Below are 57,212 nucleotides of genomic sequence, written 5' to 3'. Positions count from 1 at the left end.
CTGGTTCACGATCCGGCGGAATTCGGAAATATCCACGCCGACATATTGCCCCACCTGCGCCATTTCCCCGCGCAGTTCCTCAATCTGAGGACGGAATTTTTCCACCAGCGTCTGCCAGCCACGCCCCGCCTTTTGGCTCATCGCGTCCATCCAGGACGGGTCCAATTCCCGGCCCTGATATTCGTCGATGAATTCCCGCCGGTTGATCCGCGCCTGATCCGCCAGTTTCACCATGTTCGAATTGATCGACATGATTTTCCGGTTGATCCCGTAAAGTTGGTCGATCAGCGCCTCGATCCGGCTGTTGTTCAGATGCAGCTCGTTCACCAGCAGCACGATTTCCGAACGCAGCTTTTGATAGGCTGCCTCTTCATCGGCGCTAAAGGCTTTCGCCCGGTTCACCGTCGCATTCATCCGCTGATCCTGCATTTCGGACAGCGTTTCATAATCAAAGGCGATGCGCTCCAGCGTTTCCAGAACGCGCGGCTTCAGCGCCGCTTCCATCGCCGCCAGCGACATGGCGCTGGCTTCATCATCTTCATCCTCATCATCGGCGCGCATGATCGGCTCGCCGTCTGCGTCCAACTCCGGCTCGCCACCGGCCGGACGGCGCGGGGCCGCCCCCACGCCTGCGGCCTCGGCCACCTCTTCCAGACCGGGGCCGACCATGTCGTCCTCACCATCCAGCGAGCGGCCAAAGGTCGCTTCAAGGTCGATCACATCCCGCAGCAGGATGTCTTCGTTCAAAAGTTCTTCGCGCCAGATGGTGATCGCCTGAAAGGTCAGCGGGCTTTCGCACAGGCCCGCGATCATCGTGTTGCGCCCGGCCTCGATCCGCTTCGCAATCGCAATCTCGCCTTCGCGCGACAGCAGTTCGACGCTGCCCATTTCCCGCAGATACATCCGCACCGGGTCATCCGTCCGGTCCAGCGTTTCCGCCGCAGGCCCCGCCACCGCCACTTCGCGCGAGTTCGAGGTGACTTCGACCAGCTCGCCGCCGGTCTCGCCCTCTTCGGCCTCGTCGCCTTCGATCACATTGATGCCCATCTCCGACAGCATCGACATGACGTCTTCAATCTGTTCCGACGACACCTGCTCCGGCGGCAGAACCGCGTTCAACTGGTCATAGGTGATATAGCCCCGTTCCCGCGCATCGGCGATCATGCGCTTGACGGCGGCTTGGCTCATGTCGAGCGATACATCGGCTTCCTGCTCTTCTGGCTTGCCGTCGTCGTTGTCTTTCATGGCCATGCGAAGTCCTTCGGATACGGTGATGGGCGAATCAGCCGGTGTAAAGCGAATCAATAGCGCGAATCAAAACGGGGGAAAGGGGCGAATCATCTAGCGCCTTGGTTTGACCCAAACCTGTTGGTCGATCATGTCCTGCAAAGCACGGGAAAGCGCCGCGCGGTCCTCTCCATTGCCCTGCTGATCCTGCAAATCCGACCTTTCGCTTTGGTTTCTGGCCTCGGCCGCTTTGCCAACGCGCCAGGTCAGACCCTCATCGACAAGGCCGGTCACATCTTGCATGGCATCCTCAATTTCCTGCCGGGCGGCGCGGCGTGCGTCGATCTTGGCCAAGCCCTCGGCCACACAAAGCGCGGCCAATTCGCGGTCCTGCCGGTTGCGCACCGGCGGGGCGATCTGAACATGGGGTTCCTGAAAGAGCCGTTCAAGGGCCGTGCGCTGTTCATCGGCAATCGCAACATGGAAATCCGGCCCGGCATCGGCGTGGCGCAGCAGGCACTGGCACAGGCCGAAATGATCAGGATGGGCAAAGTCCAACATCTCCAGATCGGATTCAAAGCGGTGGATCAGCGCGGGATGCGTGACCAGCGTCGCCAGCAACACCGATTCCAGCACAATCATATCCGCCGCCCCATCCCCCTGCGCCAGGGGTGAGGATTTTGAGGCGGCAACCGGCACGGCCGGGCCTTTGCCTTTGGCGGTTGGAGACCAGCGGACCGAGCGTTTCTTGGCGTTGAACAGATTCCAAAGTAGATCCCTGAGCGTCAACTTGTAATGACCCAGAATGGCACCGTCACGGATCTTCGCCAGCGCGCGGTCCAAGTCTTTCTCCAGCGCCGCCTTGCGTTCGGGGCTGTCGAAAACCTTGCCCTCGGTCTCTCGCTCCCACAGCAAATCGACCATCGGCCGGGCCTGATCCAGCACCTTCTGCATCGCGCCCGCGCCCTGCGCCTTGATCAGATCATCCGGATCCATCCCCCCCGGCAGCACGGCAAAACGCAGCCCCTGCCCCGCTTGAATCAGCGGCAGCGCCAGATCAACCACCCGCAGCGCCGCCCGAATGCCTGCCTTGTCCCCGTCCAGCGCAATGATCGGTTCTGGCGCGATCCGCCAGATCAGATGCAACTGCTCCTCGGTCACCGCCGTCCCCAAAGGCGCCACCGCCGCTGTAAAACCCGCCTCCGACAAGGCAATCACATCCATATAGCCTTCGGCCACGATCAAGGGCTGTCCCTTGCCCGCCGCCGTCCGCGCCGGGCCGTGGTTGAACAGGTTCCGCCCCTTGTCGAACAGCGCCGTTTCCGGTCCGTTCAGGTATTTCGCCCGCGCATTGGGGTCCAAAGACCGCCCGCCGAAACTGATACACCGCCCCCGCGCATCGCGGATGGGAAAGATGATCCGCCCCCGAAACCGGTCATAGATCGACCCATCATCCGTTTTCGCGCAAACCCCTGAATCAAGGATCAAATCGGTCGCAAAACCCTTCTGCTGCAAGGCCTGAAACAGCCCCTGCCGATTCTCGGGGTTCCAACCAATCTCCCACCGATCCTGCGCCGCTACAGGCAGACGCCGCCGCTCCAGATAATCCCGCGCTTCCGACGCCCCGTTCGTCTTCAGTTGCAGGCGGAACCACTTCACCGCCTCTTCCGTCACCTGCGCCAATTGCGTCCGCCGGTCCGCCACCTGCGCCGCCCGCTCATCGCGTTCCGGCATCGGCATCCCCGCCTCACGCGCCAGAACCTCCACCGCCTCGATGAAAGACAGGTTCTCGCTTTCCTTCAAAAAGGTGACGGCATCCCCTTTGGCATGGCAACCAAAGCAGTAATAAAACCCTTTCCGATCATCCACATGGAACGAGGCCGACTTTTCCTGATGAAACGGGCAAGGCGCCCACATATCCCCCTTGCCGATGTTTGACTTGCGCGCGTCCCAAGTCACCTTGCGCCCCACAACGGACGAAAGGGACACACGGTTGCGCAACTCGTCAAGGAATCCGGGTGGCAGGCTCATGGGGGGTAATCTAGGACCATGGCCGGGGGAATCCTACCCCCGGTTTGCGCAGGCGCCCCCCACCCCTAACCCCTCCCCACGCGGGGGCGGGGAAAGCGCGCCAAACCAGTGCAGCGCGGATCGGAGGCGGCCCCCTCCCCCCTCGTGAGGGAGGGATGGGGAGGGGGGGGCACTACCCCAGATAATCCCCAATCACCCTTTGGAAAACGCCAACAGCGGGCGTGATCAGCGTATCGGGGAAATCATAATCCGGGTTGTGCAGTGCCGGGTGCTTTTCCCCCGAACCCAGCAGGAACATCGCCGACGGGCAGACCTGCCCGAACCGCCCGAAATCTTCCGACCCCCGCATCGGAAAATCATAGCGGGTCTCGGGCAGACCGCTGGCCAGCAAGGCCCCCAACAACAGCTTTGTCGCCACCGGATGGTTCACGCAGGCCGAAAAATCATCGTGCCAAGTGATCGCGACCCCCAGCCCCCGCGCTTTGGATCGCGCCAAGGCTTCCGCCTCGGCCCGCAGGGCCGCCATCGGGCCGTCGCTCACACAACGCAGCGTCGCCCAAACCTCGCCATGCCCCGGCGAAATGCCAAAGGCCGGTTCCCCCAACGTCGCATGGGTCACCGTCACCAGTCGATAATCCGGCGCAAGCGGCCCACCCTTGCCCAATTTCGCCAAAGCCGCGATCAGCCGCGCCATCGCCGGACCCGGCGATTTGCCGAGTTCCGGTTGCGAGGCATGAGATTCCCGCCCCGTCAGCACCACCCGCATCCCGACCGAGGCGCAATTGGCCGCGCCTTCCACCAAGGCCCAAGACCCCAAGGGCAGCCCCGGCATATTGTGCAAGGACACCGCCAGATCGGGGCGCAGCGGCGCAAAGGCCGGATCGGCCAAGACCGCTGCCGCCCCCGCGCCGTTTTCTTCCGACGGCTGGAACATCAGAATGACCCGCCCCTTGGCCGGACGTTTGCGGCCCAAGGCCAGACCAAGACCCGCCAAAATCGTCGAATGTCCGTCATGCCCGCACAGATGCCCCCAGCCGGGGCGTTCGGACCCATGGTCATGCCGCGGCTGTTCGGCGATGGGAAGGGCATCCAGTTCCGACCGGATCAGCAGCGAAGGCCCCGGCGCTGAACCGTTGTAAACCACCGCCAACCCATGCCCGCCCAAGCCCGTCACCACCTGATCCGGCGCGCTTTCGACCAGAAAGGCGGCCAGTGTCGCCGCTGTCTCGCGCTCAGAACCCGACAATTCGGGCTTGCGGTGCAAAGCGTGGCGAAGGCCGACCAGCCGGGGAATATCCATCACAGACCCACGACCCGCCGCGCCGCAAGATGTTGCATGGCATGGGCAATTTCATCCCAAGCGGTCCGCGCCATCGATCGGAACACCAACAAATCCGCCCGTGCCGCCGCCGTGCAAAAGATCACCGCCTGCATATGGCCCAAACCAACGCGAAGCGCTTGCCCCACGCCAAAGCCCCGCAGATCGACCGGCACCAGCCGCGCCAGAACCGCTACGAAATCACCTTCCAAAGTCAGATGCGCCCAGCCGTCCGACTGATCCGTCACCGCCGCAACCTCGGCCAGAGTGCTGCCATCCCCCAGCAGAAAGGCCTGATCCCGCCCAGTCCAGACGATCACGCCCCCCGTCCCCACAGCGCAAGAATTCGGCGCAGGCATGACAAGCCCCAGTTTGCCCAGCGCCTTATCCAAAGCCTTGCCCTGCCCCGCGACCGAAAACATTTCACCCAGCGGCGCTTCGGCCAAAGTCACCCCGCCAAGCGTCAAAGGCGCCTGCCCGAACAGGGCTGATTTTGCGATCAGATTAGGCACGAAGCTTCCCTCCCTCGGGGTCGTGGAACACCGGCCCGCTCACCTGACACAGGCAGTCGATGCCGCGCAGATGGTCCACCAGCCGCACATTTTCGCCATGCCTTGCCCGACCGTTCTTCAAAAACGCCAACGCCAGCCAGCCGCCCAAAGTGGGTGATTGGCCGACCGAGGTGACATAGCCTTGGTCATTCACCCGTTCGACTGTATCCCCCGGCGTGAACAGATGCGCCCCCGCCGTGATGGCCTGATCCTGCACCGGCCGCAGCCCCACCAACTGCTCGCGCTCAGGCCCCGAAAGACCGGGCCGTAGGCTGGCCCCCTTGCCAATGCAATCCTTGGCGGCGATCATCTTTTGCAGGCCCAGATCAAAAGCCGTCACCCGCCCGTGCATTTCGGCATGGGTCAGAAAGCCTTTCTCGATGCGCAGCACATTCAGCGCCTCCATCCCATAAGGCCCGCCGCCCATGGTTTCCGCCCGCGCCAGCAAATCCCGGAACAAAGCCTCGCCATAGCGGGCGGGAACGGCAATTTCATAGCCTTCCTCACCCGAAAAACTGATCCGGAACAGCCGCGCCTGAACGCCCTGCACCTGCACCGAACCACAGCCCATGAACGGAAACCGCGCCATATCCAGCGGCTGATCCAGAACGCTGTTCAGCAAGGTCCGCGCCAAAGGCCCGGCCACCGCAAACTGCGCCCATTGTTCGGTGACGCTGATGAACCGCACATCCCAATCGGCGCAGAACGCCTGTTTCACGAAATCCAGATGCCGCATGACCAGCCCCGCCGCTGCGGTTGTCGTCGTCATCAGATAGTGGTTCGGCGCCAGACAGGCCGTGGTGCCATCGTCCAGCACCATCCCATCCTCGCGCAGCATCAGCCCATAGCGCACGCGGCCCGGCTGAAGGGTGCTGAAGGTATTGGCATAAACGAAATCCAGAAACCGTCCCGCATCCTTGCCCTGCAAGTCAATCTTGCCCAGCGTCGACACATCGCAGACACCCACATGCGTCCGCACCATCCGCACTTCCCGCTCGCAAGCCTGCTGCCAGGTCGTCTCGCCCGGTTTCGGGAAATAGCTCGGCCGATACCAAAGCCCTGCCTCGATCATCGGCGCATGGCGTTCCACGCTCGCCTGATGCGAGGTCAAAAACCGTTGCGGCGCAAAGCCCATGCCCCGCCCACCGGCCCCCATCGCGGCGATGGACACCGGCGTATAGGGCGGGCGGAAGGTCGTCGTCCCCGTTTCCGGGATCGAACGCCCCGTCGCATCGGCCAAAACGGCCAAGGCCGCGACATTGGAATTCTTGCCCTGATCGGGGGCCATGCCCTGCGTCGTGTAACGCTTCATATGTTCAACGCTGACAAAGCCTTCCTGCGCCGAAAGCTTCACATCCTTGACCGTCACGTCATTGGCAAAGTCCAGCCATTCCCGCGCCCAAAGCCCGCCCTTGCCCGGCACATGCCACAGCGGTTCAATCCCATAGGCCCGGTCCGTCGCGGCAGGCACCTTTACGGGCTTGGTCTTCAGCCCCAAAGCCTCCACCGCCGCTTTCCCCACCGCCTTGCCCGATTCCAGACAGGCGGCCAGCCCAAAGACCCCCGCCGCAGCCCCCGCCGCCGTCAGCCCCGGCACCATCCCCGGCTTCGGCACAAAGGCCGCAATCCCATCATCCCAAACCGGACGCCCGTTGTGGTGACAGGCCAGATGCAGCGTCGGATTCCACCCCCCCGAAACCGCCAGACAGTCGGTTTCAATGGTGATCTCATCCCCCTTATGCGCCACCGTGATCTCTTTCAGACCCAGCCGCCCCCGCGTCCCCACAACCCGCGCGCCCGCGTAAACCGGGCAGTCCTCGGCGACGCTCGCCCCCTCGCGGCTGTCGATGATCGCCGCCACCTGCACGCCTGCCGCCATCAGATCCCGCGCCACCGCCCGCGCCGCTTCGTTGTTCGCAAACAGCGTCACCCGCCGCCCCGTCGCCACGCCATAGCGGTTCAGGTAAGCCTGAACCCCGCTCGCCAGCATCACCCCCGGCCGGTCATTGTCCGGGAAGGCAATGGGCCGCTCCAAAGCCCCCGTCGCCATGACCGCCTGTTTCGCGACGATCCGCCAGAAGCATTCCCGCGGCAGATGGTCGCGCGGCGCAAGATGCAGCCCCACCCGTTCCAGCGCGCCATAGGTGCCATCGTCATAGGCCCCCGTCACGCTGGTCCGCGTCATCACCCGCACATTCGGCATCGCCGCCAAGGCTTGCGCCACCCAATCCGGCCCGCTTAACCCGTCAACCGTTTCCCCATCGGTCAGAAGCCGCCCACCAATCCGCGCGCCCTCATCCGCCAGGATCACATCCGCCCCGGCCTTGGCCGCCACCAAGGCCGCCATCAACCCCGCAGGCCCGCCACCCACCACCAGCAGATCGCAAAACGCATAGGCCTTCTCATACTCGCCCTCGTCATGCTTCCCCGAAAGCGAACCCAAGCCCGCCGCCCGCCGGATCACCGGCTCATACAGCCCCTCCCAAAAGCGCCGCGGCCACATGAAGGTCTTGTAGTAGAAGCCTGCGCCAAGCAGGGGAGAGGCGAAATCATTCACCGCCATCACGTCAAACCGGGCCGAGGGCCAGCGGTTCTGACTGCGCGCCACAAGCCCCTGATACAATTCCTGCACCGTCGCCCGCACGTTCGGCGTCTGCTGATCGCCCTCGACCATCTCCACCATCGCGTTCGGTTCCTCGGACCCCGCCGTCAGAACACCCCTGGGACGGTGGTATTTGAAACTGCGCCCCACGACCCGCACGCCATTGGCGAGCAGCGCCGAGGCCAGCGTATCGCCCTCGGCCCCGACATAATCCCGCCCGTCAAAGCGAAAGCCGATGGGTGCCGACAGATCCACCAAACCCTTGCCCGCCACCCTCATTTCGCCACCAGCTCCACCTTGGAAATCACATGGGTCACCGTATCGCGCGTGACCAGCAGCCACTGCGCACAGCCCGTCTCATGATACCACAAATCCCGCGTCTCCCCGGCGGGGTTGTCGCGCAGATGCAAATGGTTGTCCCACCCTGCGGCATCATCCGTAGCAGGGCGGGTCAGGTAATCGGCGGAACCGGAGTAATAAAACTCCCGACGATCACGCGGGCCACAAAGGGGGCAGGTCAGGCGCATTATGGGGCCTCGCAGTCTTGCGGAGTGTCGATTTCAAGGTCGATCAAAGTGACCAACCCCATCCCCAACTCCAATGGCTCAGGGTTTTCGAGCATCTTGGTTGCAGTTAGCGTAATGTGAAGTGAGCCGCCCGCGTTCAAGAAATTCGCGTAACCACCCGCGCATGCAATCTCTCGCAAAGACAATTGATATTCTGAAATGGCCGTCTCCAATGTACCTCCCGTCGCCAAGGTGGCCTGATCGAGTTCTTCCCAAGTCAATTTGGACTCCAGCCGAACATGCACTTGAGGACGCCCTGACTTTGACACGGTCAATCCTGGCATACTGTTCACAAAAACGCCTTTGGCACCAAAGCTGTCTTCAAAAGCGAAAAGAGGTCTACAGCCGTGCAAACTAGGCGCTCCCTCCATACCCAACGCTACCTCTATAATTTCACCTCTCATACAAACCTCGCCCAAGACAAAACTTGGGAAAAGCCCGAACAGGCACGACGCCATGGCACAAAGGGACTTCCTCATCATCCCCTCAATGCAAATTGTGCTGCGAGCCGGTGCCTTCTTCATCCAGAAGATGCCCCGTTCTGAACCGATCCAGCCGGAACCGCGCCGCGTATTCATGCGGCGTATCCGTCGCCACCAAATGTGCCATGCACCAGCCGCTGGCGGGCACCGCCTTGAACCCCCCATAGTTCCAGCCACAATCCAGATACAGCCCTTCAATCCCCGTCTTGTCGATGATGGGCGACCCGTCCGGCGACATATCCATGATCCCGCCCCAAGACCGCAGCACCTTGGCGCGCCCGATCATCGGCATCAGCGTCATCCCCGCCTCCATCACATGTTCGACCATCGGCAGGTTCCCCCGCGCGGCGTAAGAGGCATAGAAATCCAGATCGCCACCAAAGACCAATCCGCCCTTGTCCGACTGGCTGATATAGAAATGCCCCATCCCGAAACTGACAACATGGTCAATCACCGGCTTCAGCCCCTCGGTCACAAAGGCCTGCAAGACATGGCTTTCAATCGGCAAGCGCATCCCCGCCATTGCGGCGACTTGGCTCGACCGCCCCGCCACGATGATGGCCACCTTCTTCGCCCGGATCGCCCCCCGCGTCGTCTGAACCCCCGTCACACGGCCGCCCGACACATCAATCCCCGTCACTTCGCAATTCTGGATCAGATCGACGCCCCGCTGGTCGGCCCCGCGCGCATAGCCCCAAGCCACAGCATCATGCCGCGCAGAACCCCCGCGCGGATGCAAAAGCCCGCCGTAAATCGGAAAGCGGGTCTGTTCGAAATCGAGGTAGGGCAGATGTTTCCGCACCCCTTCCCGGTCCAAAAGGATGGCATCATCCCCCTGATTGATCATCGCATTGCCCCGCCGCACAAAGGCGTCCCGCTGCCCATCGGAATGGAACAGGTTGATCAGCCCCCGCTGGGAATGCATGACGTTGTAATTGAGGTCGGCCTCCAACCCCTCCCACAGTTTCAGCGAATGCGAATAGAACTCGCTGTTCCCCGGCAGGAAATAGTTGGCCCGCACAATCGTCGTGTTCCGCCCGATGTTGCCGCCGCCCAGATAGCCCTTTTCGACGACAGCAATATTCGTCAGCCCATGATTTTTCGCCAGATAATAGGCGGTGGAAAGCCCATGCCCGCCGCCGCCAATAATGACAACATCATATTCCGCCTTGGGGGCCGGATCGCGCCAAGCGGGCGTCCAGCCTTTGTTGCCGCTCAGGCCCTGACGAATGACATTGAAACCTGAATAGCGCATCGGCGGCCCCGTATCCTGTTGGCTCATCTGAAAGCCTTGGGTCAGGAATAGCAAGACCTGCCCCGCCCGCCCCTGCCGCGGGCGACGAAAAATGTCGTGAATGGAAAATTGGCTTGCCCTCCAGTGTGCAGCACCAGCCAAATGTTCCGCCCGGCGACCAGCCGGGCCGCGCACGCCGCCCCCCAGGGCGTGCGCGATTGCAACGTCGGCCGCAAGCGCGACGTCTTTCGGGATTGCACCATAAATCGGGGGGAACTGCCGTGGCTGCGCCCACCCCGCGGCGCGCGCAGCCCTTTCCTCCGCCCTATTCCCGCCGCCAAAGGCTCAAAACATCGGCCCCAACCCGCTCTTGCCCCGCCAAGACAAAGCGCGGCGCGTCGGCCAAGGCTTGCACGCCCAAACCCGCCAAGGCCGCCACGCCATCGGCCCCGATCAGCGCCCCGGCGTTGAACACCGCCAGATCATCCACCAACCCAGCCCCGATCAGGCTGGCGGCCAACTGCCCCCCGCCCTCACAAAACACCCGCGTCAGCCCGCGTTCGCCCAGCGCCCGCAACGCGGCAGCAAGGTCACGCGGCCCCTCCGGCAATTGGATCAACTGCGCCCCGGTCCGCATCCAGCCGTGGCGCGCGGTCAGGGGCACATCCGGCCCATGCAGAATCCAGACCGATCTTTCCCGCGCCGTTCGTCCCAACACACTGTCCGGCGACAGCGACAAAGCACTGTCGAGCACCACCCGAATGGGCTGCCGCACGGCCCCCAGATCGCGCACCCCAAGATCAGGATCATCCGCCCGCGCCGTGCCGCTGCCCACCATCACCGCATCATGCGTCAACCGCATCAGATGCACCTGACGCCGCGCCTCGGGCCCGGTGATCCAGCGGCTTTCGCCCGTGCTTGTGGCAATCCGCCCGTCCAAGGTGGTCGCCAGTTTCAGCGTCACCAGCGGCAGGCCCTGTTCCACCCGTTTCAGGAAACCCCGGTTCAAAATCCGCGCCGCATCGGACAAAACGCCCTCGCGCACCGCAATTCCCGCCGCCCGCAGCATCGCATGGCCCTTGCCCGCCACCCGCGCATCCGGGTCGGTCAGCGCGGTGACAACCCTTGTCACCCCCGCCTCGATCAGCCCATCGGCACAGGGCGGCGTATGGCCGTGATGCGCACAGGGCTCCAGCGTCACATAGGCCGTAGCCCCCCGTGCCGCCGCCCCCGCCTGATCCAGCGCGCGGCGTTCCGCATGGGGCCGACCGCCCGGCTGGGTCCAGCCCCGCCCGACGATCCGCCCCTCTTTCACGATCACGCAACCCACTGCCGGATTGGGCCAGACCTGACCCAATCCCCGGGCCGCAAGGCCCAGGGCATGGCGCATGTGGTCTTCGTCGCTCACTCTTCCGCCGCACCTGTCGGCCGCAGCTCAGAGACAAACTTGTCAAAGTCGTCCGCCGCCTGGAAGTTCTTGTAAACGCTCGCGAAACGCACATAGCCGACCGTGTCGATCCGCGCCAGGCTTTCCATCACGATCTCACCAATCGTCCGCGATGGAATGTCCGTTTCCCCCAGACTTTCCAAGCGCCGCACGATCCCCGAAATCATCTGATCGATCCGCTCCGGCTCAATCGGCCGCTTCTGCATGGCAATGCGGATCGAACGTTCCAGCTTGTCCCGATCAAAATCCTCGCGCTTACCGCTGGATTTGATCACCACCAGATCGCGCAATTGGACCCGTTCATAGGTCGTAAAGCGCCCCCCGCAGGCCGGACAAAAACGCCTGCGACGGATCGACACATGGTCCTCCGCCGGGCGCGAGTCCTTCACCTGCGTGTCAATATTCCCGCAAAACGGGCAACGCATGGGCTATCCCCCTGATCTTTATGACTGCCTCAAGTCCGGGGGTTATTCCCCCGTTGTCCCCCAACTATAGGGGCAGACAGCAGCCATGGGCCAGCGGGAATTTGCCACCACAGGATATAGCCCCAGACCTGTGGCGTCAGGGACTCAGCAGCCCCCCTGCTGATAACGGAAATCCGCAGGGTTCCAGCAATAGCCCTGCCCCGCCATCGCCTCGGTCAAAGTGTCGAAATGGCCCTCCACCGTGCCTGCATCGCAGGCCAGTTGCGTGACGATCTTCTCGCCCTTCAGCACCGTCACGCCCCCCTCCATCCCCGCCGCTTGGTTCAGCCGGTCAAAACTCAGATAGGCCTCATAGGTATAGCCTTCGTTCCGAAACCCCAGCCCCTCCCAAATCGACCGCCCCACCCCGCTCCACGGACTGTGCGTCAAGGCTGACAAGGGTTCCGACAATTCCAACTCTGGCACGCCCGCTGGCCCAAAGGCATAGGTCACCCGGTCGCCCGCCACACAGACATCCAGCGCCTTGCCCTTGATCGTGCAGGACAAAAACGTCCCCTCCGCACAATCCGCCAAGGCCGCCTCCGGCAGGAACAGCGCCAGAACCAGCGCCTTATTCAAAGTTCAGCGCCCAGCACAGCGCCTGCGCCCCCGCCACCGTCATGCTGCCGTCATCCGGAATCCGCACAAGCCCGGTTTTCGGCGAAGCCCCGTCGCCTGTCAGCGCAAACACCACACCCTCACCCTGCTTCCGCGGCGGCACCGACACCCGCCAAATCCGATCCGTCGGCGCCAGATTCAGCTTCCGTAGCGCATAATCCCCCGCCGCACACCATGAGGCCGCTGCCCCCATACCCGGCACCGGCCCCACCAGGAACTGCCCCCCGTCCATCGCCGCCACCCGCACATCATTTTCCGCCATAAAGGCCTGCGCTGGACCGGCCAAAACCAAGGTCACCGCCAAAAGGAATTTCTTCATCGCCTGCTCCTGTTTTGCCGTCAGTATAGCCCCCCGCGCGGCCAAGGAAAACGCCCCGCCCGCATCCCTTCGGCTATTCTCCGCCCAGCAGCCCTTCCAAGGCCTTCTTCGCCTCCCGCTCCAGCTTCTTTTCCGCCTTCCGCTTCGCCGCATCCTCCAGGCTTTCGCCCTTTTTCCGCTTGATCCCCAGCTTTTCCTCGATCTTCGTCTTGGCCTCTTCCTCGACATCCACCCCCGTCGCCGCCTTCACGTCGATCTTGTAGGACAGGTTGTCCCAAGGCCCTGAAATATCCACCGGCACTTTCAGCCCGTTCACCGCCGCCACCTTTGGCACCACCCGGTAATCCAGACTCCGCCCCCCCAGATCGACCTTCCCCCGCCCGTTCACATTCACCACGGGCGAGGCCAGCGCCATGTCTTTGTTCGACACCACGCCCCCCTCCATCGTGAACGTCCCCGACAGCCCGCTGAAAATCGTCTTCGCCCCCTCGCCGACATAGCCGGGGTCTAGGTTCGTGATCATCCCGCCGATGTCCAAACCCCGGATTTCCCCCTGCCCCAAGGCGACAGACCCATTCCCCGAAAGCCCCGCCATCAACTGCGCCACATTGTCGCCCGCCGACAGGAATTTCAGCTTCACATCCCCCTTCGCCAGCAACCGGTCAAACCCCGCCAGATCCTGTAGCAGGGGCTGCATCGACAGCCCGCCAATCACCAGATCGCCGCCCACCGACAGGCCCCCCCGCCCGTTCACCACCACCTGCCCGGCGATCGCCCCCTCATAGGCGCTGACCTTTTTCAACTCGATCACCGCCCGCCGATCCTCAAGGCTCACCACCGCCTGCGTCGGACCCAACTGCATCCAGCCCAGTTCGACTGCCTCGGCCTGCAAGGCCAAGGCCCCGTCCACCGCGCCCAGACCCGACACATCAATCCGGTCCTTCGGCCAACCCGAACCGCCTCCCCCGCCACCCGACCCGCCTTCGCCCGTCAGCCCCCGCAGATCGATCTTTCCGCCCCGCAGGTTTGCGCTGATCTTCGGCCGCGCCGCCCCCGGCCCATAATCCACATCACCCGACAGGCTGTTGCCATCCAGAACCAGCCCCGCCCCCCGCAGATGCACGCTGCCCTCGGGCGTCAGCGTCAGATCACCTTTGGCCTTCACCAACCCCGCACCCAGACCCTGCGGCAGTTCCGGCCGCGCCATGCCAACCAGCCGCGACAGCGCCGCCAGATCGCCCAGATCGGCGTCCAGCTTCCCCTCGGCCATCAAGGGCGACAGCCCCGCCTTACCATCAAAACCCACCTGAGCCGCCCCCGCCCGCAAGGCCAGCGTCAAGCCCGTCAGCTTGCCCGACAACGCCGCATTCGCCTGCGCCAAACTCACGTCGGCAGTGAAATCCTGCCCCCGCAATTGGCCTTTGACATTGGCCGTCGCCGCCCCCGCCCAATCGGGCAGCGCAAAGTCCATATCCAGCGCCGTCAGCGCCAAGGTCTCGCCAAGGGCATGGTCGATGTAAGTCACCGCCCCGCCGCGAATTTCCCCCCGGTCCAGCGTAAAGGCCGGGGCCGCGCCGCCCGAGGCCCCCGCTTCACCACCGCCACCGCCCCCACCAAATTCCCAATTCGCGCGCCCATCCGCGCCCCTCTCCAGCAGAATTTCGGGCGCATCGGCGACGACTTCGGTCACCCGCACCTCACCCCCGATCAAGGCCCCGGCATCGACACCAATCGACAGCCCTTGCGCCTTGAACATCGGCGTTTCACTGGCCCAATCCGCATTCGCCACCCTCACCGGCCCGGTCGAAACCCCCAGCACCGGCCAAAAGGTCGGACGAATATCGCCGCCAATGGTCAACGCGCGGCCCGTCGCCCGCTCAAACCGCTCGGCCGCCAATTGCGCGATCTTTTCGGCAGGCACAAAGAACAACGCCGCAAAGGCCAGCAGGATCAGAACCAGCAATGTCCCAACGATCCGCACAATCCAACGCATAATGGCCTCCCGAAAACACAACATCTTGGGAAAGGATAGCGCGGCCAAAGATTTGCGTAAAGCGTAGGTCGGGCTCGCCCCGTTCCGTAGGATGGGCCATTGGCCCATCATGCGCTTCCGACCCATAGGGTGGGTGAAACCCACCGCCCCGCAAACCCGCATAAAATGCGCCCGTAGGATGGGCCATCGGCCCATCAACCTCCGTTGCGCTTTACATCAGGATACGGCGAGAAGCGCGCCGGATTGTCAAAGAAATCGTCCGTATCCGGGCGCGGCAGTGGATACAACTCGGTCAGTTCCATCATCATCTGCTCTTCCAGTTCAAGCATGTTCACACGATTCCACCGAGCCAGAAGCACGGCAAAACGCCGGATCAGCCGCCCCTTGCCCAGCCACCAACGATTGACCTCATACTTCAGCCAGTCGTGAAATTCGTCGCAAAGCAGATTGACCCGATCCCGTGAGGCTTCGTTGGGCGGTGCAAGTCTGTTGGTGTGCCGCCGCCAGAACGCCGCCAGATGCCCATGCGCTGGCAGAAAAAGAAACACATTAAAGCGGTTATCCGCCTCCAAAGCCAAGGCCACAGGGTCTTGCTTTGCCCCGACAATCTCGATCGCCGTACGGTAATCCTGCGCGACCATCACAGAAATCATCTGTATCTGCGACACAGCATGCATTGCCATTGCATTGCGCAACTCAGCCCAATCATCGCCGGGGAAGGCGGGGCGGACGTTGGGCTTTTGCTCACTCAAAAATCCAACACTCCCTGCGCCGCCTTATCCCACCCTCGCCGGTTGGGGGTTAAGCCAACCCTAACCGGTGCGCTCATTCGTTCGCGCTTATAGTCCAGCCCATTGTGTCAGCCATTGCCGACGGAATGACCTTATCCAACAAGACATTCATGATAAGCGAAGAACCGATAGTATAGAAAGCACCATCATAGCGACCATCTGATAATTCGGCCCGCCGCAAGTCGATCATCATTTTGTCAATACGACCGTAGCATTTCACCATACCAAGCCAAAGGAACATTTCCGTCTCCGCCTTGACTGAATCAGCGTATGCTTCATTCAGCTTTTTCAGTGTAGAAACGCAGCTATCAATGTCCAGCGATAGCGAAAACAACGCATATTCACGGGAGTTGATCGCGCCGTTTAGACGCTCACCTTGCGCGCCTAACTCTTGTTTGATCCAATCGTTCTCAGAGGGAGACAAGCGCGGAACTCGACTATCGAAACTGTTCCAATATGCAAGCAATGCGATCACATATGCCTTGCGCATATCCAAAGAGACGTAGGGTTCTTCATTGAAAGGAATCACTTGATAGATCGCGCTTTCAAGTTCTTTGGTAGAAGCGACAGCCTGCACGGAAGCAAGTGCAAAACAGGTCGTTATTCCCGCAGCAAGAAATGAAGTCCTCATACTAAAACGCCTCAATCTGCGCGGCGGATTCGGTGCCGCTGGGGCCTTTGAGCAGCACGCTATAGCTGGCGTTGGAATTGAACGGCGGGTCCAGATAGATCAGATCGACGCTTTCATCGCGGATGCTGTCGCGCAGAACCTTCAGGTTGTCGCCGTAATACAGATGATTGGTCATGCCCGCCCCGATGCTTGTCCCCATCCTAGCACGGCGGGGTTAAGCCAACCCTAACGGGTGCAGGGCGGGGGTCAAGCCGGGCGATGCGACCAAAGCCCCCCAACCCACCGCGCGACCAAAGTTCGGCGCAGCCCCCTCCGCCCCGCTGTGGGAGAGGGATGGGGTGGGGCGTTAAACACATTCAAAATATTGCATAAATCAACAATATCAATTACCTAATCCCCATTTCACGCGTGAAAACCCTCCCCTTTCCCGCCCCCCGATTCCCTTGTATATCCAGCGCATGACCCAGAACCCGCCCAGCCTCCGGCCAGACCTCGCCCGTTCCTTCGTTCCCGATACCCGTCGGGAGGGGCAGCCCACCATCGGCATGGTCTCCCTCGGCTGCCCCAAGGCCCTGGTGGACAGCGAACGCATCCTGACCCGCCTGCGGGCCGAGGGCTACGCGATCAGCCCGGACTATCAGGGGGCCGACGCGGTCATCGTGAACACCTGCGGCTTCCTGGACTCGGCCAAGGCCGAGTCTCTGGAAGCGATTGGCGAGGCCCTGCGGGAAAACGGCAAGGTCATCGTGACGGGTTGTCTGGGGGCCGAGCCGGATTACATCACCGGGGCCCATCCCAAAGTGATGGCCGTGACAGGCCCGCACCAATATGAGGCGGTTCTGGATGCCGTTCACGGGGCGGTCCCGCCCTCACCCGACCCATTCATCGACCTGCTGCCCGCCAGCGGCGTGACCCTGACCCCCCGCCATTACAGCTATCTGAAAATCTCCGAAGGCTGCAATCACAAGTGCAAATTCTGCATCATCCCTGACATGCGCGGCCGTCTTGTTTCACGCCCGGCCCATGCCGTGCTGCGCGAGGCGGAAAAACTGGTGCAGGCCGGCGTCAAGGAACTGCTAGTGATCAGCCAGGATACCAGCGCCTACGGGGTGGACCGGAAGCATGACCTGTCCCAGTGGAAAGACCGCGATGTCCGCGCCCATATCACCGATCTGGCCCGCGAAATGGGCCAGTTGGGTGCTTGGGTCCGCCTACATTATGTCTACCCTTACCCCCATGTCCGCGACCTGATCCCCCTGATGGCCGAGGGGTTGATCCTGCCCTATCTCGACATCCCCTTCCAACACGCCCATCCCGATGTTCTGCGCCGCATGGCCCGCCCCGCGGCGGCGGCGAAAACGCTGGACGAAATCGCCGCCTGGCGGGCCGCCTGCCCCGACATCACCCTGCGATCCACCTTTATCGTAGGCTATCCGGGCGAGACGGAGGCCGAATTCCAGACCCTTCTGGACTGGCTGGACGAGGCGCAACTGGATCGCGTCGGCTGCTTCCAGTATGAAAACGTCGCCGGGGCCCGGTCAAATGACCTGCCCGACCATGTGCCTGCCGAGGTGAAGCAAGACCGCTGGGACCGTTTCATGGAAAAGGCGCAAGCCATTTCCGAGGCAAAGCTGGCGGCCAAAGTCGGCCGGACCATCGATGTGATCGTGGACGAGGTGGACGACGAAGGGGCCACCTGCCGCACCAAGGCCGATGCGCCGGAAATCGACGGCAACCTGTTCATTGACGAGGGATTCGAAGGGCTTGTGCCGGGGGATATCGTCAAGGTGACGGTCGAAGAGGCCGGGGAATATGACCTGTGGGGGCGGCGGGTGTGACTGCGTCGGCAATTCGCCCCATAAGCCCAAAAGACCTGCCGGATTTGCTGGCTTTTCAACGTGAGACCCATGCCGAGCACCAGTCTCGACAGCCTGACCATTTTGGTCCAGCCGACGATTTTAACCGCTGGTCGCGTTGGCTGATCGCGGCTGCAAATCAACGAAAGATCGAAGGTTCCACTGCCGTTTGCTTTGTCTGGGACGAAGGGAACGGACCAATCGGCTATGTGTGCTTGGCTCAGCACAACCAGATAAAAGCACAGAACGCACATGACCGGACAGTCGACATCATGGATATCTTCGTTCGTTCTGATCATCGTCGTCAGGGGCTTGGAACCGCACTTTTAGACGCGGCGCTGAACTGGGCGCAGTCGACCGGAACCACTTTGATACAAGCTGTGGTATGGTGCCCGAACATCGCTTCAACCAAACTCTTCGCAGGTGCGGCTATTCCTGCCGCAGCGGCGCTTCATGCAAAAAGGCTCGCAAATACAATCCCCCATGCTGCTCCGGTCCGTAATGATATGAGGCTGATCAAGTGGGGATGGAAGCACCGGCTGGGATATGGCTTTAACATGCTTTGTATTGCAGGCTTGATAGCGTTTGCCATGCTAGCTTTTTTGACACGCTAAGCGCGGCAATGCCGCTTCTACTGGCTTTTCACCACATCAGATGCACTTGTTACACAATCGTTACCGCTAACCTTTTGCGCGCATTTTTTCCTGACATTCTATCCTTTTGCGCGAAATGGATAGTCAGGCCCGCAGGCCTTGCCTTATGCCTGAATCATCTGCGGGGCTTGTCCCGGTTCGATCCGACCCAGGGGAAAGACCGGCGGGCCGCAGTGCTGCTTTGTTAGCGAGTGGATGGGGTATGAGGGCGGTCTCCCCAGGGTCGCCCTCAGCCTGCCCTCAAGCGGACCGACGCAAGGCTTCCGACAAGGTTTCCGCAGGATATTCCCCGAAAGACTGCCGATAGGCTGCGGCAAAGCGGCTGACATGCGACACGCCGCAATCCAAAGCGATGCTGGTGACGGTATCGCCATGCTGGGCACAAAGCAGCCGGTGATGCGCCATGTCCAGACGGATGCGGTTCAGGGCATCGCGCGGCCCCATATGGCGGACCTGCTGAAAGGCCAGTTGCAGGCTGCGCAGGCTGATGCCCAGATTGCGGGCGATTTCGGCCATGGACAGCGGCTCTGCGGCGCGGGTCCGCATGATCTCTTCGGCCAAAAGCACGCGGTGGCGATGGGAACGCGGCTGGCGGTCGGGCAGATCGCCTTCGGTTTGCCCCAGAATAAGGTCGACCAGCCCATCGCTGGTCATGGCGGCCAGACCCTGCGCCGCCTTTGCGGGGGGAAGGCCCGCGTCATTGTCGCCCGTCAGATCATGAATATCGGCCAGCAGGCGGAACATCCGCGCCAGACCGGGGGCCTCGGCGCGAAAATTCAGACCGTCCGGCAGGCGAACCGAACCGGCCAAGGCGCGCAGCAGGGCCTCATGCGGGAAAACCAGCGCGAAGGCGTCGAAAGGTCCGATGACTTGGGTCGACCGGGTGGTCGGACCGAACAGCAGCCCGTTGCTTTGTGCGGCGTGCCATTGCGCATCGCCCAGACGCGACGACAGGCGACCACGCCGCGGCAGCAGCAAGGTGGTGCAATTGTCTTCGGTCAAATCGACCTGATGGCCGCTGGATTGCAGGCGCACGACCTTGGGCCCGTCGGTTCCCAATTGCAGCGCGGCAATGTCGATCTGACCGGCCTCGTCCGGAAGGGACAGGGACTGCAAAGCCCCAAACATCAGCGAATTGCGGCGACCCGCAGCAATGGACTGGCCGGTATGGCGCATGAACCGATAATCGAACATCAACACCTGCAACGTTTACGGACGGGCAGACGAACAATTGCCCGTTGCAATGGTTGCGGTCGGCGGTCCAGACGTCAAGCCCTGAAAACACTTTGGAAACCGCGACTAAAGGCTTGGAGGCGTGTCGGCGGAGGCAAAACCGTCCGATGGCAGGTCTTGAAGCTGCCTTGCAAGCGTCAGGAAAGCCTGCGCCAAATGGCGGGCGGTGGCGCGGCCCTTGTCGGCCGTGGCCAGATGCGCCTCGCCCACCACGCCCGCCGGATTCAGGTCAGAGGAGACCCATCCCAACGCGATGGGACCGATGGGGGAAATGGTGGCGGTTTCGGCTGTGGAGGGGAAATCGCGGACTTGGGTCATGTCTACAGTTTCGGGGCGGAAATGCAGCAAGAGCGAGGTTTCAAAGTCGCCGCCATGGATGCCAAAGCGGGTTTCCCGTTCGGAATACAGCCCCTCGGGCAGGCCAAGGGCCGTCCAGCCCAGACGGACGACCTGCATCCCTGCCTGCACGCGCAATTCGCGGGCGATGATCGAGATAAGGTCAGCATTGCCGCCATGGCTGTTGACGATGATCAGCTTTTTAATGCCCGCGCGGGCGATGGAGAGGCCGATTTCGACCCAAGCCTTCAGCGCGGTTTCGGCGGTCAGGGTCAGCGTTCCCTGCGCCCAAAGATGTTCGTTGGATTTGCCGATGGTTTGGATGGGCAGGATCAGCAGGTTCAGATCGGAGGGGCATTGCTGCCGCACTTCATCCAGAAGCCCCTTGGCGATCAGCGTGTCGGTACCGACGGGCAAATGGGGCCCGTGTTGTTCGACGGCGGCCACGGGCAGGATCGCGATGGTCTCTGGTGAGATATCGACGAACTCGGGAGCGCGGAGGTCAGTCCAGTTTCTGGCAGTCATGTTCTTCCCCTAGCGCAGCAAGCGGTCCAGTTTCGCCCCGACCCGTGTCAGATGCTTGGCGCGGCTTTCGGGGGTGGAACTGTCCATACGGTAATGGGCCGCAAAGGCCCGTTTCTTCCAAGGCTTGCACAGAAAGCCCACCCCGCGCGTCAGGGTGCGCTTGCCGGGCGCGCCGACAACTTGGGTCAAGAACCAGCTTGCACCGCAGGTGGTAAAGACGCCCAACCGTTCGATATGGCGCAATCCGGGGCGGATGTTTTTGTTCTGCGCATCGGGCATCATAAAGGCGACATCGGGCAAGAGCACGCGGTCCAACCAACCTTTCAGCATCGCCGGCAAGCCATACCACCAAGTGGGATAGACAAAGATCAGCGTGTCGCACCAACGCAGATCTTGCACCTCTTGCGCGACGGGGGCGAGGTTGTCGGGGCAGGTCAGATAGCCCTTCCATTCGTCCCAAGTCAGGACTGGGGAAAAACCGCTGCCATAGAGATCATGCAGCCGAACCTCGGCCCCTTTTGCCTGTAACTTACCCATGACCAAATCAAGGATGCCCTTGTTGAAACTGTCCTTGCAGGGATGGCAAAACACCACCAACGCCTTCATTGCTAAAGCCTCTCACTGTCGTTGCAACGTGGCAGAATAGCCGCGCCGCTTGTCCGGATCGCACCTATCCACAGGGTGTTTGGATGATCCGAACGTCTTTCCTTGCCCTTTTTGCGCGCTAGGCCCGGCGCATATCGGCATAGTCATACATACGGGCATAGTCCCAATCGGGCCTGTCCCAGGTGATCATCTTGCCGGGATTGAGCAATCCCTTTGGGTCCGCCTGCCGTTTGAAATCCAGTTGAACGGAATCGACCGACTGCCGTCCGCCTTCCTCTAGCGTATAGCGGTGCGGGTTGAAGATCATCGCCCCCGCAGCCTCATGCGCTTTGATGATGGCGTCGAGGCGTTCCTCGCTGGTGAATTTCACCAAGGTCAGGCCCGCGAACATTGAGCGCCCGTTTTCGCGCATCGCTTCCAGATGCTGGATCAACTCACCGGGAAACTGGGCGCGGATGGCGGCGATCTGCGCCGCATAATCCCCCGGCGCATAGCGCACTTGCAGATAGGTGATTGAGGGGTCCACCTTCAGCGCCCGCAGGGTGGTGTGGTTCCAGCCATATTCAAACACCGCCCCCGGTTCGCGCGGCCAGTCATGGGCATCGCTGCGGAAGATGACCTTGGCACTGGGAAAGCGGGCGAGAAAGGTCAGAAAACCATCCATCGACTGCGGCGCGATCATCAGCCCCAGCAAGTGATCCGCCGCATCGACATGGGGGGCGACGCGCTGGAAGTAATCCTTGGCGGTCGGCGCTTCATAGACCGAGATCAGCTTTTTCAGAATGCCGTCCTGATCGGCCAGCCCCCCCGCCAGCGCCACGGCCTGATCCCAATCGGGCAGGGTGACAAAGATTTCCACCCAGTCATAGGCCGGGGCGAGGGGCATTTCGACTTCGGTGATGATGCCATTCGTGCCATAGGCGTGGCTGACGCGGTGCAGTTCTTCGCCCGTAAATTCCAGCACGCGCGGCTCGGCCTCCATCGTCACCACGCGCAGGCGCAGGATGTTGCCTAGGTCGCGCAGAACGCCCCAGGTGACGGACCCCACGCCCCCCGAGCCGCCGCCGATAAAGCCGCCGATGGTCGCCGTGGCCCAGGTGGAGGGATGCATCCGCAATTCCTGCCCCGAATGTTTGCGGGTGGCGGCGTCCAGATCCTTGATGAGGCAGCCGGGTTCCACGATCACCCGGCCCGGATGCACAGATTTGACTGCGGTCATATTTTTCATGTGCAGGACCACGCCGCCCCGCATCGGCATGGCCTGCCCGTAATTGCCCGTGCCAGAACCGCGCACGGTGACCGGCGCGTCATGGGCGAACGCGGCGCGCAGGATGCGGATCACCTCGGCCTCATCGCGGGGAGAGATGACCAGATCGGCGGTCAGGTGGTCCATCCGGGCCTTCAGCACCGGGGAATACCAAAAGAAATCGCGGCTTTTGGCGCGGATGCTAGTGGGGTTGTCGTCAATCTCCAGATCGGCCAATTCGGCGCGAAAGGCTTGCAGGTTCATGGGCGGTCCATCAAATCATCAAGTTCGGCATAGTCGGGCAAGGTCCGGTCGATCTGTTCGCCGCCGCGCAGGACGATGCGGTCGGATTGCGGGCGGGACAGCAGTTCTGACCAATCGCGGGCCTTGAAGATCACCAGATCGGCGGGGGCACCGATGGCGAGCGAAGGGGCCTTAAAGCCGCAGGCTTGGGCAGGGTTCGACAGGATGGATTGCACCCAATCCGGCGCGGAATGGTCCAGATGGCCGATGCGCGTCGCCTCGCGCAGCACCTCCAGCATATCCATATCGCCATAGGCATAGAACGGGTCGCGGGTGTTGTCGGAGGCAAAGCTGACGTTGATATCGCGGACGCGCATCTCGTGGACAAGGGTGATGCCACGCATACGCGGCGTGCGGGCGGCATGGCGGTCTTGCAGATAAAGATTGCACATCGGCAGGCTGACGACGTTCAGCCCGGCCTTGGCCACAAGGTCCAGCGTGTCCATCGCGGTGGCTTCGTCCATGGCAGAAACGGAACAGCAATGGCCCACCACAACGGGGGCGGCAAAGCCGGTTTCGATCACCGCCTCGGCAATTTCACGCAGGGTGTTGGAGGTATGGTCCAGGGTTTCATCGACATGGAAATCAACGGAAAGGCCGCGTTCACCGGCCATTTGCAGGAATTGGCGAATGCGCAGGGCGATGTCGGGAACGGGATAGGTGACCATGCCCAGAACGCCGCGATGGCGGGCCACCAGATCAGCGGTTTGGCGGAACGGGCCATCGGTGGAAAAGCCCTCACACCCAATCAGGCAGACGGCTTGCAGATCCATCCGCCCCGCCCATTCGTCGCGCATTTCGGCAAAGACGGGCCAAGAGATGTCGTCTTGCGGCGGGGCGCTGTCGAGATGGGTGCGGATCGCCCGCGTGCCATGGGCAAAGGCTGTGCGCAGGGAAAAATCCATGCGGCGGCGGACATCGGCGGCGGTCCAGCGGGCGGCGCTGTCGGCGCGGACGGTGGTGAGCGCGCCCATGAAAGTGCCATCGGGGTTGGGCGAGCGGGGCCAGATATGGCCCTTGTCCAGATGGCTGTGCATGTCGACAAAACAGGGCAGAACCATCGCCCCCTTCATATCCAGCCCCATGGGCTGTTCGGCGGCGATGGCCCCGCCCGATACCGAGATATTCGTGCGGATCAGATCGCCGGGCAGGCCCAGCAGGCAGGCGGGGACCGTCACATTTTCCAGCGTATAGGCCCCGTGGGGCAGTTGCATGAAATCGGTCATCTTTCCCGCCGGATCGCTGATTCATGCCATTTGTGCAGAAGCGCCCAAGACAGGGCCGAGGTCGCTGCATAGATCAGGACGCCCACAACGGCGACAAGGATCATGGCGGCGAACATGCGGGGGACGTTCAGGCGATACGACGCCTCCAAGATGCGGAAGGCGAGGCCGGAAGAGGTGCCGGAAATGCCCACGACATATTCGGCGACAATCGCGCCCACCAGCGACAGGCCGCCCGCGATGCGCAGGCCGCCCAGGAAATAGGGCAAGGCCCAGGGCAGTTGCAGATGAATCAGGCGTTGCCAGCGGCTGGCCCTGTAAATCTGGAACAGGTCGGTCAGGTTGTGATCCGTCGATTTCAGGCCAAGGGTGGTGTTGGACAGGATCGGAAAGAAGGCCACGATCCAGGCGCAGATCAGAACACGGGCCAGCGGAGCCTCGACATACAGAAAGATCAGGGGGGCCAGGGCAATCAGCGGCGTGACTTGCAGGATGACGGCATAGGGCAGGAAAATGCGTTCTGCCGTGGAGCTTTGGTTGAACAGGATGGCAAGGCCAACACCCCCCAGCACGGCCACGCCCAAGGCCATGGCGGTGATTTTCAGTGTGACCCAAAGTGCCACGCCCAGCATTTGCCAATCCACCAGCAACTGATTGGCGACGCGGGCGGGGCTGGGCAGTTGGTAATGCGGGATGTCATAGGCCCAGACATACAGCGCCCAAGCACCGATGCTGGCCACCACGGCCAGCGCCGGGATCAGCCAGCGCATGATGCGGTCGCGGCGGGCGATCTGGGCGCGGGCCAGTTCGTCGCTGTCCACCGGAGTGGCGGTTTCCAGAACCATCGTCATGCGGCCTCCATCGCGTGACCCAAGGCGCCGGACACATCCCGCGTCAGAGCGGCATATTCGGCCGAGGTGCGGAACGCCAAGTCGCGGGTGGCGGCGGGCACCGCAATTTCCTGCACCACCCGGCCGGGACGGGCGGCCATCACCACGATCCGGTCGGACAGGAATACGCTTTCAAAGACGGAATGGGTGACGAAAATCACCGTGCAGCCAATCTGCGCCTTCATCGCCAGCAGGTCGTCGTTCAGCTTTTGCCGGGTGATTTCATCCAAGGCGGCAAAGGGTTCGTCCATCAGAATCAGTCTTGGCCGTGTCACCATCGCCCGCGCGATGCTGACCCGCATTTTCATGCCGCCCGACAATTCTCGGGGATAGGCCGCGGCGAAACCGTCCAGTCCGACCAAGGCCAGCGCCTCATGCACCCGGTCCTTGACGCTGGCAAAGCTTTCGCCGCGCAGGCGCAGGGGCAGCCAGACGTTCTTTTCCACCGTCGCCCAAGGCATCAGCGTGGGTTCCTGAAACACGACGCCCAGATCGCCCGGCCTTTGCCCGCCGGGCCAGAGGATCCGGCCCTGGGTCGGTGGCATCAGCCCCGCCATCAGCCGCAGGGCAGTGGATTTGCCACAGCCCGAAGGCCCCAGAAGCGAAATGAAATCGCCTTCATTCACCGTCAGGTTCATCGCCTGCAAGGCCATGACCTGCCCGTTGAACACTTTGGTCACACCCTGCATCTGCAACACGGCCGCCCCTTCGCCGCTCATCCCGCAACCCGTCACTGCAAAATTCGGGCGGGGGGAATACCCCGCCCGCAGAACCCATCAGGGTTTCAGATCAAGGCCTACGCCCTGATTGACGAATTGCAGGGTATAGCCTGCCTTGATGTCCAGACCTTCAGGAAGGGCTCCAACCTCAACCATCTTGGCGTAAAAGTCGGCCATCTTTTCGTCGGTCATCGCGCCGATTCCCATGGTTTCGGTATCGCCGGAATCCACGATCCCATATTCCTTCATGGCATTCACGCCGTAAGCAATCGCCTCATCCGACATTTCCGGGTTGTCGGCTTTGATCAGCGCATTCGCCGCCGTGTTGTCCCCATACAGGTAGTTGTACCAGCCCTTGGCCGAACCATCGACGAAGCATTTCACGACCTCGGGCTTTTCAGCAATGGTCGGGGCCATGGTTTCGATGGTCGTCGAATAGGCGGTATAGCCTGCGTCGGCCATCAGGAAGACATCGGGTTTCCAGCCGGTTTCCTTTTCGACAAAGAAGGGTTCTGACGAGAGGTACCCCTGCATCCCCCAGTTTTCATTGGCGATGAGGGGGGCAGCGCTGAAGGTATAGACCTCGCGCTGTTCGGGTTTGAAACCATAGGCTTTTTGCATCCAGGCCCAGAAAGTGATGACCCCTGCGTCACCGATCAGCAGTTTGTCCAGCTTGACCAGATCGGCAAAGGTCTCGGCTTTGCCGGGGTGGGTGACGATAACCTGCGGGTCTTTCTGGAAGATGGCCGACACGGCGACGACAGGCACGCCCTCTTGCACCGCCATAAAGGCATCCAGCGACGAGCCGCCCATGGAAAACTCGATCTGCCCCGCCAAAAGCGAGGCGCGGTTGTTCACCTGCGGGCCACCGGGAACGATGGTCACATCCAGCCCGCAGGCGGCATAGGTGCCATCGGCGGCGGCCTGATAAAAGCCGCCATGTTCGGCCTGAGCCACCCAGTTTGTGCCGAATTTGACGGCGGTGTTCTGGGCCATGGCCGTCGTTCCAAGGGCAATAAGGCCGGTCGTCAAAAGCAATCTTTGGACAAGCATTGGGGCAATCTCCGCTGTTGGTCTTTTCGCCTCAAGCTAGGCCTTCGCGGGCCATGGGCGAGTCGATTGGGTGAATTGTGGGGCGGGCAGAGTGGTTTTGCTATAGAAAGATGCACGACGAGGTGAGACTTGCCCGAATTTCCGGCATCATGGCAGAAAAGGCGTGTCCACTTGCCGGAACTTGCCACCATTTTCGGCGTCGAGGGGCAAAAAGAACCACCCTTGAGTCGGAGCCGCCATGCGCATGTTGAACCCACCCACGATCCGCCCGCCCTTTGCCCGCTATGCGCATGGGGTCGAAGTTTCGCCCGGCGCGCGGCTGGTGGTGACCTCGGGGCAATTGGGCATCGCGGCCGATGAAAGCGTGCCCGAGGGTGCCCGCGCGCAGGCCGATCTCTGCTTTGCCAACTGCGCGGCGATTTTGGCCGAGGCGGGGATGGGTGCGGCTGATGTGATCCGTATCAACGCCTATGTCACCGACCGGGCGCATATGGCGGGTTATATGGCCGCAAGGGATGCGTGGCTGGCGGGGGTGGAGCGTTTGCCCGCCTCAACGCTGGTCATCGTCAGCGGATTTACGCGGGCCGAATTTCTGGTGGAGGTTGAGGTGACGGCCGCGAAAGAGTCGGGGTGAACCCCGGCCTACCGCCCCACCCCTTCAAACCCGACGAACCCCGCCGCCAGAACCTCATCCCGGTCATAAACATTCCGCAAATCGACCATCCGCGCCGCGTTCATCTTGCGGGCCAGCTTACCCAGATCCAACGCGCGGAATTCGTTCCACTCGGTCAGAAGCACCACAAGATCGGCCCCCTGCCCCGCCTGATAGGCGTTTTCGACCCATTTCACGCCGGGCAGCAGTGCCTCGCCCTCGCGCTGGCCTTCGGGGTCGGTGACGCGGACTTTGGCCCCTGCCCCCACCAAAGCGGGCACGATGGTCAGGCTGGGAGCATCGCGCATGTCGTCGGTGTTGGGTTTGAAGGTCACGCCCAGCACGGCGACTGTCTTGCCGGCGGGCGCACCATCCAAAGCCTCAAAGATCTTGTCGATCATCCGCCGCTTGATTTCCTCGTTCACCTTGATCACGGTTTCGGTGATCTGCATCGGCACCCCCACCTCTTGCCCGATGCGGGCGAGGGCCTTGGTATCCTTGGGGAAACAGCTGCCGCCGTAACCCGGCCCGGCATGCAGGAATTTCGCGCCGATGCGGCCATCTAGCCCCATGCCTTTCGACACGGCTTTCACATCCGCCCCCACCCTTTCGCAAAGGGCTGCAATTTCGTTGATGAAGGTGATTTTGGTCGCAAGGAAAGCGTTGGCCGCATATTTGATCATTTCGGCCGTTTCCAGCCCGGTATAAACCACCGGAAATTCGCGCAAGAATAGGGGTTTGTAGATATCCGCCATCACCTTGCGCGCGGGCTCCGATTCCACGCCTACGACCACGCGGTCGGGCCGCATGAAATCATCAATCGCCGCCCCTTCGCGCAGGAATTCGGGGTTTGACGCAACATCAAATTCGACCTTGGCCTGCCGTCCGACGGCCTCGGCCACCTTGCGGTTGGTCCCCACCGGAACCGTCGATTTCGTGACCACAACGGCATAATCGGTCAAGGCTGCGCCGATTTCCTCGGCGGCGGCCATCACATAGGTCAAATCGGCATGGCCATCGCCCCGCCGCGTGGGCGTGCCGACGGCGATAAAGACCGCCCCCGCGCCATCGACGGCAGCCTTCAAATCGGTGGTAAAGGTCAGACGTCCGGCAGCCACGTTGCGTGCCATCAGATCCTCAAGACCAGGTTCAAAAATCGGAACCTCGCCGGACTGGAGCCGCGCGATTTTGGTGGGATCTTTGTCGACGCAGATCACGTCATGCCCAAAATCCGAAAAGCAGACGCCGGACACCAGCCCGACATAGCCCGTTCCGATCATCGCGATTCGCATCTGTCCAGCCTCCGGCGGGCGGCATTGCCCGCCGGTCTGTCTAGGAACTGGCCCCCGCCCTGTCAAAGGGGGGTCAGTAATCCGTTTCGATGTAGTGGCTGAAAATTTTCATGCCAATGACTGAGGAAGTCCCCCCAACCGAGTAATAGCTATGCGGCGTAATGGCTGTCCCCAGTGTTGGAATATCGGTTGTAATCGTACCGTTCGCCTGCGCGCCCGAGAGAAGATCGGTGACCCGATATCCCACCGACTGACTGGGCCCCGGCGGCGAAAAAAGGGCGATCTCGTAGACAGCCGAGCGGTCGGTTATTGGTACCGGGAAGCTGGAGCCAAGATCTATCTTTGTTGCGGTTCCAGAGCCGTCATTGTGGATCATCTGGATATTTGCATCGGCTGAATCCCAACCCATGCCGATGATGTTCAGCAGGCTGGAGGGCTGGACATCTGTAGAGGCACTGGTCGAACCCATACCCGCGAAGGCGCGGTTTGTTGCGGTGGCAACGCCAGTTGCGGGCCCCCAGCGCAAAATCGACGTGAAACCACCGTCACCGGGATTGCTGCCTCCCACTGTCCATTGCGCGGCCGCACCGCGGAACCCCACAACCGCCGACGTGGCCGCTGTCGTCACCAAATATTCCAGACCGCGCATACGGGCATAGCGATTGGTTGTCGCAAAATTATGTGTCGTACCGGTGCCGAGCGTCGAGTATGCTATTCCGAATGAGGTCGCTGTTGTGCTGTTGCCGTTGGGCATGAACATGCCCACCCGGTTCGTCGCCAGCAGTGCCTGGATGGTTGTATCAAGCCCAGAAGGGCCGATCACAGCAGGCAACATTCTTCCCGCAACAGATCGTGCAAACAGCGCCATGTTGCCTGCGACTGGCGTAGCAGGGGTGGATTGGGCCGGAAATGTCAAGGGATGGACAATCGTCAGCCCCCCATCACTTGCCATGGTCAAACCCTCGTTCCAAGCCGAGCCATCTGGCGAGGCTCGCAACGTAAATGCGTTTGATCCGATCAAGCCCAGTTCGGCCCGGGCGGTGCCAGCCGACTGAAGTTGCAGAACCGCGTCCGAAGCGCCACCGCTTTTGTTGATCAAGAGGCTGTGGCTGCCACCTTCATGCGCCAGCAAGGTTTCTGATGCGCTGACCGCCAACCGACGGGTGGGGCTGGGGGTCGCGTTCAGACCCAACATCTGAGCGTTGGCCGATCCAGCGACCAAAAAATTGCCGCTGGCGCTTTCCACTGTCCAAGTGGCACCATTCGCAGAAACAACAACGTCGCCCTTGTCACCATCCGAAACAGCACCGCCGGTGGACGACAAAGTGCCTCCGGCAAAGCTGAGATTTGCGCCAATGGCGACAGGTGACCAAGTCTCAATCCCGCTCCGATAGTAGATCGTATTGGTGCCTGTCACTGCGGCCAAGGCGGTAAGATCACCGTCCAATGGCTGTTTGTTGGCCAGATCAGCGACCAGATTGGTCACAGTCGATTGCGGTTGGCTGCCTGTATGGTTGGATCGGCTCAGCAATGCGGCATCGGTGCTGTTCGCTGTGGCACCGCTGGCAATACCTGTCAATTTGCTGAAATCTCCGGCGGCCATTAGCCCGGCATTTCCGGCATCAGCCAAGGGCAGGACAACGTCAGCACCTGAACTTGAGGCCAACAAGCGGCTGGCCGCCGTGTAGCTGAGGTCTGTGCCCCCAACAGCACCGTCGAGTTGAACGTTGGCTCCGGCCACCCGGGCAAATACGCCTGTCGTCGTGACCCATAGATCGCCGTCTAGGGGCGCCGTCGGTGCGACACCGGGCGCCAGATTGATCCCGGCAGAACCGCTTGTGGATGCGGCGGTCCCAATTTTGGCCGCGAAAATCTTGGCACCGGTAAAGGTTTGCACGCCGGACAAAAGTGCCAATTCGCCGCTCGTGTTCGGCAAACTATAGCTGCGGTTTGTACCGCTTGTCAGGCCAGACAGGTTGAAACTGGCCGACTTGGTCGGATCGCTGCCGTCGCGCAGTGAAAAGCCATTGGCCAAAACACCACCGGGCAGCGACAACTGCCCGCTAGACGTTGCAGACAGCGCGGTCGCGAAGCTGACACCATCGCCTGAGACTTTCAGCGAGAAGCCGTCGCTGCCCATCGTCCCTATCTCTGCCCGTCCCGAAAAACCCGTCTGAAAAATAAGGCTCGCCGACTCGGCCGGGGCTGTCTTGTTGATCTTCAATTGATGACCTGCCCCGTCATGGTTCAGCAATGTTGCGGGCGCGGATATGGTCAAGCGGTTTGTCGCATCGGCCGTCGCGTTGATTCCCAATTGCGACACGACGGAGGACATACCTGCAATGCTCCAGGCGGCCCCGTTGAACACGGCAACTCCGTCTTCGGCGGTGATGTAGGCCTGCCAGCCAGGTTTTGGCGCGACATAGTCCCAGCCATCGGCGGTAAACACCGCAACTTGCGCTGACTTTCCTGCCCAGGCGCCCTCGGCTCCGTCCGAGATGATGTAGCGCTCACCCACCGTTGGGTTGGCTGGGGGGAACGTGCGGGTGCGGTTTGTTACCGCCAGCTGAACGGCCACATCCAAGAGGCGCAAGGCCTCGTTGTGGGTCACGTGTTTTTGCGCCTGTGAAGGCATAATCAGGGGCAGCGACAGGATCGCCGTTTGGTCAGACATCAGAACCTCCGCAGAACGCCATTGATCCGCGAAGCTAGAGGTTCAGCCCTAATCCATATCTAAGCCACCGTGCGCTGGGGCAAGCAACAACCCCGCACTAGGCCGTCAGCCCCTTTGGTTCCGCCAGACCATTCGCGCGGCAGGCGGCGGTCAGCGTGTTGGCCAAGAGGCAGGCAATTGTCATCGGGCCGACCCCACCCGGCACCGGGGTAATCGCCCCCGCCACGGCCGAGGCGCTGGCGAAATCGACATCGCCAACCAGTTTGGTTTTGCCGTCCCGCTCGATCCGGTTGATGCCCACGTCGATCACCGTGGCCCCCGGCTTTACCATGTCGCCCGTGATCATCTCGGGCCGTCCCACGGCGGCGACGAGGATATCCGCCCCGCGGCAGACGGCGGTCAGATCCTTGGTGCGGGAATGGGCAATCGTGACGGTGCAGCTGTCGCCCAGCAGCAGTTGCGCCATCGGTTTGCCGACGATGTTGGACCGCCCCACCACCACCGCATTCATCCCCGAAAGCGAGCCATGATGATCGCGAAGCATCATCAGGCAGCCCAAGGGCGTGCAAGGCACCATCGCCTTTTGGCCCGTTCCCAACAGCCCCACGTTCGAAATGTGAAAGCCATCGACGTCTTTGGCGGGGTTGATGCTGTTGATAACAAGGTCAGAGTCTAAGTGACCGGGCAGCGGCAGTTGCACCAGAATGCCATGCACCGCCGGGTCGTTGTTCAGCTTGTCGATAAGCGAAAGCAAGGTCGCCTCGTCCGTGTCGGCGGACAGCTTGTGTTCGTAGGAGTTCATGCCGACCTCGACGGTCTGCTTGCCCTTGGCGCCGACATAGACCTGGGAGGCCGGATCCTCACCGACCAGCACCACGGCCAGACCGGGAACAAGACCATTCTCTTCCTTGAGCCGGGCGACATGCGCCGCAACCTGTTCCCGTACCCGTGCTGCAAAGGCCTTGCCGTCAATGATCTTTGCCATCATTCCGAACCCTTCCCCAATTTCTCTTCCTCGCGGGCAATCGACCAGTCGATCAGCCGCCGCCACAGGCTTTCGGCCAGATCGGGGTCAAGCCCCTGCCCCGCCGCATGGCCGCGCACATTGGCGACCACTTCTTCCACCCGGTCGTCCAGCCGCGCGGCCAAGCCGATGCCCGCCTTGATCGCCGCCGCCCGGTCGATATAGCCCGCGCGTTCCACCAAAAGGGCCACCAACGCGCGGTCCAGCCGGTCAATTTCAACCCGCACATCCGCCATGCTGTCGCATTCTGCTGCCGTCTTCATGCGTCACCCTTGCCTTTGTCGCCCGCTTCATAGGCGGGCGACAAGGCCGGGGCAACGGCCTGATCGGCAAGGCTCGTCAGAACAGCCCCTCGACATGGCCTTGGTCGTTCAGGCGGATCACCTCGGCGGATGGCACTTTGGGCAGGCCGGGCATGGTCATGATTTCCCCGCAGATCACCACGATGAAGCCCGCCCCTGCGGAAAGCCGCACCTCGCGCACTGGAACAGAATGGCCAGTGGGTGCGCCGCGCAGGTTTGGATCGGTGGAGAAGGAATACTGCGTTTTCGCCATGCAGATCGGCAGATGGCCGTAACCTGCCGCCTCCCACGCTTTCAGCTGATCGCGGATCGACTTGTCGGCCAGCACCTCATCGGCGTGATAGATGCGCTTGGCGATGGTTTCGATCTTTTGGAACAGTGGAAGATCGTCACCATAAAGCGGTGCAAAGCTGGCCGCGCCGCTTTCGGCCAAGGCCACCACCTTATGCGCCAGATCCTCGATCCCCGCGGAACCTTGCGCCCAGTGTTTGCAAAGGATCGCCTCAGCCCCCTGGGCGGCCACGAATTCCTTGACGGCCTGAACTTCGGCATCCGTATCGCTGAAGAAATGGTTGATTGCCACCACCACAGGAACGCCAAAGGATTTGACGTTCGAGATATGCCGCCCAAGGTTCGGGCAGCCCTTTTTCACCGCCTCGACATTTTCCGCCCCAAGATCAGCCTTGGCCACGCCGCCGTTCATCTTCATCGCGCGCACGGTGGCGACGATCACAGCGGCAGAAGGTTTCAGCCCGGCCTTGCGGCATTTGATGTCAAAGAATTTCTCGGCCCCAAGGTCGGCCCCAAAGCCTGCTTCGGTGACAACATATTCGCCCAGACGCAGGGCGGTTTTGGTGGCAATGACGGAGTTGCAGCCATGGGCGATGTTGGCGAAAGGCCCGCCATGCACGAAGGCCGGGTTGTTTTCCAAGGTCTGCACAAGGTTTGGCTGCATGGCGTCTTTCAGCAGCACCGTCATCGCGCCGTCGGCTTTCAGGTCGCGACAATAGATCGGCTTTTTGGCGCGGGTATAGGCCACGACGATGTCGCCCAGCCGCTTTTGCAAATCTTCCAGATCGTTCGAGAGACAAAGGATCGCCATAACCTCAGACGCCACGGTGATGTCAAAGCCGGTCTGGCGGGGGAAGCCGTTCGACACGCCACCAAGGTTCACCACCATGTCGCGCAGGGCGCGGTCGTTCATGTCCATCACCCGCCGCCAGACGATGCGGCGCGCGTCGATGTCGAGTTCATTGCCCCAATAGATATGGTTGTCGATCATCGCGGACAGCAGGTTGTGCGCGCTGGTGATGGCGTGGAAGTCACCCGTAAAATGGAGGTTCATTTCCTCCATCGGCACGACCTGCGCATAGCCGCCCCCCGCAGCGCCGCCCTTCATGCCGAAATTCGGACCCAGAGAGGCCTCCCGGATACAGACCACCGCCTTTTTGCCGATGCGGTTCAGCCCGTCGCCTAGGCCCACGGTGGTGGTGGTCTTGCCCTCGCCCGCAGGCGTTGGGTTGATGGCGGTGACAAGGATCAGCTTGCCCTCGGTGCGTCCAGCGATGGATTTGATGAAGTCCTGCCCGACTTTGGCCTTGTCATGGCCATAGGGCAGCAGATGTTCCGAGGGGATTCCCAGTTTCGCGCCAATCTCTTGGATCGGCTTTTTCTTTGCTTCGCGTGCGATCTCGATATCGGTCTTGACGGCCATCGGTTCCTCTCTCGGTGCCCTGCCCCTTTGCGATTGTTAGCATTGGCCCGGCGATGATTTGTGCGGATTCCGACCTGTCGCGGTCGGAAACGTCCTCGATGGCGTGCTTGCCCGGACGGCGCGTCTGCGTTAACCTTTTCTTAACCATTTTCAGGCGCGGCCCGGCGACGGGTATTTTTATGACGAAAGGAGATCTGCCATGGCGGATGATGTTTATGATGCGGCAGGTTTGGCGACGAATGCGGGTGAGACGTTCAACGATGTGGATGGCGTGGATTGGCTTGTCCTGAGCGGCAGCTATAGCGATGCTTCGACACTGGATCTTAGAAACGCCTTCAGTGATGGTGTGGCGACACAGGCCGAGGCCGTCATTTTTCACAACGGCACCACGCGGACGCTTTGGATCAACGGTTTGATCGAAAATGTTCGGGGCAGCGACAGCCGCGACTGGATCAGAGGCAACCAAGTCAACAACATCCTTTACGGCGATCAGTCAGAGAACGGTGCTGGCGGGATCGATACGCTGCGCGGTGAGGGTGGGAACGACACGATCTTTGGCGGGTCAGGCAATGATGACATCGACGGTCAAGCCGACGACGATCTGCTTTACGGCAATGACGGCAACGACAACATCGTTGGCGGGGAGGGTGTTGACGTCATTGAGGGCGGGGCCGGGGCGGATACGTTGGATGGTGGGGCCGACGCGGGCGACACGGTCCGCTATGACAGTTCCGATGCCGGGGTCAGCATCGCACTTGGCACCGGCTATGCGACGGTCAGCGGTGGGCATGCACAGGGTGATCAGGTCTATGGCTTTACAGATGTGAACGGATCGGCTTTTGGCGATGTGATCCGTGACGCACTGGCCAATAGCATCACCAACAATCTGTTTTCGGGCGAAGGAGGCCATGACAGACTGTTTCTGGGTGGCGGCAATGATACCGGCCTTGGCGGCGATGGACAGGATCAGATCAGCGGACAAAGCGGCAGGGACAACCTTTTTGGCGGGGCCGGTGGGGATAGTTTGACCGGGGGACAAGCCAGCGACTTTCTTGTGGGCGGCAGCGGGGCTGACCGCTTCATCTTTACGTTGGCGAGTGAAAGCACGGTGGCTGTCGCTGGACGCGACCGGATCGACGATTTCAACCGGGCGCAGGGCGACAAGATTGATTTGCGTGGCATGGATGCCAAGTCAGGCGCTGGCAATCAGGCGTTTATATTTATTGGAAGCCAAGCCTTTGACGGCGACAAGGGTGATCTACGCTTTGTGAAGGCTGGGACGAATGTGGTCGTTCAGGGCGACATCAATGGCGACCGGAAAGCTGATTTTGCGATTCTGGTGGAGGATATGACCAGCCTGAGGGCGAGTGATTTTCTGCTGTGACGGGATAACAGCGCCAATTTCCGGCGCGGTGGCGAACGACTTTGGACCTGAGAGAATGGAGATTTGCCATGACGGACAATGTTTATGATGCAGTATCGGGCAGCCACGCGGGCGAGACGCTTGACGACGACGGCAGCGGGCAGGATTGGCTGACTATCAGCGGCAGTTATAATCCGCTCGAGTACAGTGTTTTGACGCTGCAATTCACTGTCGATGGAAGTTTCGTGGCCACATCAGCCCGTGCCACGATCTGGGATAGTCCCAATCTGAGCCGGACGCTGACGGTGACGGGGCTGATTGAGAACGCACGGGGCAGCGACAGCCGGGACTACATCACAGGCAATACCGGCGCGAACATTCTGTATGGCGACAATGCCGCAAGCGGGCTGGGCGGAAACGACACGATCTTTGGTGACGAAGGCAGTGACACGATCTATGGCGGCGCAGGCAATGACGAGGCCAATGGGGCCGAAGATGCCGATCTGATCTTTGGCAACGACGGTAACGACAACCTGAGTGGGGCGGGCGGCAACGACACGATCGAAGGCGGTGCTGGGGCTGATACGATGTCGGGCAGCTCGGATGCGGGCGATGTTTTGAGCTATCGAACCTCCAACGCGGGTGTGACCATCCGCTTTGAATGGGGCAGCACGATCTTTGGAATGGGCGGCCATGCTCAGGGCGACAGGATCAACGGATTTGAAGACATCGAAGGGTCGGATTTTGCCGACACTCTATCGGAAGATACCCAAGCCGGGCTTCAGGTGGCCAATGTCTTTCGGGGCTATAGCGGCAATGACCGCATGTCGCTGGGCGGGGGCAATGACACGGGGATGGGCGGGGTTGGGAATGACCAGATCAACGGTGAAGACGGCAATGACCGGCTGATTGGTGGCGCGGGCCTTGATCAGTTGAAGGGTGGAAAAGGGGCCGACCAATTGGTGGGCGAGGCGGGGGCCGACCGTTTCATCTTTGCGCTTGCCAGTGACAGCACCGTTTCCGTGGCGGGGCGGGATACGATCACCGATTTCAACCGGGGCCAGGGCGACAAGATAAATCTGGCGGGGATGGATGCGCAGTCTGGGGCGGGCAATCAGGCCTTTGATTTCATCGGAACGGCCCGGTTTACCGGCGACAAGGGCGACCTACGCTATGTCAGGGCCGGGACGGATGTGATCGTGCAGGGCGATATCAACGGCGACAAGAAGGCCGACTTTGCCATTCTGGTGGAGGATATCGGCAACTTGCGGGCCGGGGATTTTATCCTGTAGGGACAGCGGATTTCGATGGGGAGGGGGGCGTTCCACCCTTACCCCAACCAAGCCCTTTGGTCTGGGACGAACAGGGTCAGCGTATCGCCCAAGCGGAAAGTGCCTTCGCGTTCCATCCAGGCGACGATGCCCCGGCGGTCTTTGGCGGCGGCCTTGAAGGCGCGGCCGTGGCCGGGGTGGGCCTGATCGATCGGGGCGATGGGAAGGGTGCAGGGGCGGTTGTTGATGTCCACGACGATTGTTGCGCCATCCGGGCCCTGCAAGCGGGCAGAGGGGGGCAGGAAGCTGAGGTCGGGAATGCCCTCGACGACCATCGTGGCGCCCACAAGGGCGGGGTCTAAGCTGGCAAGGCCCATATCCGCCGCGATCTGGGCGAGTTCTTCGACCGAGAGGATGGAAAGCTGGCGGGTGTTGGCAATGGTGGTGTCGCGGGGATAGATGTTCGAGACTCGGCTGCAAGAGGGGCGGGTGTGGCCGCCATGCGATTCCCCCAAGGGGCCATCCAGCGTGCAGACCAGTTCGGCCAAGGGGGTAGAGGCCAGGGGGCCAAGGGTGGCCTGCACATCGCGGCCAACAACATGGCCCAGATAGGTGATCCGCCCGATATGGGTGCTTTTCTTCCAGACTGGCATTCTATCCCCAAGGAAAAGGCCCGAACCGGGGTTCGGGCCTATGGTGGTTCGGCTTAGGCCAGCGGCTCGGGTTCCATCCCGGCATCCGGCTTTTTGCGGCTGCGGGCCTTGGTCTTGGGGATGGCGATGATGGACGAGCCGCCCCCGCCCGAGGTGCTGCTGTCATCGTCGCTGTCCAGCGCCTCACCCGCAATGACCTTGGAAATCTGGTCGCCGGTCAGGGTTTCATATTCAAGCAGGCCCTTTGCGAGCCGTTCGAAATCGTCATTGCGTTCGATCAGGATCTGGCGGGCGGTTTTATAACCCTCGTCGATCAGATCTTTGACTTCCTGCTCGATCAGCTTTTTCGTTTCCGCCGAGACGGAAAGGCCCGAGGCATTGCCCTGATAACCCTCATGCGCCTCGGCATAGTCGATGTTGCCAACGGCATCGGACATGCCCCAGCGGAGGACCATGGCACGGGCCAAGGCGCTGGCCTGCTGAATGTCACCCGAGGGACCGTTCGACACCGATTCCTCGCCCCATTTGATGATCTCGGCGGCTTTGCCCGCCATCGTCATCGCAATGCGCTGCTTGCACTGGTCCTTGTGCATGTTCAGGCGGTCCATTTCGGGCAGGCTCATCACCATGCCCAAGGCACCGCCACGGGGGATGATGGTGGCTTTGTAAACCGGATCGCATTTCGGCAGGGTCATGCCCACAATCGCATGGCCCGCCTCATGGTAGGCGGTCATTTCCTTTTGTTCGGGCGTCAGGACCATCGACCGGCGTTCCGCGCCCATCATGACCTTATCCTTGGCCTGTTCAAAGTCGATCATCGTGACGAAACGCCGACCCGCCCGCGCCGCCATCAGAGCGGCTTCGTTCACAAGGTTCGCCAGATCCGCCCCAGAGAAACCCGGAGAGCCGCGGGCGATGATCCGAAGATCAACATCCGGCCCCAAGGGCACCTTGCGGGCATGGACGTTCAGGATTTTCTCGCGGCCCTTGATGTCGGGGTTCGGCACATAGATTTGCCGGTCAAAGCGCCCGGGACGCAGAAGCGCGGGGTCAAGCACGTCCTTGCGGTTGGTGGCGGCCACGATGATCACGCCATCGTTCGCCTCAAACCCATCCATTTCGACGAGAAGCTGGTTCAGGGTCTGTTCGCGTTCGTCATTGCCGCCGCCGATGCCGACACCACGGGCACGACCGACAGCGTCAATCTCGTCGATAAAGACGATGCAGGGCGCGTTCTTTTTGGCCTGTTCGAACATGTCGCGCACGCGGCTTGCCCCGACACCCACGAACATTTCAACAAAGTCGGAACCCGAGATGGTGAAGAACGGCACCCCCGCCTCGCCCGCAATGGCACGGGCCAGCAGGGTTTTACCGGTGCCGGGCGGGCCGACCAGCAAAGCGCCTTTCGGAATTTTCCCACCCAGACGGCTGAACTTTTGCGGATTGCGCAGGAATTCGACGATCTCTTCCAGCTCTTCCTTGGCCTCGTCGATGCCCGCCACATCGTCAAAGGTGACGCGGCCATGCTTTTCGGTCAGCAGTTTCGCCCGGCTTTTGCCAAAGCCCATGGCCCCGCCTTTGCCGCCGCCCTGCATGCGGTTCATGAAGAAGAACCAGACACCGATCAGCAGGATGAAGGGGAACCAGAGGCCGAGAAAAGCAAAGAGGCCGCTTTCAGCCTGGGCATCGGCCTGTACCTTGACGCCTTTGGCGACGAGGCTGGCGATAAAGCCATCGTCGCCTTCGGGGCGGATGGTGGTGTAGCGGTTGCCGTTCTTGGCCTCGACCAGCAGGCGTTCGCCGTCGATCCGGACACTGGCAATGCCGCCCTCATCCACCCTTTGAACCAGATCGGAATAGGGAAGTTCCTGGGTTGCCCCGGTCGAGGCGCTGCCGAACATGTTGAACATGGCCAGCACCAGAACCAGAAGAACGACCCAGAAGGCGATATTGCGCGCGTTGCCCACCAGCAGACTCCTTGAACCACCCGCGCCGGGCGCAGGCCTTTTCCCTAAGATAGACGGAAAGACGGCGCGTTCAATGCGATAAGATGAATAAGTCGAAGCTTCGGCAGGATGCCTGCCAATCGGTTTCGGTCCGGACGAGGGGCGCGGCCACGAGTTCATCGCCGCGCCAGACGGCGGGCAGGACGATCAGCACCTCACGCGCAAGGCCCAAGTCCCGCCATTCAGGGCAGAGGCGAAGGCCGTCAGCGCCCAAGGCGGCAAGGTGGAGGTCGGGGGCGTGGGGGCCGGTCAGGTGCCAACGATGATCCCAAAGCTGACCGGTGGGAGTTTGGTGATGGGCAATGGCCTTGGATTCGCGGGTAATCTGGATTTGGTCACGGCGGGGCCGCAGACGCGCGCCGTGCAGGGTGGCGTCGCGGCCTGCCAGAACGGATTGCAGGGCGCGGGCCAGGGCGGGACCACGGGGGCCGTGGGGGGTGCCGCTGATCCAGCGCAAGGCGGCGGCGATCATGCGGCGCTGGAGTTCGGGCGGAAGTTTGGCAAGGCCCGCGTGGTCAAGAAAAAGCGCACCCGCCTGCTCGCGACCGATCTTACGAAAGGCTTGTTGCAGGCTTTGATCCATGGCTTGGCGGGCCTGTGCCAGATGCTGGGCGGAAGCGGCGAGGGTTTCGACGGTGAGGCCCAAGGGGGCTAGAGCTGCCATCGCCTTGCGAAAGCGGACGCGGGTGAAACGGTCATCGTCGTTGGAGGGATCGTCGATCCAAGCCAACCCTTGCCCAGTCAGATACTGGCGCAGATCGGCGCGGCGGGCGGTCAGGAGGGGGCGCAGGAAGGTGACGCTGTTGTGCTGGAAGCGGGGGCGCATGCCTGCGAGACCATCGAGCCCCGCGGCGCGGGCCAGCCCCATCAGCAGGCATTCGGCCTGATCCTCGGCGGTGTGGCCCAGCAGGACGGCTTGCAGCCCCCTGCCCTGCGCCCATTCGGCCAGAAGGTCATAGCGCGCCTGACGGGCCTGATCCTGAAGGTTGCCGGTGACGGTCTGGTGATGCCAGACCAGCACCTGATGCGGGATGGAAAGCTGGGCGCAGATTTCCCCAACACGGGCGGCCTCGGCGGCGGATTCGGCGCGCAGGCGGTGGTCAACAGTGGCGGCTTGCAATCTTTGCGGTGCGCTGGCCGCTGCCAAAGACAAGGCGGCGAGACTATCCCCGCCGCCTGAAACCGCCACGCCCAGCGGTCCGTCAAAGTCGTGCAAGGCTTGGCCCATCAGGGCCAGAAGCCCGGCCTTGGTCACTGGCAACCCAGTTGGGCCATCGCCCCCTGTGCCGCCGTGGCATCGGCGGTGCCGGGAAAGCGGGTGCCTACCTCGGCTAAGGTGATGCAGGCATCGGGGATTTGCTGCAATTGACCCAAGGACTGACCCAGTTTCAGCAGGGCCTGCCCGGCCAAAGCGCCGTTCGGCGTGCCGGAAAACGCCTCAAGATAGGCGCGGGCAGCGTTGCCGGTTTCGCCCAGTTGCGCCAGTGCGTCGCCGCGCAGAAGATGCGCCTCTTGGCTTAGGGGCCCACCTTGATAGGTCTGGGCATAGGTCTGAAAGAGGTCCGCGGCGGTGCGAAAGTCACCGGAGGCGAGCACCTCCTTGGCCCGGTCAAAATCGGCTTTCTCCGCCACGGCGAGTTCCGGCCCGCCGCTGCTGGTCGTTTCAGTCGGCGTCGTGGGTGTTGCGGTTCCACCGTCGCCGCCCAAGGGTGCGGTCGGCGGCAGGTTCATGATGTCGCAGCCTTCGGTCAGCTCACACACTCGGATTTCCAGATCGCCCAAGCGCAGGGTGCCGTCCGAGGCCACCTTGTTGACCTTGATCTGAACCTGTTCCGTCTGCGCGGTCAGGCGGGACAAGGCCGCCTCGATCGCGTCCAGGCGTTGCAGGGCATCGCCGCCGGCGATGCCGGTGTTGATCCCGCCCGAGGCCACCAGTTCCTGTTTCAGCGCGTTGAACTGGGCCGAAAGGGCACCGATTTCCGCCCGGATGTCGGCCAGTGTCTGCGCCCGGTCCTGCGCCGGGGCCAACCCCGGCAGCAGGGCCAGCATGACCCCAAGAGCAAGACCACGCATCATGGTCAGACCCCCGAGCCAGCCGACAGCACCGTCACCGAACGACGGTTCTGCGAGAAGCAATCCTCGGTCGAACAGACGGCAATCGGACGTTCCTTGCCATAGGAGATGGTGCGCATCCGGTTGGCGGGGATGCCTTGCGAGATAAGGAAGTTCTGCACGGCGCTGGCGCGGCGCGCGCCCAGCGCGATGTTGTATTCGCGGGTGCCCTGTTCGTCGGCATGGCCTTCAATGATGATGGCATAGCCGGGGTTGGCCATCAGCCATTGGGCCTGACCTTGCAGCGTTACGCGGGCCTGATCGGAAAGGGTGGACTGATCGACCAGAAAGAAGACGCGGTCGCCGACCTTTTGGTTGAAATAGGCGACCGAGGTGGGGTTGTTCGGATCGCCCAAAGCGCCCGAACCGATGCCGCCCTGCCCCGGGCCGCCAACGCCGCCGGGACCGGCCCCGCCCGCGCCATAGCGGTTGGGATTGTTACAAGCCGCAAGCGTCAATGCCGCCAGCAGCAAAAGGCCTTTTGTAGTGATGCTCATCGCCTTTTCCTTTGTTCTTTGGCCCGGTCACCCGGTTCTTGCATCTTGTTTACCAGCTTTGACGCGCCCTGGGAATCGGGCGCGTCATCACGCTTTCTTACGGCAGCAGCGGCGACCAAGCGGGGTCGGAGGCGCTGGTTTCGGTAGGCACCTGTTTCAGGTTGCGCCCGGTGATGTCGACGCTGAACAGCGCGGGCTGCCCGCCTGCCCCCGCCCCTTGGCGCGTGAACATCAACACGCGACCGTTCGGGGCCCAGGTCGGGCCTTCGTCCAGATAAGAGGCGGTCAGCAGGCGTTCTTCGCTGCCATCCGTGCGCATGACGCCGATGTGGAAGCGGCCTGCATTCTGTTTGGTAAAGGCGATGTAATCGCCGCGCGGCGACCAAACCGGGGTGCCATAGCGGCCTTCGCCGTTTGAGACGCGCACCGGTTCACCGCCGCCCGCGCTCATCACATAAAGCTGCTGGTTGCCCGAACGGTCGCTTTCAAAGACGATCTGGCTGCCGTCGGGCGAATAGCTGGGGGCGGTTTCGATGGCGGGGGAGTTGGTCAGTTGCGACAACTGTCCGCTGCCCGTGTCGAGGGCGTAGATGTCAGTGTTGCCACCGCGTTCAAGGCTAAAGACGATGCGCTGGCCATCGGGGGCAAAGCGGGGGGCAAAGGTCATGGTGCCGGGCTGTTCACCCAAAGAGCGCATTTGCAGTGAACCCACATCCATCAGATAGATGGAAGGGAAACCGCTGGAATAGCTGGTGAAGAGGATCCGGTCGCCCTGGGGCGAAAAGCGGGGGGCCAGAACGATGGAGGAGGAATCGGTCAGATAGGCGACATTCGCGCCGTCCTGATCCATCACCGCAAGGCGTTTCTGGCGCTGATCTTTCGGCCCGGTTTCCGAGACAAAGACGACGCGGCTGTCAAAGTAACCGCCCTCGCCGGTGATGCGGCTGTAGACGGCATCCGCCACCTTATGCGCCATGCGCCGCCAGCCATCGGTGGTGCCGGCAAATTGCAGGCCTTCACCAAAGGGCTCGCCGGAAAAGACGTCGAACAGGCGGAATTTGACGACGACCTGCCCGCCGCTGGCGTTGACGGACCCGACGATCAGGGCTTGGGCATTGATCGCCTGCCAATCGGCATAGGCGACAGGGGCGTCAAAGTTGCTGATGCGGCTGATATGGGCGTTTTCAGGGATGGCGCGGAAAAAGCCGGTGCCTTCGAGATCGGCTTGGATGACCTGCGTCAGTGCTTGGGCATATTGCTGCGCTTCGCCGTTTTCGGCGAGGAACATCGGCAAGGCGATGGGCATGGGTTCGGGGGTCGGGGCATTCAGGTCAATCGAAATGCGGGCCTGTACGGGGGCTAAAGTGCTGGCCAGCCCACTGACGGCAAGAGCCAGCAGGGCGGCGATGCGGGTCAATCTGTTCATGCTGTCCTCGTCTGCTTTCTTTTGGTTTTCTCGGGGGCATCGGGTTATCGCAGCAGCACTTGGCTGGCGTCGAAATTCAGTTCCAACTCGCGCCAAGTTTCATATTTGTCGGGCGGCAAGGGCAGGCCATTTTTAACACATAGCGCAATGGCCCGGCGTGCCGTTTCAAACATGATCTGGGCCGAGGCGGCATCACCGTCAGTATAGCTTTTCAGAACTAGGCTGCCAGGAACCGGACGACCAGCAGGGTCAAGGTCTAGCCAGACCGTGATTTTCGTGCGCCCGGCGGCGGTCGAAACAGCGCCGATTTTCCAGCAACCGTTCAAAGCAGACCGCAATGCGTCAATCTCATTGAAAGACATGGGGCTACCTGCCAACCCGGTCCGGCTGCCCGCTTCCTGCACATCGGCCAGAATGTCGGCCAAGGGGTCTTCGGTCGGTTCTTCCGTGCCGGGGTCGGTCGCCGGAGTTTCGGTGGCGGGTTGTTCGGTGGCTGGTTCTTCCGTCGCGGGCTGTTCCGTCGGTTCCTCGGGCTGTTCCGTGGGGGTTGTCCGTTCGGGCCGCCGAGGCGGGCGACCGCTGGCGGTGGGGGCGAGGGTGGAGGCCACGTCGTCCTGATTGGCTTCGGTTAGATTGGTCTCGCCGGTGTCTTCCGGGGCGACCTCTTCCGGGGGCTCCTCGACGGGCGGCTCTTCGGGCACGACCTCTTCGCTGACGGCGGGCGTCGGCGTGGCGGCATCATCGGCGGCTTCTTCCGGCGCGTCGACAACCTCGGGCGAGACGACCTGTGAAGGCTTGGGTTTGGGGCGAACGTCGGGGTTCACCGGGGCCACCGAATCCAGCACGATTTCTGGGTTAACATTGTCATTCACCGGCGCATCCGTCACCGGGCCGGGAACCACGGGTTCCGGTTCGGTGGAGGTTTCTGGAACGGGGTCGGGCAGAGGCTCGGGTTCCGGCACTGAGTCGGGTTCGGGCAGATCCTCGGGCACCGGCTCAGGATCGCGGCGCGGTTCGGGCAGGACGGCGGGCGGCACTTCGGGTTGCGGCTCGGGCTGGGGTTTCGGCGTTGGCGGCGGCTCATCCACCGGCGGCTGCGTGGGCGTTTCCACCTCGGTCGCGGGGGCGGCAGGTTGGTCGCCTGCGGTCAGCGCCGCGAATTCCTCGGACGACATGACCGAAACATCGGTCATCTGAATCTCCACCGGCTCATGCGCGGTGAACAGCCAGTCGCCCAGCAGAACCCAAAGGATCAGCCCGACGTGACCCGAGGCAGAGATGATCGTGCCCGTTCTCACCGGCCTTAGCCCCCGTTCGCGTCCACAGCGGTCGCGCCAAAGGCGGGACCGTCGGTATCCGTCACCAGACCAATGGAATTGAACCCGGCCATGTTCAAGGCCCCCATCACCTGCGCCACGCGTTCATAGGGAACAGAGGCATCGGCGCGCAGATAGACCTTGTCGTTTTCACGCTCGGCCGCCACGGCCCGCAGTTTCGGGATCAGATCAGCATCAGGGACAGGGGTTTCCTGAATGGAAATCTGCCCATCCGCCGTGATCGTCAGCGCCAAGGGTGGCTCTTTTTCGGTCGGCAGTGCCGTGGCCGCCGTTTCCGGCATTTCGATGGGCACGCCCACCGTCAGCATCGGGGCTGCCACCATGAAGATGATCATCAGAACCAGCATCACATCCACAAACGGCGTGATGTTGATATCGGCCATAGCCGCACTGCGGCCCCTGCGGCGGCGGCCACCGCGACCCGAACCGCCTGAACCCTGAACTACACCGGCGCCCATGATCAGCTGTCCAACTGGCGCGACAGGATCGTCGCGAATTCATCGGCAAAAGCCTCATACCCGCCGACGATATGTTCGCTGTCGGCGTTCAGCTTGTTGTAAAGCATCACCGCGGGAATAGCGGCGACAAGGCCGATCCCGGTGGCCAGCAGCGCCTCGGCAATCCCCGGTGCCACGGTGGCAAGATTGGTGTTCTGGGTGGCGGCAATCTGTTCAAAGGCGTGCTTGATGCCCCAGACCGTGCCGAACAGCCCGATGAAGGGGGCGGTGGCACCCGTGGTGGCCAGGAAGGACATGCCCCGGTTCAAGCGTTCGCTTTCCTTGGCGATGGCGACATTCATCGAACGGTCAATCCGCGCCTGAGCCCCCGCGATCAAGGCCCCGTCCTGACGGTGGCTGCGCCGCCATTCGGTCATGCCGGCCGAAAAGATCTTTTCGGACGCGCCAACGGGATGCGGCCCCAGCTTTTCAAACAGCTCGTCCAAGGGTTCGCCCGACCAGAAGGCCCGGTCAAAGATATCCGCCTCGCGCTTGGCCACGCGGTACATCATGATTTTCTGGATGGCGATGGCCCAGCTCCAGAAGGACATCCCGATCAGGATGATCATCACGATTTTGACGGTAAGGGTCGCACGCGCAAAAAGCGCAAGCATAGAAAAATCCACGGCCTGCGCCGCAGTCATCACATCAGTTTCCATACGCCTGCTCGATGTTATGGTCGTTTGCCGACCTTCATTACCCTTTATCCTATCCCGATTTCAGGGGGAATGCCAACACATCTGTGTCAAAGGCGGAAAATCGCCCGGATTATTTCGTCAGATGACGGCGAATTGTGTCTGGCAGGCGGGTGGGCCGGTGGCCGGGGCCAAGGCAGACGAGGGTGACTTTGGCGGTAAAGAGGGTCTGGGCACCGCGCAGGACGGCCTGATCGAGTTCGATACGGGCGGGGGTGATCTGGGCGGCGGCGGTGGTGACGGTCAGATCATCCCAGAGATGGGCGGGTTTGAGATAGTCCGCCTCGACCCTGCGGACGGCGAAGACAAGGCCCTGTTCGGCCTGCATCTGGCGTTGGTCAAGGCCAAGGGAGGCAACCCATTCGGAACGGCCCCTTTCGATGAAGCGCAGGTAATTGGCGTAATAGACGATGCCGCCCAGATCGGTATCTTCGTAATAGACGCGGATTGGGTGCTGATGGGTCATGCTGCATGGCTAACGGGGGATGGGGGATTGGGCAAGATGCGGGCGATTGATGAGCGTCTGGTGGACGACCTGCTGCGCGAACAGTTCCCCGAATGGGCGGGGTTGCCGCTGCGGCGGGTGGATGAGGACGGTTGGGACAACCGTTCGTTCCGGCTGGGGGAGGCGATGTCGGTGCGGCTGCCAAGCGGGGCGGGCTATGCGGATCAGGTGGGGAAAGAGGCAGAATGGCTGCCTGTTTTGGCGCGGCACCTGTCGGTGCGGGTGCCTAAGGTGTTGGGTGTGGGCCAGCCGGGGGCGGGCTATCCCTTCCCATGGTCGGTGCGGGGGTGGATTGCAGGAGAGACAGCGAGCGATGCTCGGGTGGTGGATGCCGTTGGTCTGGCGGGGGAATTGGGCGGCTTCCTAAAGGCTTTGCAGGGGGTGCCATCGGTGGGCGGGCCGCCGCCGGGGAGGCATAATTTCCTGCGGGGGGGTGATCTGGCGGTTTATGATGCGGGGGCACGCGAGGGGTTGGGGCGGATTGCGGATCGGTTCGATCTGGGAAAAGGCTTGGCTATTTGGGAGCGGGCCTTGGCGTCAAGGTGGCAAGGTCCGCCTGTTTGGCTGCATGGCGATGTCGCTTGGGGGAACATCCTGCTGGATGATCAGGGGCGGCTGACGGCGATGATCGACTTTGGCTGCTGCGCGGTGGGCGATCCGGCCTGCGATCTGGTGGCGGCCTGGCGGATGTTCGACGCCCCGGCGCGGAGGGCGTTTCAGGAGGCGGTGGGGCTGGATGCGGCAACATGGGACAGGGCGCGCGGTTGGGCCTTGTGGAAATCGGCGATTACCTTGGTGGAAAGGCCCGAGGATGCTGAATCGCTGCGGGCGATGAAGGCGCTATTGGCTGGGGCTTGAGGCCAGCCGTGCCGACAGGCGGAGGGCATGCGAGGGATCGTTGGAGGCATCGGGCAGCACGCGGTCATAGGCGGCGCGGATCAGGCGGGCAATGTCGGGGGAAAGCACCGCGCGGCCTTCGGTCACGGTCAGCGCGGGCAATGCGTCAAAGGCCTGATTGCCCCAGAGGAGGATCACCTGCACGGCTTGGGTCAGGGCAATCACCTCGGCGGGGATGGAAGACATGCGGTCATCCAAGCGCAGCAGAACAAAGCCTGCGCGGATGGCCCCGTCGCTTTCATGGCGGAAGCCGCGATATTGGTTGGCACCAGCCTCGGTCAGCCGCCGGACCAGACCCGCGAGATCGGGGATCAGTTGATCGAGGCCCGGAACCTGCCCCAGTTCGGCCCAATCACGGCAGAAAAAGACCATCAGGTTCGCGCCCATTTCGGCGTCGGTCTCGGCCATGTCATGGCCTGCGACATGACAGACCGCCTGAAACGCGCCTTTGAACACGGCAAGCGTCGCATCTTCGACGCCAAAGACGACGGGCACAATGGGCCTGCGCCAGCGGGCAAAGCGATAGGCCCCGTCTGGGCCGCTGAACATCGCCTGAATGTCCATCATATCCATCAAATTCCCATGGAAACGCCGTCAGGAGGCCAGCCCCTGACGGCGTTTTGCAGGATCAGACCGCCTTGCGCAAGGCGTCGATCAGATCGGTCTTTTCCCAGCTAAAGCCACCGTCGACCTCGGCTGCGCGGCCAAAGTGGCCATAGGCGGCGGTGCGGGCATAGATCGGGCGGGTCAGACCCAGATGGGTGCGGATGCCGCGCGGGGTCAGGTCCATCGCTTGCGCCACGGCCTTTTCGATCTGCGCCTCGGGCACCGTTGCTGTGCCATAGGTATCGACATAGATCGACAGGGGTTTGGCCACGCCGATGGCATAGCTGACCTGAATGCAGCAGCGTTTCGCAAGGCCAGCCGCGACCACGTTCTTGGCCAGATAGCGGGCCGCATAGGCCGCCGAACGGTCCACCTTGGTCGGATCCTTGCCCGAGAACGCACCGCCGCCATGCGGGGCCGCACCACCATAGGTGTCGACGATGATCTTGCGCCCGGTCAGGCCTGCGTCGCCATCAGGGCCACCGATGACGAAGGTGCCGGTCGGGTTGACCCACCATTCGGTTTTGTCGGTCAGCCAGCCATCCGGCAAGACAGAACGGATATGGGGTTCGACAATGGCGCGGATGTCGGCACTGCTCTGGCTTTCCAGTGCGTGCTGGGTCGAAAGCACCAGAGACGTCACCTCGACCGGGACGCCGTTTTCATAGCGCAGCGAGAGTTGCGATTTCGCATCCGGGCGCAGGGTGGGTTCCTGCCCGGATTTGCGAACCTCGGCCAGTTTGCGCAGGATCGCATGGGCATATTGGATCGGGGCCGGCATCAGCTCGGGCGTCTCGTCCGTCGCATAGCCGAACATGATGCCCTGATCGCCTGCACCGTCGCGGTCCACGCCTTGGGCGATATGGGCCGATTGCGAATGCAGAAGGTTGGTCACTTCCACGGTTTTCCAGTGGAATTTGTCCTGCTCATAGCCGATGTCGCGCACGCAATCGCGCACGATCCCATCCACGCGTTCCTGCATCCGCGCCAGATGGGCGGGGTCGGACAGGCCCACCTCGCCGCCAACCACCACGCGGTTGGTCGTGGCAAAGGTTTCGCAGGCCACGCGGGCATTGGGTTCTTCGGTCAGGAAAGCGTCCAGAACCGCATCGGAAATCCGGTCACAGACCTTGTCGGGGTGACCTTCCGAGACGCTCTCGGAGGTGAAGACGTAAGACGAACGAGTCATTGGGGAAGTGCTCCGTTGATGATCCCCGCCACGCCAGGAAGCCGTTGTGGCAGTTCTGAATGAGCCCCGCTAAACCCTTGGCCCGCCCGCGTCAATGGGGCCCGCGCCGCAGCCTTGCCGCGATCAACGCAAAAAGCGTCGCAATAAGCCCGATGATGGGCCAGTCGCCATGTTGCGCATAGGGCGGGGGTTCCAGCCGCCCCGGCAGGGTGACATCCAGCGTGCCAACCTCACCCAAGGGCAGCAGGGCAAGAACGCGGCCACGGGCGTCGATCAGGGCAGAGATGCCGGTGTTGCCGACGCGGACAAGGGGCTTGCCCTGTTCAATGGCGCGGAGGCGGGCCTGATCGAAATGTTGGAACGGCCCCTGCCAGATGCCGAACCAAGCGTCGTTGGTGATCTGCAACAGCCAATCGGCGCCATCGGGCGCTGCGTGCAGGTCACGGGCAAAGACGGCCTCATAGCAGATCAGCGGTAGGACATGGCCCAAGGGGCCAAGGTCCAGCAAGACGGGACCAGGGCCCTTGGCATAGCCATAGCCCTGCTGGGCGGCAAAGGCGCGCAGGCCGAACCAGCGATAGGCGAGATCGCCAAAGGGAAAGTATTCGCCGAAGGGCACCAGATGGGCCTTGTCATAGCGGGCGGCCAAGGCCCCCTGCCCGTCCAGAACGACCAAGGCGTTATAGGCGGCATCGCCCTCGATGATCTGCGCGCCGGTGGCGACTTGCAGGCCGCCTGTGCCACGGGCGATGGCTTGGGCGATGCTGGGGTCGAACAGATACGGGATGGCGGTTTCGGGCCAGATCACCAGATCGGGGACGGAGTCGCCTTGGCGTGACAGACGGATGAGGCTGGCAAAATTCGCCTCGGCCTGGACCGGATCCCATTTGGCGGCCTGATCAATGCCGGGCTGGACAAGGCGCAGGCTTGCGCCGTGATCGGCGGGGAGTGGTTCGGCGAGGCGCGACTGGCCATAGGTGAAGGCGGCGGTCAGCAGCGCCAGCGCAGGAAAGAGGCCGGTGCGGGGCCAGATCACCGGGCAGGCCGCGACTGCGGTGGCGAGCAGGGTCAGCAGCAGCGCACCGCCTAGCGCGGCAGTTTGGTCAAAGGCCGAACCGATGAAAACATGGCCGGGCATGGCCCAAGGCAGGCCAGTGAAGGTCCAGCCGCGCAGGGCCTCGGCCAGAACCAAGGTCAGGGCAAAAAGGGCTGCGCGGCTGGCCCTGCCCTGCCCCGCCACATGGGCCAGTCCAGCGGCCAAAGCCCAGAACAGGGCAAGGCCACCGGCCATCAGGACCAGTGCAAAGGGGGCCATCCAGCCGTAGGTTTCGGGTTCGACCAGAAAGGGGGCGACGATCCAGGACATGGCCAAGGCGAAATGCCCAAGGCCGCCAGCCCAGCCCAGCCAAAGGGCCGCGGGTCGATTTTCGGCCAGCGCCACTTGGCGGATCAGCAGGCCAAGCCCCAGCAGCGTGACGGGCCAGAGACCAATGGGGGCCTGACCAAAGGCGGCCAGCATCCCCCCAAGCAGGGCCAAGCCCATCTGACGCCCTGCGGGGCGGCCCCAACGGCGCATCGTCAGCCTTCCACCGGCACCGGCAGCCGCAGCCGCACCCGTTTCAGCCGCCGGGCATCGGCGTCGATCACTTCAAACTCGACGCCGCTTTCATGCGCCACGATTTCCCCCCGTGCAGGCACACGGCCCGCCCGCAGAAAAATCAGCCCACCCAAGGTGTCAATCTCGTCATCATCCTCATCCCGGCGCAGTTTCTGGCCGATCAGCGTTTCCACCTCGTCCAGTGCCGCGGTGGATTGGATCACCCAGACGCCCGGTTTTTCCTCGCGCCAGAGCGCGGTTTCCGCCTCGTCATGTTCATCGTCAATCTCGCCAATCACCGTTTCGATCAGGTCTTCGATGGTGACCAGACCGTCGACGCCGCCGTATTCATCAATGACCAAGGCCATATGCACGCGTTCGCGCTGCATTTTTTGCAGCAGCACGCCCACCGGCATGGAAGGCGGCGCGTAAAGGATGGGGCGCAGCATCTTGCGCAGGGAAAAACGCCCGCCTGCGCCAAAGCCAAATTGCAGGGCCAGGTCTTTCAGCAGGATCAGACCCTGCGGATGATCGAGCGAATCCTTGTAGATCGGCACGCGGCTGAAGCCATGCTTGCGAAAAGCCTCGACCAGTTCTTCCTTGGTGGCATCCAGCGGCACGGCGATGATGTCGACCTTGGGAATGGCCACGTCATCGACCCGCAATTTGCGCAGGTTCGCTAGGCCATGCAGGGGCGCCGGACCCTGGGCACCGCCCTGTGGGCTGTCTTGTGCAGAAGAATTGGGATTGTCCCGACCGCTGTCCCCGGGCGTAAGCGCGTCGAGGAGACGGCCAAAGAAACTTCGCTGTTCGGGTTCCTGGGGATCGGCCAGTTGGTCCTGACCAGAGGGAGTGGTATCGGCGCCGCTTTGACTGCCCATCGTCCTTATCCGAAAACGACCGCCAATCGGGGGCGGACGGGTCTAGTATGGGTCAGCAAGGCCCAAGGTTGCAAGTATCCGCACCTCGGTTTCTTCCATCAGTTCGGCATCTTTGTCGTCGATGTGGTCATAGCCGAGCAGATGCAGGATGCCGTGGACAGTCAGATGGGTGACATGGTCGGTCAGGGGCTTGCCCTGATCGGCGGCCTCGGTGGCGCAGGTTTCATAGGCCAGAGCGATGTCGCCCAGCGATTCGGGATCGTCGGGATCACCCGGTTCGGGGCTTTCGGGGACTTGGCCGGCGGCGTCCGGGGCGCGCTCTTCCGCGGGCCAGGAAAGCACGTTGGTGGGTTTCGTCTTGCCGCGATGATCGGCGTTGAGCGCCGCGATGCGGGCATCGTCGCAGCCCATGACGACGATCTGAAAGCCTTCGGTCGGCAAGTTTAATGAGGCCAAGGTGGCCCTTGCGGCGCGGTCAGCCAAGAGTTCAAGGCCAAGGGCCTGCCAGCGGGGGTCTTCGAGGACGATGTCGATTAGGGGTTCCATGGGAGGGGTCTTGGCAGAATCAAAGCGATTTGCCCAATGAAAAGCACATCGCTTTGACGCTTGTCTTTACTCAGCTTCCCGCTGCGTCATCCTTTTCATAGGCGTCGATGATCCGGGCGACCAACGGATGCCGAACCACATCCTTCGATGTGAAGTAGTTGAAGGTCACGCCTTTCACCCCCTTCAAAATCCGTTCGGCATCTTGCAAGCCGGAAGCCGTTCCCCGTGGCAGGTCGATCTGCGTGCGGTCGCCAGTGATCACCATGCGGCTGCCTTCGCCCAGACGGGTCAGGAACATCTTCATCTGCATGGTCGTGGCATTCTGCGCCTCATCCAGCACAACGAAGGCATTCGCCAAAGTCCGCCCGCGCATGAAGGCCAAAGGCGCAATCTCGATCCGCTTTTCCTCCATCAGCTTCTGCACCTGTTTTGCAGGCAGAAAGTCGTTCAGCGCGTCGTAAAGCGGCTGCATATAGGGATCGACTTTTTCCTTCATGTCGCCGGGAAGGAAACCCAGCCGTTCCCCCGCCTCGACCGCAGGGCGCGACAGGATGATCTTTTCGACGGCCCCGGCGATCAGCATGGTCACGCCCACTGCCACCGCCAAATAAGTCTTGCCCGTCCCGGCAGGTCCAATGCCAAAGGCCAGTTCATGGTCGAACAGGTTTTTGACATAGGCCTTTTGCGCCTCGGTCCGCGGATCGACCGGCTTTTTCCTGGTGCGCAGTTCATAGCGTTCGCCGCGGAACATCTCGATCTGTTCGCCGCCGGGCACCCCGCCAGGGGCCATCACATCGCTCATGGGTTGGCCCATGCGCAGCGCGCCGTCGATGTCGCCGGCCACAATGCCACGTCCGCTTTCAAGCCGCGCATATAGCCCCCGCAAGACCCCTGATGCCTGATCACGCGATGCCTTGTCGCCGATCACCGCCAACCGGTTTCCTCGCCGCAGGATATGAACACCCAATTGATGTTCCACTTGCGAGAGGTTCCGGTCAAATTCGCCACACAGGTCGATCAACAGGCGATTGTCCGGGAATTCCAACAGCGTTTCGACAACGTCATCGGGGCGGGTCGGGGGGGTCAGCGCGCTGATGCCCAAAGGTGTCTCCTTATGGCTGGCGTTCATGTTTTCAGATTGCGACCCCCTTGACCTTATTGCAAGCGACAATGGTGTGACATGCCCATTTGAACGGCAAAGGGGCGCGGATGGTTCCACGCCCCGGTCAATTCTGCACAGAAAAGTGGCAGGTGATCAATATTTGGGTCTGGCCTGGTAGTTGGGCACAAAATCTGGGACTTCATCGGTCGGCCGTTCAATCTCGCCAATGATGGTGCCCGGTGGATAGCGGTTGTCGCAGACCGGCAGGCCCGTCGCTGGGTTGAAACGGGGCGAGGAATAGCCTTCTTCGCCGTCGTCGATGATCCAGTGTTGGCAGCCCTGCGGGTCATAGACGATCGCCGCATTGCCATTGGTCAGGAAGCTGGGCTTGGAGCCATCGTCCCAAACGTCGGCCACCACGCGCGAGGGCGTCGTGGGACGCCAGACCGTGCCTTCGGTGACGCAAGCGGACAGCAGGACGGGCAAAAGGATCAGGGCGGATTTCTTCATCATGATCACCACCCTAGTAGAAGCACGAAATTTGCAAGACATCGCCCGAGGCGGCGCTGCTTTGCGCCAAGGGCGGGATGCTGCCGTTCTGCGGGCGTTCGCCCACCCGGCCGATCATCGCGCCGACGGTTTCATGGCGACGCTGGGACAGACGGATGTGCTGGACGCTGGGCGACGGATCGGCGATCACCACCGTTGCTGCATAGCCCGCCGCGCCCGTCGCATCGAAAAAGCCGCGCAAGAAGGTTGCGATGCCAGGGCGGAGGTCATCCTTGCTGCCAAATGCCTCGGCCACGGGCAGGCTGAGGCAGATCTTTTTCTGATAGCAGACGCCATGACCGGTCGCCGGGTTGAGACGGGGGACCATATAGCCCTCAAGCCCGCCATCGGCCCAGTAATGCTGGCAGCCGTCGTTATCGATCCAGATGCCCCAATTGATGACACCCACCACCCGCTCGGCTTGCACCGGGGCGACCGTGCCCGCAAGAAGCAGGGTCGTGGCAGCAAGCGCCGCCAGCGCAGAACGAACGACATCAATCATGCAGCACCTAAAAACAGTTCTGGCTGCGATAGGTCGCGAATTCAGGGCTTCAGGTAAAGCAGAATCCGTCGAAAATTGACATTTTCGAACCGGATCAGGCCTGTGCGCGCCATTTTTTCAACCTGTAACGGGCACGGCACTGAGGGAATTCGTCATGCTGGCGGTGATCTTGACACGTGCCATCTGACCGATTCGCCCGGTGGGATCGTCGACATGCACCGCATGAAGATGGTCTGACTTGCCCAGCATCTGCCCCTCTTTACGCCCCACCTTTTCGTAAAGCACATGGACAACGCGCCCCACCATCGCCTCTTGGGTGGCCCTTTGCTGGGCGGTGATCAGGGCTTGCAATTCCTGTAGGCGGGCATCGGACACCTCATCCTCGACGGGTGCCTTTTCGGCGGCAGGGGTGCCGGGGCGGGCGGAGTATTTGAAAGAATAGGCCGAGCCGAAGTTCACAGCGCGGATCAAATCAAGCGTCGCCTGATGGTCGGCATCACTTTCGCCGGGGAAGCCGACGATGAAATCCGACGAAAAGATAAGGTCAGGCCGGGCGGCGCGCAGGCGTTCGATCAGGCGCAGATATTGTTCAGCCGTATGTTTGCGGTTCATCGCCTTGAGGATGCGGTCGCTGCCCGATTGCACCGGCAGATGCAGATAGGGCATCAGGGCGGGCAGATCGCCATGGGCGGCGATCAGGTCATCATCCATATCGTTCGGATGGCTGGTGGTATAGCGCAGGCGGTCCAGCCCCGGAATGGCCGCCATTTCCCGCAAAAGGCGCGAAAGCGTCCAATCGCCATCCGGCCCCTGCCCGTGATAGGCGTTCACATTCTGCCCCAGAAGGCTGATGTCCCGCACCCCCTTGGCCACCAGATCCCGCGCTTCTTTCAGCAGACGCTCAACCGGGCGGCTGACTTCGGCCCCACGAGTATAGGGCACCACGCAAAAGGCGCAGAACTTGTCGCAGCCTTCCTGCACCGTCAGAAAGGCGGTCGGCCGCCCCTCGGTCTTGCGCTCTGGCAGATGGTCAAACTTGTCCTCTGCCGGGAATTCCGTATCGACGGCGCTGCCCCCTTGGCGCACCAGTTGCGGCAGGCGGTGATAGGCCTGCGGGCCGACGACGATATCGACTAATGGCATCCGCCGGATGATTTCATCGCCTTCCGCCTGCGCCACGCACCCCGCCACCCCCACCTTCAGATCAGGCCGCGCCGCTTTCAGCGGCTTCAGCCGACCCAGATCGGAATACAGCTTTTCCGACGCCTTTTCGCGGATATGGCAGGTGTTCAGCAGCACCATATCGGCGTCTTCCTGCACCTCGGTCAGCACATAGCCTTCGGCCCCCATGGCCTGCGCCATGCGTTCGCTGTCATAGACGTTCATCTGGCAACCATAGGTCTTGATGAACAGCTTTTTGGCCTCGGTCATGCTGCCCGCCTTTCGCATTCGGCCCGCCTTCTACACCCAGCCGCCCCCCACCGCAACAAAGCGGGTTTGACGGGGCACGCGGTCCAAGGCAGATAGGGGGGATGAATGCCGATATCCGCCACAGCAATCTGGATGCCTATCTCTCCGGCCCCGGAAAGGGCTTGAAAGGCCCCATCGCCCTGATCCTTGCCGAGGATGGGGTCGAGTTGGACAGCACGATCCGGCACCATCTGGCCTGCGGTTTTCGCCATCTGATCCTTTTGGTCGATGTGGATGAGGCCGTGACCAACCCCGATCCGGCACGGGTGGCGGTGGTGCATCACCCGGTTCTGGCCGATCGAGCGATGATGGTGGCGGCGAATGCCCTGATCGCAGCCTGTCCGGGTCAGTGGATGTTTGCAGGCTATAATGCTGAATACCTGTTCTATCCCTTTGTTGAAACCCGCACCGTAGGCGAGCTTTGCACCTTTCACGGCGAAGAGCGGCGTTTTGCAATGCCGGTGACGGTCGTCGACCTTTACGCGGGCGACCTTGGGGCCCATCCGCAAGGAGTGGCGCGTGAAGGTGCTTTGCTTGATGCGACAGGCTATTATGCTCTGCAACGCGAAGGCCCCGCGCCGGGCTTTGCGCGAAAAGAGCGGCAGATCGATCTTTACGGCGGTCTGCGCTGGCGGTTTGAGGAGCATGTGCCGTGGGAGGCACGTCGGATTGACAGGATTGCCTTGTTCCGCGCCGATCCTGGCATCACCCTGCAACCTGATTTCACGCTGTCCGAGGAGGAACGGAACACTTGGTCCTGCCCTTGGCACAACAATGTGACCGCCGCCAGCCTGTCTTTTCGCGCGGCGAAAGCCTTGCGCGTCAACCCCGACAGCCGCGCCGCCATTGGCGATTTTCGTTGGCGGAACTCGGTGGGATGCGACTGGTCGAGCCAACAGTTGCTGGAACTAGGCCTGATGGAGCCGGGGCAGTGGT

The 57,212-nt window shown here is 62.1% G+C and carries 55 protein-coding genes and 1 riboswitch (2 of these 56 cut by a window edge); of the genes, 7 read left to right on the top strand and 48 right to left on the bottom strand.

The genetic code is table 11. The annotated features are described in order from the left end of the window. The 16 genes from rpoD to IE095_RS03820 all read right to left on the bottom strand — a co-directional run. Positions 1-1,251: the 5' portion of an RNA polymerase sigma factor RpoD gene (rpoD, locus tag IE095_RS03895; protein ID WP_189410310.1), read on the bottom strand. It extends 750 nt beyond the left edge of the window; only the first 1,251 of its 2,001 coding nucleotides appear in the window; it begins with the start codon at positions 1,249-1,251; its stop codon lies off the left edge, out of view. A gap of 90 nt (positions 1,252-1,341) precedes the next feature. After that, the gene (gene dnaG, locus IE095_RS03890; RefSeq protein WP_189410309.1) at positions 1,342-3,258 is read right to left on the bottom strand and encodes a DNA primase; all 1,917 of its coding nucleotides are present in this window, start codon (positions 3,256-3,258) and stop codon (positions 1,342-1,344) included. A 172-nt stretch (positions 3,259-3,430) separates the two neighbouring features. Next, positions 3,431-4,558, bottom strand: coding sequence for an amidohydrolase (locus IE095_RS03885; protein ID WP_189410535.1), 1,128 nt, complete (start codon positions 4,556-4,558; stop codon positions 3,431-3,433). After that, a complete protein-coding gene (locus IE095_RS03880; protein WP_189410308.1) occupies positions 4,558-5,088 on the bottom strand; it encodes a sarcosine oxidase subunit gamma in 531 nt (176 codons plus the stop codon). Before IE095_RS03880 ends, IE095_RS03885 begins: the two co-directional genes overlap by 1 nt. Further along, the gene (locus IE095_RS03875; RefSeq protein WP_189410307.1) at positions 5,081-8,008 is read right to left on the bottom strand and encodes a sarcosine oxidase subunit alpha family protein; all 2,928 of its coding nucleotides are present in this window, start codon (positions 8,006-8,008) and stop codon (positions 5,081-5,083) included. The genes IE095_RS03880 and IE095_RS03875 overlap by 8 nt, the downstream gene beginning before the upstream one ends. Next, positions 8,005-8,256, bottom strand: coding sequence for a sarcosine oxidase subunit delta (locus tag IE095_RS03870; protein ID WP_189410306.1), 252 nt, complete (start codon positions 8,254-8,256; stop codon positions 8,005-8,007). The genes IE095_RS03875 and IE095_RS03870 overlap by 4 nt, the downstream gene beginning before the upstream one ends. Next, positions 8,256-8,774: a hypothetical protein gene (locus IE095_RS03865; protein WP_189410305.1), complete on the bottom strand. Its 519-nt coding sequence runs from the start codon at positions 8,772-8,774 to the stop codon at positions 8,256-8,258. Before IE095_RS03865 ends, IE095_RS03870 begins: the two co-directional genes overlap by 1 nt. A 7-nt stretch (positions 8,775-8,781) precedes the next feature. After that, positions 8,782-10,032: a sarcosine oxidase subunit beta family protein gene (locus IE095_RS03860; protein WP_189410534.1), complete on the bottom strand. Its 1,251-nt coding sequence runs from the start codon at positions 10,030-10,032 to the stop codon at positions 8,782-8,784. A 304-nt stretch (positions 10,033-10,336) separates the two neighbouring features. Next, positions 10,337-11,419 carry a bifunctional diaminohydroxyphosphoribosylaminopyrimidine deaminase/5-amino-6-(5-phosphoribosylamino)uracil reductase RibD gene (gene ribD, locus IE095_RS03855; protein ID WP_373295392.1) on the bottom strand — a complete coding sequence of 361 codons (1,083 nt, stop codon included), beginning with the start codon at positions 11,417-11,419 and terminating at the stop codon, positions 10,337-10,339. Then, complete coding sequence (gene nrdR, locus IE095_RS03850; protein ID WP_189410304.1) at positions 11,416-11,883, bottom strand: transcriptional regulator NrdR; 468 nt, start codon at positions 11,881-11,883, stop codon at positions 11,416-11,418. Before nrdR ends, ribD begins: the two co-directional genes overlap by 4 nt. A gap of 144 nt (positions 11,884-12,027) precedes the next feature. Continuing rightward, complete coding sequence (locus tag IE095_RS03845) at positions 12,028-12,501, bottom strand: hypothetical protein (RefSeq protein WP_189410303.1); 474 nt, start codon at positions 12,499-12,501, stop codon at positions 12,028-12,030. Continuing rightward, entirely contained in the window at positions 12,494-12,859 is a 366-nt protein-coding gene (locus IE095_RS03840) for a hypothetical protein (protein ID WP_189410302.1), read from the bottom strand. The genes IE095_RS03845 and IE095_RS03840 overlap by 8 nt, the downstream gene beginning before the upstream one ends. A 73-nt stretch (positions 12,860-12,932) precedes the next feature. Then, positions 12,933-14,852, bottom strand: coding sequence for an AsmA family protein (locus IE095_RS03835; protein WP_189410301.1), 1,920 nt, complete (start codon positions 14,850-14,852; stop codon positions 12,933-12,935). Positions 14,853-15,046: 194 nt separating this feature from the next. Beyond that, complete coding sequence (locus IE095_RS03830; protein ID WP_189410300.1) at positions 15,047-15,547, bottom strand: hypothetical protein; 501 nt, start codon at positions 15,545-15,547, stop codon at positions 15,047-15,049. A gap of 130 nt (positions 15,548-15,677) precedes the next feature. Further along, positions 15,678-16,274 carry a hypothetical protein gene (locus tag IE095_RS03825; protein WP_189410299.1) on the bottom strand — a complete coding sequence of 199 codons (597 nt, stop codon included), beginning with the start codon at positions 16,272-16,274 and terminating at the stop codon, positions 15,678-15,680. 1 nt (position 16,275) lies between these two features. Further along, on the bottom strand, positions 16,276-16,449 hold the full coding sequence (locus tag IE095_RS03820) for a class I SAM-dependent methyltransferase (protein WP_229804484.1): 174 nt from the start codon (positions 16,447-16,449) through the stop codon (positions 16,276-16,278). A gap of 283 nt (positions 16,450-16,732) precedes the next feature. Here IE095_RS03820 and rimO point away from each other — a divergent pair, with 283 nt between their 5' ends. Beyond that, positions 16,733-18,112: a 30S ribosomal protein S12 methylthiotransferase RimO gene (gene rimO, locus IE095_RS03815; protein WP_189410298.1), complete on the top strand. Its 1,380-nt coding sequence runs from the start codon at positions 16,733-16,735 to the stop codon at positions 18,110-18,112. Next, a complete protein-coding gene (locus IE095_RS03810) occupies positions 18,109-18,744 on the top strand; it encodes a GNAT family N-acetyltransferase (protein ID WP_189410297.1) in 636 nt (211 codons plus the stop codon). The genes rimO and IE095_RS03810 overlap by 4 nt, the downstream gene beginning before the upstream one ends. Positions 18,745-19,023: 279 nt before the next feature. Here IE095_RS03810 and IE095_RS03805 read toward each other — a convergent pair whose 3' ends face one another. From IE095_RS03805 to IE095_RS03770, 8 genes are all read right to left on the bottom strand, one after another. After that, positions 19,024-19,977 carry a helix-turn-helix transcriptional regulator gene (locus IE095_RS03805; RefSeq protein ID WP_189410296.1) on the bottom strand — a complete coding sequence of 318 codons (954 nt, stop codon included), beginning with the start codon at positions 19,975-19,977 and terminating at the stop codon, positions 19,024-19,026. 105 nt (positions 19,978-20,082) lie between these two features. Further along, positions 20,083-20,877, bottom strand: coding sequence for a creatininase family protein (locus tag IE095_RS03800; protein ID WP_189410295.1), 795 nt, complete (start codon positions 20,875-20,877; stop codon positions 20,083-20,085). 9 nt (positions 20,878-20,886) lie between these two features. Further along, on the bottom strand, positions 20,887-21,483 hold the full coding sequence (locus IE095_RS03795) for an NAD(P)H-dependent oxidoreductase (RefSeq protein ID WP_189410294.1): 597 nt from the start codon (positions 21,481-21,483) through the stop codon (positions 20,887-20,889). Positions 21,484-21,601: 118 nt separating this feature from the next. Further along, the gene (locus IE095_RS03790; RefSeq protein ID WP_189410293.1) at positions 21,602-22,993 is read right to left on the bottom strand and encodes an FAD-binding oxidoreductase; all 1,392 of its coding nucleotides are present in this window, start codon (positions 22,991-22,993) and stop codon (positions 21,602-21,604) included. After that, positions 22,990-24,258 (bottom strand): cytosine deaminase, encoded by a 1,269-nt coding sequence (locus IE095_RS03785; RefSeq protein ID WP_189410292.1) that lies wholly within the window; start codon positions 24,256-24,258, stop codon positions 22,990-22,992. Before IE095_RS03785 ends, IE095_RS03790 begins: the two co-directional genes overlap by 4 nt. Further along, complete coding sequence (locus IE095_RS03780; RefSeq protein WP_189410291.1) at positions 24,255-25,106, bottom strand: ABC transporter permease; 852 nt, start codon at positions 25,104-25,106, stop codon at positions 24,255-24,257. The genes IE095_RS03785 and IE095_RS03780 overlap by 4 nt, the downstream gene beginning before the upstream one ends. Next, positions 25,103-25,864, bottom strand: coding sequence for an ABC transporter ATP-binding protein (locus IE095_RS03775; RefSeq protein ID WP_229804482.1), 762 nt, complete (start codon positions 25,862-25,864; stop codon positions 25,103-25,105). The genes IE095_RS03780 and IE095_RS03775 overlap by 4 nt, the downstream gene beginning before the upstream one ends. A 57-nt stretch (positions 25,865-25,921) precedes the next feature. After that, positions 25,922-26,860 carry an ABC transporter substrate-binding protein gene (locus IE095_RS03770; protein WP_229804476.1) on the bottom strand — a complete coding sequence of 313 codons (939 nt, stop codon included), beginning with the start codon at positions 26,858-26,860 and terminating at the stop codon, positions 25,922-25,924. Between the two features lie 295 nt (positions 26,861-27,155). Here IE095_RS03770 and IE095_RS03765 point away from each other — a divergent pair, with 295 nt between their 5' ends. After that, a complete protein-coding gene (locus tag IE095_RS03765; RefSeq protein ID WP_189410289.1) occupies positions 27,156-27,551 on the top strand; it encodes a RidA family protein in 396 nt (131 codons plus the stop codon). 8 nt (positions 27,552-27,559) lie between these two features. On the opposite strand, the gene IE095_RS03760 is transcribed toward IE095_RS03765, so the two are convergent. The 5 genes from IE095_RS03760 to IE095_RS03740 form a co-directional block, all read right to left on the bottom strand. Next, on the bottom strand, positions 27,560-28,861 hold the full coding sequence (locus IE095_RS03760; protein ID WP_189410288.1) for a UDP-glucose dehydrogenase family protein: 1,302 nt from the start codon (positions 28,859-28,861) through the stop codon (positions 27,560-27,562). A gap of 73 nt (positions 28,862-28,934) precedes the next feature. Then, positions 28,935-31,535, bottom strand: coding sequence for a DUF2793 domain-containing protein (locus tag IE095_RS03755; protein ID WP_189410287.1), 2,601 nt, complete (start codon positions 31,533-31,535; stop codon positions 28,935-28,937). A gap of 97 nt (positions 31,536-31,632) precedes the next feature. Next, positions 31,633-32,523: a bifunctional methylenetetrahydrofolate dehydrogenase/methenyltetrahydrofolate cyclohydrolase FolD gene (gene folD / locus IE095_RS03750; RefSeq protein WP_189410286.1), complete on the bottom strand. Its 891-nt coding sequence runs from the start codon at positions 32,521-32,523 to the stop codon at positions 31,633-31,635. After that, complete coding sequence (locus IE095_RS03745) at positions 32,520-32,822, bottom strand: chorismate mutase (protein WP_189410285.1); 303 nt, start codon at positions 32,820-32,822, stop codon at positions 32,520-32,522. Before IE095_RS03745 ends, folD begins: the two co-directional genes overlap by 4 nt. A 76-nt stretch (positions 32,823-32,898) precedes the next feature. Then, the gene (locus IE095_RS03740; protein WP_189410284.1) at positions 32,899-34,575 is read right to left on the bottom strand and encodes a formate--tetrahydrofolate ligase; all 1,677 of its coding nucleotides are present in this window, start codon (positions 34,573-34,575) and stop codon (positions 32,899-32,901) included. 199 nt (positions 34,576-34,774) lie between these two features. Between IE095_RS03740 and IE095_RS03735 the strand changes: the two genes are divergently transcribed. Together IE095_RS03735 and IE095_RS03730 are read left to right on the top strand one after the other, a co-directional pair. Then, a complete protein-coding gene (locus tag IE095_RS03735; RefSeq protein WP_189410283.1) occupies positions 34,775-35,959 on the top strand; it encodes a calcium-binding protein in 1,185 nt (394 codons plus the stop codon). Between the two features lie 68 nt (positions 35,960-36,027). Beyond that, entirely contained in the window at positions 36,028-37,230 is a 1,203-nt protein-coding gene (locus tag IE095_RS03730; RefSeq protein ID WP_189410282.1) for a calcium-binding protein, read from the top strand. A gap of 38 nt (positions 37,231-37,268) precedes the next feature. On the opposite strand, the gene IE095_RS03725 is transcribed toward IE095_RS03730, so the two are convergent. From IE095_RS03725 to ybgC, 10 genes are all read right to left on the bottom strand, one after another. Continuing rightward, positions 37,269-37,862, bottom strand: coding sequence for an MOSC domain-containing protein (locus tag IE095_RS03725; RefSeq protein ID WP_189410281.1), 594 nt, complete (start codon positions 37,860-37,862; stop codon positions 37,269-37,271). Between the two features lie 53 nt (positions 37,863-37,915). Continuing rightward, positions 37,916-39,829 (bottom strand): ATP-dependent zinc metalloprotease FtsH, encoded by a 1,914-nt coding sequence (gene ftsH / locus IE095_RS03720; RefSeq protein ID WP_268247707.1) that lies wholly within the window; start codon positions 39,827-39,829, stop codon positions 37,916-37,918. A gap of 70 nt (positions 39,830-39,899) precedes the next feature. Continuing rightward, on the bottom strand, positions 39,900-41,123 hold the full coding sequence (tilS, locus tag IE095_RS03715) for a tRNA lysidine(34) synthetase TilS (RefSeq protein ID WP_189410279.1): 1,224 nt from the start codon (positions 41,121-41,123) through the stop codon (positions 39,900-39,902). After that, complete coding sequence (gene ybgF, locus IE095_RS03710) at positions 41,120-41,941, bottom strand: tol-pal system protein YbgF (protein ID WP_189410531.1); 822 nt, start codon at positions 41,939-41,941, stop codon at positions 41,120-41,122. The genes tilS and ybgF overlap by 4 nt, the downstream gene beginning before the upstream one ends. Positions 41,942-41,946: 5 nt before the next feature. Then, positions 41,947-42,477, bottom strand: coding sequence for a peptidoglycan-associated lipoprotein Pal (pal, locus tag IE095_RS03705; protein ID WP_189410278.1), 531 nt, complete (start codon positions 42,475-42,477; stop codon positions 41,947-41,949). Positions 42,478-42,574: 97 nt separating this feature from the next. Then, complete coding sequence (gene tolB / locus IE095_RS03700; protein WP_189410277.1) at positions 42,575-43,903, bottom strand: Tol-Pal system beta propeller repeat protein TolB; 1,329 nt, start codon at positions 43,901-43,903, stop codon at positions 42,575-42,577. A gap of 44 nt (positions 43,904-43,947) precedes the next feature. Then, positions 43,948-45,201, bottom strand: coding sequence for a cell envelope integrity protein TolA (tolA, locus tag IE095_RS03695; protein WP_189410276.1), 1,254 nt, complete (start codon positions 45,199-45,201; stop codon positions 43,948-43,950). Positions 45,202-45,206: 5 nt separating this feature from the next. Beyond that, positions 45,207-45,698 carry a protein TolR gene (tolR, locus tag IE095_RS03690; RefSeq protein WP_189410275.1) on the bottom strand — a complete coding sequence of 164 codons (492 nt, stop codon included), beginning with the start codon at positions 45,696-45,698 and terminating at the stop codon, positions 45,207-45,209. Positions 45,699-45,700: 2 nt separating this feature from the next. Continuing rightward, positions 45,701-46,396 (bottom strand): protein TolQ, encoded by a 696-nt coding sequence (tolQ, locus tag IE095_RS03685; protein ID WP_189410274.1) that lies wholly within the window; start codon positions 46,394-46,396, stop codon positions 45,701-45,703. Positions 46,397-46,505: 109 nt separating this feature from the next. Beyond that, the gene (ybgC, locus tag IE095_RS03680; RefSeq protein WP_189410273.1) at positions 46,506-46,898 is read right to left on the bottom strand and encodes a tol-pal system-associated acyl-CoA thioesterase; all 393 of its coding nucleotides are present in this window, start codon (positions 46,896-46,898) and stop codon (positions 46,506-46,508) included. Here ybgC and IE095_RS03675 point away from each other — a divergent pair. Next, the gene (locus IE095_RS03675) at positions 46,890-47,795 is read left to right on the top strand and encodes an aminoglycoside phosphotransferase family protein (RefSeq protein WP_189410272.1); all 906 of its coding nucleotides are present in this window, start codon (positions 46,890-46,892) and stop codon (positions 47,793-47,795) included. The genes ybgC and IE095_RS03675 overlap by 9 nt on opposite strands. Here the strand turns inward: IE095_RS03675 and IE095_RS03670 are convergent. The 9 genes from IE095_RS03670 to miaB all read right to left on the bottom strand — a co-directional run bounded on the left by IE095_RS03670 (position 47,778) and on the right by miaB (position 56,237). Beyond that, positions 47,778-48,407: a hypothetical protein gene (locus IE095_RS03670; RefSeq protein WP_189410271.1), complete on the bottom strand. Its 630-nt coding sequence runs from the start codon at positions 48,405-48,407 to the stop codon at positions 47,778-47,780. The genes IE095_RS03675 and IE095_RS03670 overlap by 18 nt on opposite strands. A gap of 55 nt (positions 48,408-48,462) precedes the next feature. Next, positions 48,463-49,629: a methionine adenosyltransferase gene (metK, locus tag IE095_RS03665; RefSeq protein WP_189410270.1), complete on the bottom strand. Its 1,167-nt coding sequence runs from the start codon at positions 49,627-49,629 to the stop codon at positions 48,463-48,465. Between the two features lie 8 nt (positions 49,630-49,637). Beyond that, positions 49,638-49,685: riboswitch (SAM-SAH riboswitch) on the bottom strand. 35 nt (positions 49,686-49,720) lie between these two features. Next, entirely contained in the window at positions 49,721-51,172 is a 1,452-nt protein-coding gene (lnt, locus tag IE095_RS03660) for an apolipoprotein N-acyltransferase (RefSeq protein ID WP_229804474.1), read from the bottom strand. Between the two features lie 35 nt (positions 51,173-51,207). Continuing rightward, positions 51,208-52,107 carry a CBS domain-containing protein gene (locus tag IE095_RS03655; RefSeq protein ID WP_189410268.1) on the bottom strand — a complete coding sequence of 300 codons (900 nt, stop codon included), beginning with the start codon at positions 52,105-52,107 and terminating at the stop codon, positions 51,208-51,210. A 42-nt stretch (positions 52,108-52,149) separates the two neighbouring features. After that, positions 52,150-52,653, bottom strand: coding sequence for an rRNA maturation RNase YbeY (ybeY, locus tag IE095_RS03650; protein ID WP_189410267.1), 504 nt, complete (start codon positions 52,651-52,653; stop codon positions 52,150-52,152). A 70-nt stretch (positions 52,654-52,723) separates the two neighbouring features. Further along, complete coding sequence (locus IE095_RS03645; protein WP_189410266.1) at positions 52,724-53,782, bottom strand: PhoH family protein; 1,059 nt, start codon at positions 53,780-53,782, stop codon at positions 52,724-52,726. Positions 53,783-53,908: 126 nt separating this feature from the next. Beyond that, positions 53,909-54,268, bottom strand: a complete 360-nt coding sequence (locus tag IE095_RS03640; protein ID WP_189410265.1) for a hypothetical protein — start codon at positions 54,266-54,268, stop codon at positions 53,909-53,911. Between the two features lie 10 nt (positions 54,269-54,278). Then, a complete protein-coding gene (locus tag IE095_RS03635; protein ID WP_189410264.1) occupies positions 54,279-54,806 on the bottom strand; it encodes an OmpA family protein in 528 nt (175 codons plus the stop codon). Positions 54,807-54,923: 117 nt separating this feature from the next. Beyond that, positions 54,924-56,237 carry a tRNA (N6-isopentenyl adenosine(37)-C2)-methylthiotransferase MiaB gene (gene miaB, locus IE095_RS03630; RefSeq protein WP_189410263.1) on the bottom strand — a complete coding sequence of 438 codons (1,314 nt, stop codon included), beginning with the start codon at positions 56,235-56,237 and terminating at the stop codon, positions 54,924-54,926. Positions 56,238-56,338: 101 nt separating this feature from the next. Between miaB and IE095_RS03625 the strand changes: the two genes are divergently transcribed. Then, positions 56,339-57,212, top strand: partial view of a glycosyltransferase family protein gene (locus IE095_RS03625; protein ID WP_229804473.1) — the 5' portion only. Its footprint extends 5 nt past the window's final position; 874 of the gene's 879 nt are visible here — the first part of the coding sequence; it begins with the start codon at positions 56,339-56,341; the stop codon falls past the right edge of the window.

Origin of the sequence: Neogemmobacter tilapiae (genome assembly GCF_014652215.1) — a bacterium.
In the GTDB taxonomy this organism is placed as follows: Bacteria; Pseudomonadota; Alphaproteobacteria; order Rhodobacterales; family Rhodobacteraceae; genus Neogemmobacter; species Neogemmobacter tilapiae.
Note: the sequence above shows the minus strand (reverse complement) of the source record. Positions and strands in the feature narration are given on the sequence as shown.

Coding starts and splice junctions, on each gene's coding strand:
- dnaG (WP_189410309.1), bottom strand. CDS start 3,258: ATGAGCCTGCCACCCGGATTCCTTGACGAGTTGCGCAACCGTGTGTCC.
- IE095_RS03885 (WP_189410535.1), bottom strand. CDS start 4,558: ATGGATATTCCCCGGCTGGTCGGCCTTCGCCACGCTTTGCACCGCAAG.
- IE095_RS03875 (WP_189410307.1), bottom strand. CDS start 8,008: ATGAGGGTGGCGGGCAAGGGTTTGGTGGATCTGTCGGCACCCATCGGC.
- IE095_RS03870 (WP_189410306.1), bottom strand. CDS start 8,256: ATGCGCCTGACCTGCCCCCTTTGTGGCCCGCGTGATCGTCGGGAGTTT.
- IE095_RS03865 (WP_189410305.1), bottom strand. CDS start 8,774: ATGAGGAAGTCCCTTTGTGCCATGGCGTCGTGCCTGTTCGGGCTTTTC.
- IE095_RS03860 (WP_189410534.1), bottom strand. CDS start 10,032: ATGCGCTATTCAGGTTTCAATGTCATTCGTCAGGGCCTGAGCGGCAAC.
- nrdR (WP_189410304.1), bottom strand. CDS start 11,883: ATGCGTTGCCCGTTTTGCGGGAATATTGACACGCAGGTGAAGGACTCG.
- IE095_RS03840 (WP_189410302.1), bottom strand. CDS start 12,859: ATGAAGAAATTCCTTTTGGCGGTGACCTTGGTTTTGGCCGGTCCAGCG.
- IE095_RS03835 (WP_189410301.1), bottom strand. CDS start 14,852: ATGCGTTGGATTGTGCGGATCGTTGGGACATTGCTGGTTCTGATCCTG.
- IE095_RS03825 (WP_189410299.1), bottom strand. CDS start 16,274: ATGAGGACTTCATTTCTTGCTGCGGGAATAACGACCTGTTTTGCACTT.
- IE095_RS03820 (WP_229804484.1), bottom strand. CDS start 16,449: ATGACCAATCATCTGTATTACGGCGACAACCTGAAGGTTCTGCGCGAC.
- rimO (WP_189410298.1), top strand. CDS start 16,733: ATGACCCAGAACCCGCCCAGCCTCCGGCCAGACCTCGCCCGTTCCTTC.
- IE095_RS03805 (WP_189410296.1), bottom strand. CDS start 19,977: ATGTTCGATTATCGGTTCATGCGCCATACCGGCCAGTCCATTGCTGCG.
- IE095_RS03800 (WP_189410295.1), bottom strand. CDS start 20,877: ATGACTGCCAGAAACTGGACTGACCTCCGCGCTCCCGAGTTCGTCGAT.
- IE095_RS03795 (WP_189410294.1), bottom strand. CDS start 21,483: ATGAAGGCGTTGGTGGTGTTTTGCCATCCCTGCAAGGACAGTTTCAAC.
- IE095_RS03790 (WP_189410293.1), bottom strand. CDS start 22,993: ATGAACCTGCAAGCCTTTCGCGCCGAATTGGCCGATCTGGAGATTGAC.
- IE095_RS03785 (WP_189410292.1), bottom strand. CDS start 24,258: ATGACCGATTTCATGCAACTGCCCCACGGGGCCTATACGCTGGAAAAT.
- IE095_RS03780 (WP_189410291.1), bottom strand. CDS start 25,106: ATGACGATGGTTCTGGAAACCGCCACTCCGGTGGACAGCGACGAACTG.
- IE095_RS03775 (WP_229804482.1), bottom strand. CDS start 25,864: ATGAGCGGCGAAGGGGCGGCCGTGTTGCAGATGCAGGGTGTGACCAAA.
- IE095_RS03770 (WP_229804476.1), bottom strand. CDS start 26,860: ATGGCCCAGAACACCGCCGTCAAATTCGGCACAAACTGGGTGGCTCAG.
- IE095_RS03765 (WP_189410289.1), top strand. CDS start 27,156: ATGCGCATGTTGAACCCACCCACGATCCGCCCGCCCTTTGCCCGCTAT.
- IE095_RS03760 (WP_189410288.1), bottom strand. CDS start 28,861: ATGCGAATCGCGATGATCGGAACGGGCTATGTCGGGCTGGTGTCCGGC.
- IE095_RS03755 (WP_189410287.1), bottom strand. CDS start 31,535: ATGTCTGACCAAACGGCGATCCTGTCGCTGCCCCTGATTATGCCTTCA.
- folD (WP_189410286.1), bottom strand. CDS start 32,523: ATGATGGCAAAGATCATTGACGGCAAGGCCTTTGCAGCACGGGTACGG.
- IE095_RS03745 (WP_189410285.1), bottom strand. CDS start 32,822: ATGAAGACGGCAGCAGAATGCGACAGCATGGCGGATGTGCGGGTTGAA.
- IE095_RS03740 (WP_189410284.1), bottom strand. CDS start 34,575: ATGGCCGTCAAGACCGATATCGAGATCGCACGCGAAGCAAAGAAAAAG.
- IE095_RS03735 (WP_189410283.1), top strand. CDS start 34,775: ATGGCGGATGATGTTTATGATGCGGCAGGTTTGGCGACGAATGCGGGT.
- IE095_RS03730 (WP_189410282.1), top strand. CDS start 36,028: ATGACGGACAATGTTTATGATGCAGTATCGGGCAGCCACGCGGGCGAG.
- IE095_RS03725 (WP_189410281.1), bottom strand. CDS start 37,862: ATGCCAGTCTGGAAGAAAAGCACCCATATCGGGCGGATCACCTATCTG.
- ybgF (WP_189410531.1), bottom strand. CDS start 41,941: ATGCGTGGTCTTGCTCTTGGGGTCATGCTGGCCCTGCTGCCGGGGTTG.
- pal (WP_189410278.1), bottom strand. CDS start 42,477: ATGAGCATCACTACAAAAGGCCTTTTGCTGCTGGCGGCATTGACGCTT.
- tolB (WP_189410277.1), bottom strand. CDS start 43,903: ATGAACAGATTGACCCGCATCGCCGCCCTGCTGGCTCTTGCCGTCAGT.
- tolR (WP_189410275.1), bottom strand. CDS start 45,698: ATGGGCGCCGGTGTAGTTCAGGGTTCAGGCGGTTCGGGTCGCGGTGGC.
- tolQ (WP_189410274.1), bottom strand. CDS start 46,396: ATGGAAACTGATGTGATGACTGCGGCGCAGGCCGTGGATTTTTCTATG.
- IE095_RS03675 (WP_189410272.1), top strand. CDS start 46,890: ATGGGTCATGCTGCATGGCTAACGGGGGATGGGGGATTGGGCAAGATG.
- ybgC (WP_189410273.1), bottom strand. CDS start 46,898: ATGACCCATCAGCACCCAATCCGCGTCTATTACGAAGATACCGATCTG.
- IE095_RS03670 (WP_189410271.1), bottom strand. CDS start 48,407: ATGGATATGATGGACATTCAGGCGATGTTCAGCGGCCCAGACGGGGCC.
- metK (WP_189410270.1), bottom strand. CDS start 49,629: ATGACTCGTTCGTCTTACGTCTTCACCTCCGAGAGCGTCTCGGAAGGT.
- lnt (WP_229804474.1), bottom strand. CDS start 51,172: ATGGGCTTGGCCCTGCTTGGGGGGATGCTGGCCGCCTTTGGTCAGGCC.
- IE095_RS03655 (WP_189410268.1), bottom strand. CDS start 52,107: ATGGGCAGTCAAAGCGGCGCCGATACCACTCCCTCTGGTCAGGACCAA.
- ybeY (WP_189410267.1), bottom strand. CDS start 52,653: ATGGAACCCCTAATCGACATCGTCCTCGAAGACCCCCGCTGGCAGGCC.
- IE095_RS03645 (WP_189410266.1), bottom strand. CDS start 53,782: ATGAACGCCAGCCATAAGGAGACACCTTTGGGCATCAGCGCGCTGACC.
- IE095_RS03640 (WP_189410265.1), bottom strand. CDS start 54,268: ATGATGAAGAAATCCGCCCTGATCCTTTTGCCCGTCCTGCTGTCCGCT.
- IE095_RS03635 (WP_189410264.1), bottom strand. CDS start 54,806: ATGATTGATGTCGTTCGTTCTGCGCTGGCGGCGCTTGCTGCCACGACC.
- miaB (WP_189410263.1), bottom strand. CDS start 56,237: ATGACCGAGGCCAAAAAGCTGTTCATCAAGACCTATGGTTGCCAGATG.